This window comes from Fructobacillus cardui, assembly GCF_963580785.1.
GTDB classification, from domain to species: Bacteria; Bacillota; Bacilli; order Lactobacillales; family Lactobacillaceae; genus Fructobacillus; species Fructobacillus cardui.
In genome coordinates this window covers 1-57671 of the sequence record NZ_CAUZLS010000001.1, presented here as the reverse complement: position 1 = coordinate 57671, position 57671 = coordinate 1, and the positions used below count along the sequence as shown (strand labels likewise).

Annotated in this window: 53 protein-coding genes and 1 pseudogene (1 of these 54 running past the window's edge); 46 read left to right on the top strand and 8 right to left on the bottom strand. The window is 45.3% G+C overall.

From position 1 onward, the window contains the following. The 15 genes from AABI20_RS00265 to AABI20_RS00195 form a co-directional block, all read left to right on the top strand. A protein-coding gene (locus AABI20_RS00265; RefSeq protein WP_338346431.1) for a M24 family metallopeptidase crosses the window boundary here: on the top strand, positions 1 to 874 show its 3' portion. 221 nt of this gene lie to the left of the window's left edge; 874 of the gene's 1095 nt are visible here — the last part of the coding sequence; the start codon falls outside the window, past its left edge; it ends in the stop codon at positions 872 to 874. Between the two features lie 231 nt (positions 875 to 1105). After that, a complete protein-coding gene (locus AABI20_RS00260) occupies positions 1106 to 2443 on the top strand; it encodes a bifunctional metallophosphatase/5'-nucleotidase (protein WP_338346429.1) in 1338 nt (445 codons plus the stop codon). A gap of 32 nt (positions 2444 to 2475) precedes the next feature. After that, the gene (locus tag AABI20_RS07555) at positions 2476 to 3534 is read left to right on the top strand and encodes a YutD-like domain-containing protein (protein ID WP_421825112.1); all 1059 of its coding nucleotides are present in this window, start codon (positions 2476 to 2478) and stop codon (positions 3532 to 3534) included. Positions 3535 to 3657: 123 nt separating this feature from the next. Next, positions 3658 to 4218, top strand: coding sequence for a biotin transporter BioY (locus AABI20_RS00250; protein ID WP_338346427.1), 561 nt, complete (start codon positions 3658 to 3660; stop codon positions 4216 to 4218). 68 nt (positions 4219 to 4286) lie between these two features. After that, positions 4287 to 5318, top strand: coding sequence for a biotin--[acetyl-CoA-carboxylase] ligase (locus tag AABI20_RS00245; protein ID WP_338346425.1), 1032 nt, complete (start codon positions 4287 to 4289; stop codon positions 5316 to 5318). Positions 5319 to 5335: 17 nt separating this feature from the next. Beyond that, positions 5336 to 5935, top strand: a complete 600-nt coding sequence (locus AABI20_RS00240; protein WP_338346423.1) for a non-canonical purine NTP pyrophosphatase — start codon at positions 5336 to 5338, stop codon at positions 5933 to 5935. A gap of 240 nt (positions 5936 to 6175) precedes the next feature. Next, positions 6176 to 7201, top strand: coding sequence for a tRNA dihydrouridine synthase (locus AABI20_RS00235; protein ID WP_288846100.1), 1026 nt, complete (start codon positions 6176 to 6178; stop codon positions 7199 to 7201). Positions 7202 to 7579: 378 nt separating this feature from the next. Next, positions 7580 to 7726, top strand: a complete 147-nt coding sequence (locus tag AABI20_RS00230) for a putative holin-like toxin (protein ID WP_338346421.1) — start codon at positions 7580 to 7582, stop codon at positions 7724 to 7726. A gap of 316 nt (positions 7727 to 8042) precedes the next feature. Continuing rightward, positions 8043 to 9179, top strand: a complete 1137-nt coding sequence (locus AABI20_RS00225; protein WP_047975151.1) for a cation:proton antiporter — start codon at positions 8043 to 8045, stop codon at positions 9177 to 9179. A 220-nt stretch (positions 9180 to 9399) separates the two neighbouring features. Beyond that, positions 9400 to 10941, top strand: a complete 1542-nt coding sequence (murE, locus tag AABI20_RS00220) for a UDP-N-acetylmuramyl-tripeptide synthetase (RefSeq protein ID WP_338346418.1) — start codon at positions 9400 to 9402, stop codon at positions 10939 to 10941. Positions 10942 to 10943: 2 nt separating this feature from the next. Continuing rightward, entirely contained in the window at positions 10944 to 12176 is a 1233-nt protein-coding gene (coaBC, locus tag AABI20_RS00215; RefSeq protein WP_338346416.1) for a bifunctional phosphopantothenoylcysteine decarboxylase/phosphopantothenate--cysteine ligase CoaBC, read from the top strand. A gap of 49 nt (positions 12177 to 12225) precedes the next feature. Next, the gene (locus AABI20_RS00210) at positions 12226 to 12480 is read left to right on the top strand and encodes a hypothetical protein (protein ID WP_059393417.1); all 255 of its coding nucleotides are present in this window, start codon (positions 12226 to 12228) and stop codon (positions 12478 to 12480) included. A 238-nt stretch (positions 12481 to 12718) separates the two neighbouring features. Continuing rightward, positions 12719 to 14410, top strand: coding sequence for an arginine--tRNA ligase (gene argS, locus AABI20_RS00205; RefSeq protein WP_338346414.1), 1692 nt, complete (start codon positions 12719 to 12721; stop codon positions 14408 to 14410). 71 nt (positions 14411 to 14481) lie between these two features. Beyond that, positions 14482 to 16557: a PBP1A family penicillin-binding protein gene (locus tag AABI20_RS00200; RefSeq protein WP_288846106.1), complete on the top strand. Its 2076-nt coding sequence runs from the start codon at positions 14482 to 14484 to the stop codon at positions 16555 to 16557. 49 nt (positions 16558 to 16606) lie between these two features. Then, positions 16607 to 16963 (top strand): YlbF family regulator, encoded by a 357-nt coding sequence (locus AABI20_RS00195; protein ID WP_288846107.1) that lies wholly within the window; start codon positions 16607 to 16609, stop codon positions 16961 to 16963. Between the two features lie 187 nt (positions 16964 to 17150). On the opposite strand, the gene AABI20_RS00190 is transcribed toward AABI20_RS00195, so the two are convergent. From AABI20_RS00190 to AABI20_RS00180, 3 genes are read right to left on the bottom strand one after another with little or no spacing between them, the layout of a single operon-like run. Beyond that, positions 17151 to 18500: an aspartate kinase gene (locus AABI20_RS00190; RefSeq protein ID WP_047975158.1), complete on the bottom strand. Its 1350-nt coding sequence runs from the start codon at positions 18498 to 18500 to the stop codon at positions 17151 to 17153. A gap of 57 nt (positions 18501 to 18557) precedes the next feature. Then, the gene (gene thrB, locus AABI20_RS00185; RefSeq protein ID WP_338346411.1) at positions 18558 to 19439 is read right to left on the bottom strand and encodes a homoserine kinase; all 882 of its coding nucleotides are present in this window, start codon (positions 19437 to 19439) and stop codon (positions 18558 to 18560) included. After that, on the bottom strand, positions 19433 to 20683 hold the full coding sequence (locus AABI20_RS00180) for a homoserine dehydrogenase (protein ID WP_053068955.1): 1251 nt from the start codon (positions 20681 to 20683) through the stop codon (positions 19433 to 19435). Before AABI20_RS00180 ends, thrB begins: the two co-directional genes overlap by 7 nt. Positions 20684 to 20813: 130 nt before the next feature. Between AABI20_RS00180 and thrC the strand changes: the two genes are divergently transcribed. Then, the gene (thrC, locus tag AABI20_RS00175) at positions 20814 to 22277 is read left to right on the top strand and encodes a threonine synthase (protein WP_338346407.1); all 1464 of its coding nucleotides are present in this window, start codon (positions 20814 to 20816) and stop codon (positions 22275 to 22277) included. A gap of 51 nt (positions 22278 to 22328) precedes the next feature. Further along, a complete protein-coding gene (locus tag AABI20_RS00170) occupies positions 22329 to 23420 on the top strand; it encodes an aspartate-semialdehyde dehydrogenase (RefSeq protein ID WP_338346405.1) in 1092 nt (363 codons plus the stop codon). Positions 23421 to 23533: 113 nt separating this feature from the next. Here the strand turns inward: AABI20_RS00170 and lexA are convergent, their stop codons facing one another. Next, positions 23534 to 24169, bottom strand: coding sequence for a transcriptional repressor LexA (lexA, locus tag AABI20_RS00165; protein WP_047974480.1), 636 nt, complete (start codon positions 24167 to 24169; stop codon positions 23534 to 23536). A 254-nt stretch (positions 24170 to 24423) separates the two neighbouring features. Here lexA and AABI20_RS00160 point away from each other — a divergent pair, with 254 nt between their 5' ends. Beyond that, on the top strand, positions 24424 to 24645 hold the full coding sequence (locus AABI20_RS00160; RefSeq protein WP_047974479.1) for a YneF family protein: 222 nt from the start codon (positions 24424 to 24426) through the stop codon (positions 24643 to 24645). Positions 24646 to 24655: 10 nt separating this feature from the next. Here the strand turns inward: AABI20_RS00160 and AABI20_RS00155 are convergent, their stop codons facing one another. Beyond that, positions 24656 to 25291: a lysophospholipid acyltransferase family protein gene (locus AABI20_RS00155; RefSeq protein WP_047974478.1), complete on the bottom strand. Its 636-nt coding sequence runs from the start codon at positions 25289 to 25291 to the stop codon at positions 24656 to 24658. Positions 25292 to 25360: 69 nt separating this feature from the next. Here AABI20_RS00155 and AABI20_RS00150 point away from each other — a divergent pair, with 69 nt between their 5' ends. The 21 genes from AABI20_RS00150 to AABI20_RS00050 all read left to right on the top strand — a co-directional run bounded on the left by AABI20_RS00150 (position 25361) and on the right by AABI20_RS00050 (position 46644). Beyond that, a complete protein-coding gene (locus AABI20_RS00150) occupies positions 25361 to 26125 on the top strand; it encodes a tRNA1(Val) (adenine(37)-N6)-methyltransferase (protein WP_288846116.1) in 765 nt (254 codons plus the stop codon). 40 nt (positions 26126 to 26165) lie between these two features. Next, on the top strand, positions 26166 to 26462 hold the full coding sequence (locus tag AABI20_RS00145) for a GIY-YIG nuclease family protein (RefSeq protein ID WP_047974491.1): 297 nt from the start codon (positions 26166 to 26168) through the stop codon (positions 26460 to 26462). Positions 26463 to 26534: 72 nt separating this feature from the next. Further along, complete coding sequence (locus AABI20_RS00140; protein WP_047974476.1) at positions 26535 to 26732, top strand: hypothetical protein; 198 nt, start codon at positions 26535 to 26537, stop codon at positions 26730 to 26732. A gap of 56 nt (positions 26733 to 26788) precedes the next feature. Then, on the top strand, positions 26789 to 27616 hold the full coding sequence (locus AABI20_RS00135) for an SPFH domain-containing protein (protein ID WP_047974490.1): 828 nt from the start codon (positions 26789 to 26791) through the stop codon (positions 27614 to 27616). Positions 27617 to 27838: 222 nt separating this feature from the next. Next, complete coding sequence (gene rpsB / locus AABI20_RS00130; protein ID WP_047974475.1) at positions 27839 to 28612, top strand: 30S ribosomal protein S2; 774 nt, start codon at positions 27839 to 27841, stop codon at positions 28610 to 28612. A gap of 118 nt (positions 28613 to 28730) precedes the next feature. Continuing rightward, positions 28731 to 29615, top strand: coding sequence for a translation elongation factor Ts (gene tsf / locus AABI20_RS00125; RefSeq protein WP_047974474.1), 885 nt, complete (start codon positions 28731 to 28733; stop codon positions 29613 to 29615). 97 nt (positions 29616 to 29712) lie between these two features. Further along, complete coding sequence (gene pyrH, locus AABI20_RS00120; RefSeq protein WP_047974473.1) at positions 29713 to 30438, top strand: UMP kinase; 726 nt, start codon at positions 29713 to 29715, stop codon at positions 30436 to 30438. After that, positions 30438 to 30983, top strand: coding sequence for a ribosome recycling factor (gene frr, locus AABI20_RS00115; protein WP_288846120.1), 546 nt, complete (start codon positions 30438 to 30440; stop codon positions 30981 to 30983). The genes pyrH and frr overlap by 1 nt, the downstream gene beginning before the upstream one ends. A gap of 294 nt (positions 30984 to 31277) precedes the next feature. Continuing rightward, on the top strand, positions 31278 to 32759 hold the full coding sequence (locus AABI20_RS00110) for a DUF2130 domain-containing protein (protein ID WP_047974489.1): 1482 nt from the start codon (positions 31278 to 31280) through the stop codon (positions 32757 to 32759). 52 nt (positions 32760 to 32811) lie between these two features. After that, complete coding sequence (gene glyQ, locus AABI20_RS00105; RefSeq protein WP_047974471.1) at positions 32812 to 33759, top strand: glycine--tRNA ligase subunit alpha; 948 nt, start codon at positions 32812 to 32814, stop codon at positions 33757 to 33759. After that, entirely contained in the window at positions 33759 to 35816 is a 2058-nt protein-coding gene (gene glyS, locus AABI20_RS00100; RefSeq protein WP_288846121.1) for a glycine--tRNA ligase subunit beta, read from the top strand. Before glyQ ends, glyS begins: the two co-directional genes overlap by 1 nt. Before the next feature lie 248 nt (positions 35817 to 36064). Beyond that, on the top strand, positions 36065 to 37918 hold the full coding sequence (gene lepA / locus AABI20_RS00095) for a translation elongation factor 4 (RefSeq protein ID WP_338346401.1): 1854 nt from the start codon (positions 36065 to 36067) through the stop codon (positions 37916 to 37918). Positions 37919 to 38009: 91 nt separating this feature from the next. After that, on the top strand, positions 38010 to 39158 hold the full coding sequence (locus tag AABI20_RS00090; RefSeq protein WP_082131875.1) for a zinc-binding alcohol dehydrogenase family protein: 1149 nt from the start codon (positions 38010 to 38012) through the stop codon (positions 39156 to 39158). A gap of 74 nt (positions 39159 to 39232) precedes the next feature. Then, positions 39233 to 40123, top strand: coding sequence for a 50S ribosomal protein L11 methyltransferase (gene prmA, locus AABI20_RS00085; RefSeq protein WP_338346398.1), 891 nt, complete (start codon positions 39233 to 39235; stop codon positions 40121 to 40123). 20 nt (positions 40124 to 40143) lie between these two features. Beyond that, positions 40144 to 40887 (top strand): RsmE family RNA methyltransferase, encoded by a 744-nt coding sequence (locus AABI20_RS00080; protein WP_047974467.1) that lies wholly within the window; start codon positions 40144 to 40146, stop codon positions 40885 to 40887. Between the two features lie 95 nt (positions 40888 to 40982). After that, on the top strand, positions 40983 to 41378 hold the full coding sequence (locus tag AABI20_RS00075) for a hypothetical protein (RefSeq protein WP_047974466.1): 396 nt from the start codon (positions 40983 to 40985) through the stop codon (positions 41376 to 41378). 96 nt (positions 41379 to 41474) lie between these two features. Then, complete coding sequence (locus AABI20_RS00070) at positions 41475 to 43100, top strand: ABC-F family ATP-binding cassette domain-containing protein (RefSeq protein ID WP_047974465.1); 1626 nt, start codon at positions 41475 to 41477, stop codon at positions 43098 to 43100. Positions 43101 to 43175: 75 nt separating this feature from the next. Next, positions 43176 to 44339, top strand: a complete 1164-nt coding sequence (locus tag AABI20_RS00065; protein WP_047974464.1) for a hydroxymethylglutaryl-CoA synthase — start codon at positions 43176 to 43178, stop codon at positions 44337 to 44339. A 134-nt stretch (positions 44340 to 44473) separates the two neighbouring features. Then, a complete protein-coding gene (locus tag AABI20_RS00060; protein WP_338346397.1) occupies positions 44474 to 44920 on the top strand; it encodes a nucleoside 2-deoxyribosyltransferase in 447 nt (148 codons plus the stop codon). Between the two features lie 64 nt (positions 44921 to 44984). Continuing rightward, the gene (locus AABI20_RS00055; RefSeq protein ID WP_047974462.1) at positions 44985 to 45254 is read left to right on the top strand and encodes an ACT domain-containing protein; all 270 of its coding nucleotides are present in this window, start codon (positions 44985 to 44987) and stop codon (positions 45252 to 45254) included. Between the two features lie 46 nt (positions 45255 to 45300). Then, entirely contained in the window at positions 45301 to 46644 is a 1344-nt protein-coding gene (locus AABI20_RS00050; RefSeq protein ID WP_338346395.1) for a PFL family protein, read from the top strand. A 124-nt stretch (positions 46645 to 46768) separates the two neighbouring features. Here the strand turns inward: AABI20_RS00050 and AABI20_RS00045 are convergent, their stop codons facing one another. Continuing rightward, entirely contained in the window at positions 46769 to 47029 is a 261-nt protein-coding gene (locus AABI20_RS00045) for a hypothetical protein (RefSeq protein ID WP_338346394.1), read from the bottom strand. Positions 47030 to 47168: 139 nt separating this feature from the next. On the opposite strand from AABI20_RS00045, the gene xerC reads away from it, so the two are divergent. From xerC to AABI20_RS00030, 3 genes are all read left to right on the top strand, one after another. Next, positions 47169 to 48113 (top strand): tyrosine recombinase XerC, encoded by a 945-nt coding sequence (xerC, locus tag AABI20_RS00040; protein ID WP_338346392.1) that lies wholly within the window; start codon positions 47169 to 47171, stop codon positions 48111 to 48113. Positions 48114 to 48191: 78 nt separating this feature from the next. Beyond that, positions 48192 to 49067: an aldose 1-epimerase family protein gene (locus AABI20_RS00035; protein WP_047974458.1), complete on the top strand. Its 876-nt coding sequence runs from the start codon at positions 48192 to 48194 to the stop codon at positions 49065 to 49067. 74 nt (positions 49068 to 49141) lie between these two features. Further along, a complete protein-coding gene (locus tag AABI20_RS00030) occupies positions 49142 to 50035 on the top strand; it encodes a hypothetical protein (RefSeq protein WP_053068907.1) in 894 nt (297 codons plus the stop codon). Between the two features lie 383 nt (positions 50036 to 50418). Here AABI20_RS00030 and AABI20_RS00025 read toward each other — a convergent pair whose 3' ends face one another. After that, a complete protein-coding gene (locus AABI20_RS00025; protein ID WP_338346391.1) occupies positions 50419 to 51297 on the bottom strand; it encodes an N-acetylmuramoyl-L-alanine amidase family protein in 879 nt (292 codons plus the stop codon). 87 nt (positions 51298 to 51384) lie between these two features. On the opposite strand from AABI20_RS00025, the gene AABI20_RS00020 reads away from it, so the two are divergent. The 4 genes from AABI20_RS00020 (at position 51385) to AABI20_RS00005 (ending at position 57525) form a co-directional block, all read left to right on the top strand. After that, entirely contained in the window at positions 51385 to 53301 is a 1917-nt protein-coding gene (locus AABI20_RS00020; protein WP_338346389.1) for an ABC-F family ATP-binding cassette domain-containing protein, read from the top strand. A 104-nt stretch (positions 53302 to 53405) separates the two neighbouring features. Then, positions 53406 to 54284: a DNA-processing protein DprA gene (dprA, locus tag AABI20_RS00015; protein ID WP_338346386.1), complete on the top strand. Its 879-nt coding sequence runs from the start codon at positions 53406 to 53408 to the stop codon at positions 54282 to 54284. 168 nt (positions 54285 to 54452) lie between these two features. Then, positions 54453 to 56609, top strand: a complete 2157-nt coding sequence (gene topA, locus AABI20_RS00010) for a type I DNA topoisomerase (protein WP_338346384.1) — start codon at positions 54453 to 54455, stop codon at positions 56607 to 56609. Positions 56610 to 56709: 100 nt separating this feature from the next. Beyond that, on the top strand, positions 56710 to 57525 hold the full coding sequence (locus tag AABI20_RS00005) for a hydroxymethylpyrimidine/phosphomethylpyrimidine kinase (protein ID WP_338346379.1): 816 nt from the start codon (positions 56710 to 56712) through the stop codon (positions 57523 to 57525). A gap of 42 nt (positions 57526 to 57567) precedes the next feature. Here AABI20_RS00005 and AABI20_RS07550 read toward each other — a convergent pair. Continuing rightward, positions 57568 to 57671, bottom strand: a pseudogene (locus AABI20_RS07550) (IS30 family transposase); the annotation flags it as partial.

Sequence of the window (57671 nt, the reverse complement as noted above, 5' to 3'; positions counted from 1 at the left end):
ACTAAAGGTTACGCGTCAATACTATGAAAAGGCTGTGGAAATTGTTCGCGAGTTTGGAATTGAAAAGCTTGGCTTCGAATCTGATTTGCCATACGCTTTCTATGAAGAATTGGACGATTTGTTGCCGGCTAACGTTAGCTTTGACGCCGTTCCTGGCGCAGTTGAAGCGTTGCGTGAAACAAAGGATGACCAAGAAGCTGATGCTTTGCGCAAGGCTGCTCAAGCATCAATTAAGGCCTTCAATGCTTTGTTGAAGGAAGTTAAGGTTGGGATGACTGAAAAGGAAGTTGCCAACCGCTTGGATGTCTTGCAAAAGGAGTTTGGGGCGGAAAAGCCTTCCTTTGAAACGATTGTCGCTTCTGGCTACCGTTCAGCGATGCCACACGGAATGGCCAGTGATAAGAAGTTGGAAGCTGGTGAATTGGTTACTGTTGACTTCGGTTACTACGTTGATGGCTACACATCTGACGTTACTCGGACGTTTGCCTTGGGCGAAGTTGATCCTGAATTGAAGAAGATTTATGAAATCGTCAAGGAAGCCAACGAAAACACGATTGATGTTTTGAAGGCTGGTATTTCAGCTTCTGAAGTTGACCGCGTTGCCCGTGACTTTATCACGGAAAAGGGTTACGGTGAAGAATTCCAACACTCAACTGGCCACGGCGCTGGTTTGGATATCCACGAAGGTCCATATCTTTCATCACGGTCAAGTGATGAAGTTCAGGTTGGTAACCTTTTGACGGTTGAACCTGGAATTTATTTGACCGGCAAGGGTGGTGTCCGGATTGAAGACGATGTCTTGATTACAAAAGATGGCCATGAAGTCTTGACTGCTGATTTGCCAAAGGACTTGATTGTTTTACCAGTTGACTAATTTGTATAAGTGATTTCAATAAAGACCGAACTCGGATGTGTTCGGCCTTTTTAATTTTGGAAAATAACTTAGTGATTTAATTTAACTAGGTAATGAGATTTATTTAATTTTTATCACAGAAGGCGTATTGCGATTCGACGATTTAGACCTTATTTTTTGTGGATACTTTTTTGATAAAAGCTTTCTGAAAAACGTCCTTTAATGATAAGATAAGATGAACGGGGGTAAGCTATGGAAGCCATACAATTACGACACACCAATGATTTGCATTCGCACTTTGAGGCATGGCCACGCATACGTCGCTTTTTGCTAGCTGAAAAGACTGCGGATACAACTTTTAACTTCGATATTGGTGATGCTATTGACCGCTTCCATCCGCTAACCGACGCTACTTTGGGCAAGGCGAATGTCGACTTGATGAATGCTGCTCACTATGACGCTGTTACGATTGGTAATAATGAAGGTTTGGGCATGGCCCATGCTGATTTGAATCATTTATACGATCAAGCAAATTATCCGGTGATTCTGGCGAACTTGAAGGAATTGCCAGGGGAAAATCAGCCTGCCTGGGTAGAACCTTACAAGATATTGACCACTAACAATCAGACGAAGGTGGCCATTATTGGTTTGACGGCTCCCTATCAAATGACTTACCGGTCATTGGACTGGCAACCGCTACCGGTTGAAGACGTTTTGGACGACTTGGTGCCAAAACTGAGAAAAGAGGCTGACTTGGTGATCTTGCTTTCGCACTTGGGATTACCAACCGACCGTGATTTGGCTGAAAAATACGATTTAGACGTGATTATTGGGGCACATACGCACCATGTTTTGCCTGATGGTGAAATGGATCACGGTACGTTGTTGGCGGCTGCTGGACGTTATGGCGACCACACTGGCCAAATTGATTTGGTTGTAGACGACCAGCATCATGTGGTTTCGAAACAGGCACGAGCCATTCCGCTCGGTGAATTAGCAACCGAACCTGGTGATTTAGCCGAAATTCAGGCTCTTCATGATCGAGGGGCAGAGCTGGAAGAAGAAAAGAAAATTGTTCATTTTAACCAGGAACAAACAGTTTCTGATCAGGGACAGGCCTGTTTGGCTGCCTTGAAGGAGACGACGGGATTGCCCGTTGCCTTTTGTTCTTCTGGCCTGTTCTTACAGGATTTGCCGGAAGGAACGGATACGGCTGAAGACTTCCTAGAATCCATGCCACATGCGATTCACCCAATGGTGACGACTTTAACTGGGGCGGAATTGATGGCCTTGACCACTGAGTTTCAAGAGCGGCGCACTGATTTGGTCAATCAAAAGATGAAGGGATCTGGTTTCCGCGGTAAGGTCTTTGGCCACCTATTGATTGATGGCCTTGACCTTGATGATGACGGCCAATTGCGGTATGCGGGTCGGGTAGTTGAACCGGAAAAAGCTTATCAAATTGCAACCTTGGACCATTATCGCTGGATTAACTTTTTTCAAGTGTTGGATGAGGCGCCCGCTAAAATCAATCAAAAAATTTTTCTGCGAGAATTACTCGCACAATATTATCAAAAACATGCCCAGTAGATTGAAGAGCTACTAGTGGCTGAAGAGGAATTATGAACCACGAAAGTCTTAAAGAACGGACAATTACCCAACAAGCTGAGCGTGAAAAAGAATTTCAGGTCAGCGTTTTTGGGGATGAAATTACTATTGATGGGTTGAAGTTGACTTTGCAGGAAAACTTCAAGGATGCCTTTGATGCGAGCAAATTAGCAATCCGCTATACGCCACTTTTAAAGCAGTATGACTACATTGTTGGTGACATTTCGGCAGACCAATTGCGCTTGCGCGGTTTTTACCAAGAAGACCGGGAGGTGACTGCTGACCAAAAAATCAGTGCTTTGGCTGATTATCTGTATGAATATGTTAATTTCGGTGCCCCTTACTTCGTCTTATCGAATGCTGCTCCGGCCTTCCGTCCCGTTAGGGTTCATGATTTCTTAGCCGACTGGGAGGCTGCTAACCCTAAGAAGCCGGCACGCAAGCCATCCAGTCCAAAGAAACCCACTAATGGCCGTAAAACTGCTAAGGTTTCTAATGGTCGTAACCAACGTCCAAGCAACAGGGGTGGACAGGATAGTGACCAAAGAAAGAATAGCAGTGGTTCGGCTAAGCGTGGTCAAAACGGAAACGGCTCAAGGCGGAATAATAATCAACATCGCTTTAAAAAAATTGAGCGGAATACCAATGAGGCGGTTCAAGAATCATCTAATCAGAAGCAGGGGGGAGAAACTGCTAGTCAAGACTTGGCTAAGAAGGAGTCGACAGTTAATAACCGTCACCGCAATCAACAGCAGAAGGCCAACCAGGCCGGTGGACCAAAACGCAAGCGTCAAGGAACGAAGGGCGGTCAAGGTAGCGGTCAACGCCAAAAGTCGAAGATTTCAGGTCAAAACCGTCAGGATGGATTCAACCAGAAGAATACTCGCCAAGGCCAAAGTGCCAAGGCGGGCCAGGCTGGTAAAAATTCAAAGTTGCAACGGGCAAAGCAAGGCAATAACATGTCACCTAATTCGCCAAAGCAAACTTCTGTCCCTTCAAAGGGTAAAAATACACAATCTCGGGCAAAATCAGCCAATAATAAGCGTTCCTTTACGATTAAGGAACGGCAATAATAAGTATAAAACCAGTAATCGATTACGATTACTGGTTTTATTTTGACAATCGAAGTATTTCTTGCTAATATTTTAGTTACCTAGTCAAATTAAATAGGGTTACTAAAAAAGAGGAGCATGTTGATGACAACAACATCACGTTTACAAGACTTAACGAAAGGCGCTGTTTTTGTTACGCTATTAATTGTTTTTGCAATGATTCCAGGAATTCCGCTAGGCTTCCTACCGGTACCAATCGTACTCCAGAACTTAGCCGTTATGCTGGTGGTCCTTATCTTAGGACCGAAACGAGGAACGATGGTAATGACCGTTTTCTTGCTTTTGGCAGCGGTCGGTTTGCCTGTCCTTTCCGGTGGTCGAGGTGGTTTAGCTGTCTTGACTGGTCCAACAGCTGGTTATATCTGGGCTTGGTTGCTTTTCCCGGCCGTTTACTGGGGTTTGAATCGCTTGGTGTTTGGCCATCGTAACTTAGCCCAACCGGCTTGGTGGCAGAGTGTGGTGTTGCTGGTCATCGTGGATCTGATTTTGGACTTTGGGATGGGGGCTGCTTGGCTGCATTTTAACCAGGGGCTTGGCTTCTGGTCTGCCTACTGGGCAAACATGGCCTTTGTACCTGGTGATTTACTGAAAATTGCTCTAGCAGTCTTCTTAGATCAGGCTCTTTGGCAGGCGAGTCAGCATTAAGGTTTTAGCGGTTGCGGTGTGGCTGCTTTGCGGCCGTACTAGTCGGTGACGATTGGAAGGAAGACTTGATGAAGAAACAGGAATTCAGTACCAAAAATCGAGTTTTAGCTATTTTATTAACGCAACCTGGTGTTTATTTTTCTGGCGACAGCTTGGCCCAGTCCTTGGATTTATCACGTGAATCAATCTGGAAGGCCGTGCGGTCGTTAAAGGCTGACGGCCATCAAATTGCGAGTCGCAAGAAGGCTGGCTATGCTTACTTACGCAGTCAGCAAGTGGATGCTCTCGTGCTAAATCAGTGGCTGCATCTTTTGGGTTCTGATTTGGTTGAAAATCAGCAGCCAGTGGTGCAAGTTTTTGAACAAATTGGTTCTACCCAGGCCTATGCTAAGGACATGGTTGCCAAGCAGCCGTTGATAAGACCGGCCTTGTTGGTGGCTAGAGAGCAAAGTGGTGGCTATGGTCGCCAGGGTAGAACGTTTTATTCGCCAAAGGACCGCGGGTTATACGTTTCGTTAGCAATGCCTGTACCGGTTGGCACACAATTAGCACCGAGTCTCTTAACGACATCGGCCGCTGTTTCTCTAGTTCAGGGACTGCAAACTTTTTTTCCGGCCGCTCCCTTTCAACTAAAATGGGTCAATGACCTGATTTTACATGATCATAAAATTGGTGGCGTGATTACGGAGGGAATTTTTGACTTTGAGAGCCAACAATATTCGGCTGTGATCCTTGGCTTTGCCATTAACCTAATGCCAGGTGCTTTTCCAGATGGACTCGAGTCCAAGGCGGGGACAGTACTGGCAGATGGTGAAGCTGATTTGGACTTAAATGTGATTTTGGCTCAATTGATTGTTAACCTCATAAAAATGACGGATACCTACCAAAGCGGTGCGTATCTGCCGGCGTATCGAGAGCTTTCCTTATTGATTGGTCACACTATAACTGTTAAGGTTGGTACAGATGAAAAAACTGGGATAGTCACCGGTATTAGCGACCAGGGTGGTTTAATCATGGTCGAGGATGCTACGGGTCAACAGCAGACGCTTTATGCGGGTGAGGTGACCAAGGTTAAACTCCTGGAAAACTTAAATTTGTAGGAAAGAGAACTGCCGACATGGACTTTGTATTTGCTTCGAATAATTCTGCTAAGACTAAGGAAATGGCCGTTTTGGCTCAAGAAATGGGTTATAGCGTGACCAATTATCGAGATATTTTGGGAAAGGAATTGGCTTTTCCGGAGGAAACGACCGATTCACAGTTAGAGAATGCAAAGGCCAAAGCAACTTTTATTCACCAGTATTTACCGGATGATTGGATTTTAGCTGATGACACCGGTCTGTACTTGCAGGCTTTTCCCGACCGTTTTGGCGTGACCTCTTCGCGTGAATTTAAGAGCTTGAATGTGATTGGTAAGGAAGCCGAGATTAACTATATTTTGAGCCTTTATGATCAAGGGCAGGATCGGTCGGCCTACCTTTTGGCTGTTTTGGCCGCCTGCAGCCCGGCCGGTCAACTGTATACTGGTGCCGGCAAGGGTGGCGTTAAGATTGCTACGGAGGCACGACGTGGGGACTTAATTGGCGGATTGGATGACATTATGGAGGCCGAAAATGGTCTGACTTTGTCCGAAATGACCATGTCCGAATTAGTTACCTATCACGACCGTGCCCGAGCTTTGGCTCAGGTTTTACAGGAAATTAAAACGGCAGAATAACCGAACTCTTTTTTAAAAATCAGAAAGTAACACTGGACCGATTGCCACTGTGTTGATACGAACGATGAAATTTGATGAACAAGTTTCGGGAGTCATATCTATGGTGGTGTCGGTTTTTTCTTTTGGTAGATTTCGTGGAAGATTTTCATTGAAGACCTCGATTTTTGAAAAAGACAGCTAATCATGCTAAAATAGTAAGGTTGATTTTACTGGGCTTTTAAAAAGCCGAAAGGAGGGCTTATGACAACTGCTAAGAGTGCATTTTGGCAAAAGATTGTAGATGAAGCCAAAGATGAAAACGGGAACAAGCGACCATTCTTTTCAATGGCACCAATGGAAGCGGTCACGGATACAATTTTCCGTCGCGTGGTTGCCAAAGCTGGTGGGCCGGATGTGTATTATACGGAGTTCACGAACGCTGCATCAATGGTTCACCCTGAGGCAAAGTTTTCCGTTCAGGGTCGGTTAGCGGTTGCTCCGGGCGAAAAAATGCCGATTGCTCAAATCTGGGGATCAAAGCCAGAAGTGATTGCTGGAGCAGCCAAGTTGCTTCCTGAAATGGGTTATCAGGCCGTTGATTTAAACATGGGTTGCCCAGATGGCACAGTTATCAAGAACGATGCCGGCTCTGATTTGATTCGCCATCCGGACCGAGCTAAGGCACTAATCGCTGCAGCCAAGGAAAGTGGTTTGCCCGTATCTGTGAAGACGCGGTTAGGCTTTTATAAAGTCGAAGAGTACCACGACTGGTTGACGATGATTTTCGAACAGGACGTTCAAGTGCTGACGATTCATTTGCGAACTCGGAAGGAAATGTCAAAGGTTGAGGCTCACTTCGAGTTGATTGATGACATTATTGCCATGCGTGATCGGTTGGCACCGGATACACTTCTCCAAATCAATGGGGATGTCAAGGACTACGAGCACGGTTTGGCTTTGGCAGCCGAACATCCTGGTATTGATGGGGTGATGATTGGCCGTGGCGTCTTAAACGACCCATACGCCTTTGAACCAGGCCATCAGGACCACACTTTGGCAGAATCAATCGCTCTTTTGGAATTGCAATTGGACTTGTTTGATGAAGTGAATAAGACGGCTTCTATCAAGAACTTTGAAGCATTGAAGCGTTACTTTAAGATTTACCTGAGGGGCTTCCCTCATGCTTCTCAGTTGCGCCAATTGCTGATGGAAACTCACGCAACCGATCAAGTGCGGGCTTTATTGGCAGAACACGTTGGTGACCTTTTGCAGACTCCTGCACGTTAAGGGATATCATCATTGTGATTGGTTAAGCCGCGATGAGATAAGCCAACAAATTAAGACGTATTATTTGAATAAGTAAAAAGGATTGATACCCCGTATTTTCTCGGTATCAGTCCTTTTAAGTTGCTTTTAAATTATGGTAGTGAATTCATTTTTAATGAACTCATTAGGTGTGGTAAATCGGTGCCTTTTTATTTTTGCATGGTATTGAATAAATCGGTAATAAATGTCCAAAAACAGCTTTATATCAATGTTTTCGAGGGTTTTATGCTATAGTATTTGTATAGCAAACAAGCGTGGATGGTGGCTATCCTTTTTCAAAGGAGGTGGTGCGTATGGTGTTAAAACCAACAATCACATTCTAAGAAAGGAGATGCCAGGGTGTCGGTGACGATTGCCTTACAATTAATGCTGTCTTTCGGAACTTTTGTTCTGATATTGCTGGGATTAGTGATTGAGCTTATTAAATTAAGCCAAAAAAAAATAACCATCACAGGCTTTGACGAGCTGATGGTTATTTATAACTAATCAGATAGCCACCGTTTTACGGGTTTGCTAGAAAGCGTTGTAGTTGTAGCTACAGCGCTTTTTCCACAACACCATTATAACACCAAGATGTTCGAGTGCCAACAGGACGGTTGGAATGTTTGTTAAAATGCACATGGACGTTGTGAACGATTTGAATTTTCGTTTTAATTAATGCTACAATGGCAGTATTGAATAAAAAACTTTGGTTGAGGTCATACTCAAGGCGGAGCCTAACGGGGGAGTTAGGTTTACTTGGAGTGGGCCTTTTTTCTTTGCTCATTTCAAGCTGACTAGGCTATAAATGTGGAGGAAGAAAATGACGATTTGGACATTTGGATTGATTTTGTTCGGGGCTTTGATGATGTCTTGGCTAGCGGAGCGCTTGCGACTGCCGACTGTTGTTGGTCAAATTGGTGCGGGGATTATTTTGGGACCAGCAGGTTTTCATCTGCTGTCTGCTAATCATAGCTTAGCCACATGGGCAGAGGTCGGAGTTTTGCTCTTAATGTTTTTGGCCGGCATTGAATCTGATCTTGGATTGTTAAAGCGCCATGCCCGACAGGCGGTAACGGTTGCTCTAGCCGGGGTGGTAACGCCCTTTGTGGTCTTTTTGGTACTGGGACTGACCTTGGGGATGACCGATGAAAAATCTCTTTTTTGGGCGGTGCTGTTCTCGGCCACATCCGTTTCAATTACGGCGCAAATTTTGACTGAGTATCATCAGGTCAAATCAGACGCCGGAGCGACTATCTTGGGAGCAGCCGTTTTAGATGACATTTTGGCAATTTTGATGTGGACGGTCTACCAGACGGTCTTTGGAATTGGCGAAAAGATTCAGCGCCCCTTATGGTTCACCATTTTATTGATGGTCATGTTTTTGCTTGTGTTAGTTTCAGTTTTGCTTTACGTATTGCCAAAAATTTTGCCAGCAATCGGTCGCTTGTCGCTACCGGGGGCTGTTCTGAATTTTGCACTGGTAATCGTTTTACTCAGTGCAACCTTGTCAGAGAAAATTGGACTTTCGGGAGCCATCGTGGCCTTTGTTGTCGGCGTGCTCTTTTCTCGGCAGAAATCAGCCGCGGCGATTGAATACGGCGTCACTTTAGTTGGTCAAACCGTCTTTATTCCGATTTTCTTTGTTAATATCGGGTTAAAGGTTACACTCGTTGGCCAGTTAGCTAATCTGCCGTTGATTGCGATTTTGACAATTTTCGCGATTTTGACGAAGTTCTTTGGGGCCTACTTTGGAGCTCGGCTAGTCAAGGTGCCGGTTGGCGATGCTCGGGTTGTCGGTGTTGGGATGGTCTCACGTGGTGAGATGGCCATTGTGATTGCTGATTTGGCACTGTCAGCTCATGCGTTGAGTTCGGGTCATTATGCGATGTTGACGATCGTCATTTTGTTAACGACAATTTTCACGCCAATCGCCTTAAAACCATTATTAAGAAAATAAGTGGACTGATAACTTGAATAGCCATTGGTTTATGGGACGTGAAATCAGCGAAAATGAAATAAGTTAACTGATAGGAAATGTTTTGTTCCTTTTCAGGAGCATGTAACTAAAAAATGGCTGCACATAAGGCCGAGTTTTCTCGGCCTGTTTTTGCTAAAAAAGGCTTAGTTTCAGTCTTTTTAAAGGTTCGCTTTTTGTCGGCCTATGCTATAATGAGTCTATGCGATTAACTAGACAAGATGTGACAAAAATTTTACAAAAACACGACCTACTCGTCAGTGAACCAACTGATGATTTGGTCTTTGACCACCTTCATTATGACACCCGTCAGGTCCAGGACCAGACGCTCTTTGTTGTCAAAGGGGCCTTTAAGGCGGAATACCTTGCCGGGGTCGATGGTGTGACGGCCTTGGTAACTGACCATGATTTGGGTACTGATTTACCCCAGTGGTTGGTGACTGATAGTCAAAAGGCTTTATCAGTGTTGGCGATGGCCTACTTTGATTACCCGCAAGACCAGCTTTGGATTGGTGCCTTTACGGGAACCAAGGGGAAGACAACGGCTGCTTACTTTGCCTATACGATGCTGAAAGAAGCAACTGCGGGGAAGACGGCATTGTTTTCAACGGTCGATCGGATTGTTGGCCCAAATCCAGCGGATAAGAAAAAATCAGATTTGACCACGCCCGAATCTTTTGAACTCTTTAAAGACATGCGCCGTGCGGTCGACAATGGGATGACCCACTTGGTGATGGAAGTTTCCTCACAGGCATACTTGCGTAACCGTGTTTATGGTTTGCGCTTTAACGTTGGGGCCTTTTTGAATATTTCACCGGATCATATCGGACCAAATGAGCATCCAACATTTGCCGATTATTTGGCACATAAGGAAATGCTGTTGGATAATTCCGACCACGTGATTTTAAATGCGGGAATGGACCACTACCAAGCAATCTTTGACCGCGCTGCTAGTCAGCATGACCGCGTGTTGACTTATGGTCGCGCCGGAACGGCACCTGTTAATGGTCAGCAACCATTAGTGACCTTTACGAGTCAAGAGTCCGCTTTGCACGAGTCACACTTTACGGTGACAACTGGTGTGGCGGTGCCTGATTTACACGTGATTAGTGGTGGCTACCGCTTGAACCTTCCCGGTGACTTCAACGAGGAAAACGCCGTGGCATCACTGATGATGGTCGGGCTAGCCGGAGCTGACCATCAGTCAATGGTGAAGGGGCTGGATGAGGTCACGATTCCAGGCCGGATGCTTTCATTAAAGTTGCCTGGTCACGGGGTCGCCTTTGTCGATTACGCTCACAACTACGTTTCCTTACTATCGCTTTTGGCCTTTGCCAAGGCGCAGTCCCCAGATGGACAAGTCATTGTTGTTCTGGGTGCACCAGGAAATAAGGGTGTTTCCCGCCGAGCTGATTTTGCCAAGGTCTTGTCACAAAAGGCTGACCAAGTCTTCTTGACGGCTGACGACCCCCAGTACGAAAGCCCATTGACGATTGCCAAGACAATTGCTGATGGTATCACGAATGACCATGTCCAAGTTCACTTTGAGATGGACCGGATTACCGCTATTCACCAGGCGATTGATTTAGCTGGCGAAAATGACTTGGTTGTGGTTGCCGGCAAGGGTGAGGACCCTTACCAAAAGGTCGATGGCGTTGATACACCCTACATCGGTGACTATGCCACTGTGAAAGAGTGCCAGCAGGCCCTTTTGGCCGGCCAGGGATTACTCGTGGAGGATTAGCCATGACAGCTTTTTACCAAGATAAAAACATCCTCTTAGCCGTAACGGGCGGTGTCGCAGCCTATAAGGCAGCCGAATTAACGCGGCTGTTGATTAAAGCTGGAGCCAATGTCAAAGTGGTGATGACGGATGCGGCCCAAGAATTTTTACCAGCCAAGACTTTGGCGGTGCTTTCGACGTACCCCGTTTTGACCGATGCAAGTTGGCAAGGACCTAGCAGCGCTGTTGACCACGTTCACTTAGCGAAGTGGGCTGATTTGATTGTGCTGGCACCTTTGACGGCCAATACCTTGGCTAAATTAGCTTTGGGACTTGCCGACAACGTGTTAACGGCAACGGTCATGGCTAGCGCAGCTCGCAAGATTGCTGTACCCGCGATGAATGACGTGATGTGGAGTAGTCCCGCGGTGCAGCGAAATGTTGACCAACTAAAGCAAGACGGTTTTGACTTTATCGGACCGGCTAGTGGTTTCTTGGCCGAAGGCTATGAAGCCAAGGGCAGAATGGTGGAACCAGCTGAAATCGTGAAGGCCGTTGCTGATTTACACTCTGACGACTTCCAAGATGCTGTTTTTGAGGAAAAGCCCCTAGCCGGCAAAAAAGTTGTGATTACCGCGGGTGGAACGCGGGAACCAATTGATCCGGTGCGCTATTTGACCAATAAGTCTTCTGGTAAAATGGGTTATGCCCTAGCCGAAGCGGCCCGCGCAGCTGGTGCGACCGTCACATTGGTGGCGGCCACCTCACGGCAGGTAAGCCCAGCCATTCAGGTTATTTTGGTTGGTGACACGAGAGAGATGTTGGCAGCCGTTCAAAAAGAAGTGGCCACAGCTGATGTTTACATCGGCGCTGCAGCGGTATCTGATTTCCGAGTGGCTGAAGTAGCTGATCACAAGGTCAAGAAGCATGGTGATGAGCACATGATTTTAGATTTGGTGCAAAATCCCGACATCTTAAAGACCGTTGGTGAGACGAAAAAGCCGGGACAGGTCGTCGTTGGCTTTGCGGCCGAAACCGAAAACCTGGTTGAAAATGCCCAGGCTAAATTAGTCAAAAAGCATGCCGATTTGATTGTGGCCAATAATGTTTTGGAGGCAGACGCTGGCTTCAATAAGGACACAAACAAGGTGACGTTGGTCACCGCTGACCAGGAGCCAATCCAGGTAGCGGCCAAATTGAAGACAGAAGTTGCCGAAGACATTATCGCTCTGGTAGCTGATTTACTAACATCTTAAAACTTTATGGTATAATAGTGACCTATACGAAAGTAAGCAGGAGGCTGTGATGAGCAAGGAAGACGAAAAGCAAGAATCCAAGTATCACGTGGGGGATGAGTTGCTCGCCCCAGCATACGGGAACCTTGAAAACCCCTTTACTGGTAAGGTTGAAAAGGTTTACGAAAATGCATTGTTGGTTGAAATCATCGAAAATGATCCAGCCGACCAACCAGCCGTCAATGAAATGAACCACCGCGCTGTTGTTCGAATGGCCGATGTGGAAGTCATCAAGGCAGCACCCCAGGACGAAAAGTCTGAATAAGACATCCTGGTTGTAATTGAAAAAGATAGAAGGCAGGTGCCCAGCTTTGCAGTGACCTTAACGTTAGTGTGAGTTAAGGGCTGGCCCTGGCCCGCGCGGCTTTTTCTGCTCAGAATTTGATAACAAAGTGGCCATATGGCTATTAGAGTGGTACCGCGGGCAGGGCTCGTCTCTTTGGTTAATAAGAGACGGGTCCTCTTTTGCAAGATAGTGAAATTTTTAATAAAAGGATAATACAATGGCAACGAATCAAGCAGTGACTTCCGCCTTACAGGCGGTCCTACCTGACATGACAGCTGAAGAAATCGCAAGCAAGGTGGAAGCGCCCAAGGATACTAAGATGGGTGACTTGGCCTTTCCAACTTTTACTTTGGCAAAGGTCTTAAAGAAGGCCCCACAGCAAATTGCGGCTGACCTTGTCGAACAAATCGACCAAAGTGGCTTTGAAAAGGTTGTCGCAACTGGCCCTTACATCAACTTTTTCTTGGATAAGAAGGCGATAACACAAGAGACATTGACCGCTGTTTTGACTGCTGGCGACCAATACGGAAAGAATAACCGGGGTCAGGGGCGAAACATCGCTTTGGATATGTCATCACCAAACATTGCTAAGCCAATGTCAATGGGACACTTGCGTTCAACAGTGATTGGCAATGCTTTGTCGAACTTAGCTGAAGAAAACGGGTACCAGCCAGTTAAAATTAATCATCTTGGTGACTGGGGAACCCAGTTTGGTAAGCTGATTTATGCTTATAAGACATGGGGATCGGAAGAAGAAGTTAAGGCCGACCCAATTGCCACTCTCTTGAAGTACTATGTGGAATTCCACGATAAGGCAAAGGAAGACCCATCATTGGATGATGAGGGTCGTGCTTGGTTTAAAAAGCTTGAAGATGGCGACCCAGAGGCAAAGCGCTTGTGGGCCTGGTTCCGTGAGGAATCATTGAAGGAATTTACGGAAATTTATGACCGCTTGGGCATCGAATTTGATTCCTTTAATGGGGAAGCTTTCTACAACGACAAGATGGATAAGGTCGTTGATATGTTGGAAGCAAAGAAGCTCTTGCAGGAATCCCAAGGGGCGCAAATCGTTGACTTGTCCTCAATCAATGAAAATTTGACTCCAGCGATGATTAAGCGAACTGATGGTGCTACTTTGTACATGACTCGTGATTTGGCAGCGGCCATTTACCGTAAGGAAACTTATGATTTTGCGAAGTCTTTGTATGTCGTTGGTGGCGAACAGCGTGAACACTTTGTGCAATTAAAGGCTGTTTTGAATTTGCTTGGATTACCATGGGCGGACGATGTTGAACACATTTCCTTTGGTTTGATTACCTTTAACGGTAAGAAGATGTCAACTCGTAAGGGTGACGTTGTCTTGTTGAAGGATGTTTTGGATGATGCCCACGAGCTTGCTCTTTCACAAATTAACGAAAAAAATCCTGATTTGGTCAATAAAGACCAGGTTGCCGAAGAAGTCGGTGCTGGAGCGGTGGTCTTCCACGATTTGATGAATGACCGGACCAACAACTTTGACTTTAACCTTGGTGAAGTCGTTCGCTTTGAAGGGGATACCGGACCATACGTGCAGTATACGAATGCACGGGCTCAATCAATCCTTCGGAAAGCTGGCGTTACGGTCGACGAAAGGCAAATCAGTCTTGATGATCCACAAACATGGGACATTGTGACAACTTTGGTGAACTTCCCTGATACTGTTGTGCGGGCCTTTGACCACCGCGAACCATCAGTGATTGCTAAATATGCATTATCGCTAGCTCGCTCGTTCAATAAGTACTATGCTAATTCTAAGATTTTGGCAGAAGATGAAAACTTGAATGGTCGTCTCGCTTTGGTTAAGGCCGTATCCACGACTTTGACAATTGCACTTTCAATTCTTGGTGTGCAAGCACCAAAGGAAATGTAAAAACTCTTTTTATCGGTGACCACCTGTGCGTTATGCGGCAGGCATGAGCCCTGTTGGTTAAAGGAAAACGGATGAAAGCAAAATTTTCACTTAAAAATACAACCTTTTGGAAACGAACGGCCCCGACTTGGAACCGCTATCAAATTGGTCGACTTCTGATTCTGATTTTTATGTCGCTGTTCTTAGTGACCTCAGTCTACTTAGTGACGATGGCCAAGACGATGCACGTCCAAAAGCTGGAATCATCACTGTCACAAACGACGAATATCTACGATAGTTCGAATAACTATGCTGGGTCGTTGTACTCGCAAAAGGGTACTTATGTCAAATATGATCAGATTTCACAGAACATGCGCGATGCCGTTTTGTCGATTGAAGATCGTAACTTTTATAAGGAACATGGGTTCTCCGTTTCTGGCCTTGGTCGAGCAGCGTACTTGTTTGTTCGTAATCGCTTGACCGGTTCACATGTCATCTCTGGTGGTGGGTCAACGATTACCCAGCAACTGGTAAAAAATGCCTATTTGACTCAAGAGCAAACCTTTACTCGAAAGGCCAAAGAAATTTTCTTGTCTATGCAAGTTGAACAGGTTTATTCGAAAAATCAGATTTTGACGATGTACCTGAATAATGCATGGTTTGGTCATGGTGTTTGGGGGGTTGAAGATGCTTCAGAGAAGTACTTCGGTGTTCATGCCAAGGACTTGACAACCGAGCAGGCAGCTACTTTGGCCGGTATGCTGACGAATCCATCGGGCTTTAACCCAATCGATAATCCAGATCGATCGAAGGCTCGAAGAAATTTGGTTTTGCAGACAATGTATGAAAACAAGAAGTTGACTAAGGACCAGGAAAAGGCTGCTCAGGCAACTGACATTGTGCTGCATGACAACTATACGGGTGATGAGTCGTATCATTATCCATGGTTCTTTGATGCCGTGATTAATGAAGCCGTCAATAAGTACGGTTTGGACGAAAAAGACATCATGAACCGGGGGTATAAAATTTATACAACCCTGAACCAAAAAGACCAGGAAAACATGCAAAACGATTTCCAGAAGAGTAGTCTCTTTGGAAATCAGTCACAGGCACAGGCGGCTTCGATTGTCTTAGATGCTAAGACGGGTGGTGTTCGAGCCGTTATTGGTGGCCGTGAAACCCAACATACTTTCCGTGGCTTTAACCGTGCCACTCAGTCACAATTGCAACCCGGCTCCATTATTAAGCCTTTGGTTGTTTACGCGCCAGCATTGGAAGCGGGCTACAGTATTAATACCAAGTTACCTAATAAGAAGATGACCTTTGGTACGAATAATTATTCGCCAAATAATGCGCTGAATGTCGAAACGGCCGATGTACCAATGTATGTGGCCTTAGAGCATTCTTACAATATTCCAGCTGTTTATTTGCTGAATAAGTTAGGTGTAAATGTTGGTTGGGACTCTGGTAAGAAGTTTGGCTTGCCACTGGTTGATGCAGATAAAAACTATGCTTTGGCCCTTGGTGGCTTGACGACTGGTGTGTCACCATCTCAAATGGCGTCCGCCTATACGGCTTTTGCAAACGGCGGAACGATGTCACAAGCCCACTATATTACCAAAATTGTTGATTCTTCTGGCAAGGTGATTGTTGCTCAGCCAAAGGTAACTCAAAAGCAAGTGATTTCAAAATCAGTTGCGGATAATATGACAAAAATGATGCTTGGTACTTATACCAGCGGAACTGGAACGGGTGCAGCACCATCTGGTTATAAGATTGCCGGTAAAACTGGAACTACTGAGAATCCTAATGATTCAAACAATGCGAACTCCTCAAAGGATTCATGGGCTGTGGCCTACACCAAGGATATCGTTCAAGTTTCTTGGGAAGGTTTGGAAGGTGACAATACAAGTTCTCTACCAATCGGCTTGATGGGGACAATTGGTTACTTCGTGAAGACTTCATTGGGTCAAATTTTACCAAATACGACAGGTGATAACTTTAGTGTTTCAGACGCTAGTCAAACGAACACTAGCAATACTAATACTTCATCATCTTCATCATCAAATTGGTTCACAAACGCAGCAAATAACTTCAGTAACGGTGTGAATACCACAGTTGCTGGTGCGGCTAAAGTATGGGATACTATTACAGGAGCATTTAAGTAGAGATTATTAGTGATTTCACTACTCCGATTTGTATTTGAAAGGGATAATAATGACAGTTAACATTTACGATAACGCAAACGAAATGGCTAAGGTTTTGGTCGAAACTGATCAATACAAGTCATGGCAAACTGCCTTTGACGCAGTTCAAGGCGATGATGCTGCGAAGGATTTGTTTAAGCAATTCCAGTCAATCCAAATGATTGTGCAACAAATGATGCAAGCACAGCAACAACCTACTCCTGACCAAGAAAAGGAATGGGATGCTGTCGCTAAGCAAGTCCAAGAAAACGACAAGATTAAGGACTTGATGGCCGCAGAACAGATTTTGAACACGTTGTTGGGTGAAATCAACGAAATCGTGACAAAGCCTGTGTCTGAGTCATACGCCAAGGTACAACAAGCTTAATTTGTTCGAATAAATCAGAAAAAGGCTGAATGGTTTAACCGTTCGGCCTTTTTCTACTAGAAGCCAAACTTACCAAAGGTTTTGGCTTCTTTTTGTGTGATTTGGAAACCTTAACCGTCTAACTTGACCGAGGGCAAAAAAGGCAAGACCATCGTGGTGCAATGGTCTTGCCTAAACTAATTTTGATTTAAAAGATGTTGTGATAAATGGCTTTGACCGCGTTATCAACGTCCTTAGATTCGACACCAAGCATAATTGAAATTTCAGAAGCACCTTGGTTCACCATTTGCAACGAAATACCGGCGTCCTTTAGTGGTGTAACGATTTCGGTAAAGGCACCAACACGGTTAATCATTCCTTGACCGACAACCATAATAATGGAAAAGTCATCATGCCAAGCCATTGTATCGGGTGATAATTCACGCTCAATATCTGTTTGGATTTGTTCGATTTGTTCCTTATTGAGGCTCTTTTTGTTGAAGATAATCGTTAAATCATCAATTCCAGAAGGCATGTGTTCGTAAGGAACACCATGGCGGTCCAAAATTTTTAGAATGCGCATGGTAAAGCCGATTTCCTTGTTTAACAGGTATCGGTGCAGGTAAAGGGCACAAAAGTTGTCTGAAGCGGCAATTCCTGTTACACGGCGTTCCGGCTTATTTTGTTCGGCTGGACCAATCCAAGTACCAGGAGCAGTTGGATCATTGGTATTTTTGACGTTAATTGGTACCTGAGCTTGAATAGCTGGGATAATGGCTTCATCGTGGAAGACGGCAAAGCCAGCGTAGGATAATTCTCGCATTTCACTATAAGACATGTTCTTAATAGCTGCTGGGTGGCTGACCAACCGGGGGTTGACGGCGTAAATAGCAGAGACATCTGTAAAGTTTTCATAGACTTCTGCCATTAAGCCACGAGCTAAAATCGCACCGGTGATGTCGGAACCACCACGAGAAAAGGTAACCATCTCGCCACGGTCATTGTAACCAAAGAAACCTGGGAAAATATAACGGGTATCATCTTTGATTTCAAAGGCGGCAAGGTCTTGATAAGTGGTTTCTTCATTTAGGGTTGCGGTTGTCGCATCGGTTTCCATATGAAGCTGTTTTGGGTCGACGAAAACTGCCTTTTCACCTTTAGCTTGCAGAATCAAGGCCAGTAATTGCGCGTTTAAATACTCGCCATGGGCGGCAAAGGCAGCTCGCAAATAAGAGTAGGAGCGATAATGATGATTTGCCAATTGGTCAATTTGGTCAGGAATCGTTTGGAAAACCTCTTGATCGAGGTTAAAGTGGTCGGCAATGGTCTGATAGCGTTCCTTCAACGCTAAGAGCGTTTCAGTAGCATCCTCATCGTTGATAGTTTCGTTGGCATAGCGAATCAAGAGGTCGGTAACCTTGATTGGAAATTCTTTTGCCTTACCAGGGGCGGAGGTCACAACGACCTGACGGTCTTCATCCTGATTTAAAATATCGATGACGCGTTCAAACTGGGCTCCAGTTGCTAAAGAGGAACCGCCGAATTTTGTTACTTTCATAATACTGCCGGTAAGAAACCGGCACTCCTTTCATAAATCAAAACAGATTGAGTGTCTTTAATCCAATGTACCTGTGAGGGTGGCACCGGTGTGTTGGACAGCTAAAATGGTTGCTGTGCCGTTCAGCTTGAGGCCATTGATGGCTTCAAGTAGCTGGTCAGCGTGTCCTCGTTCAACTATTGAGATAACTGTCGGTCCAGCTCCCGACAGGTATGTTCCTGCTAGACCAAGGCGGTGTGCTAAGGCACGAATTTGTAAGAATTCTGGTGCTAAATTAGCCCGGTAGGGTTCATGCAGTTGGTCTTCTTCTACTAAATCCATTAATCGCTTTTGGTCACCTAAGTAGCAAGCGGCAACCAAGTTGGCAAGGTGTTGACTTTGGTGAACGGCCGTTTTGAGTGGTAAGGTTGCAGGCAAAGCCGCCCTTGCTTCCGCGGTTTTTAATGGGTAGTCCGGAATAAAGGTAACCGCGACCAAATTTTTGGGTAGTGGAAGGGTAGTGGCTTGTACGCCATTTTGGTCATCGTCTGTTAATTGTAGGCCACCTAAAATAGTTGGCGCAACATTGTCCGGATGACCCTCAAGGGCTGCTGCCTCTTGTAGAATTTGGTGACGATCAATCGTTTGATCGTCTAAGTAGTGCCCCAAGAAAAGACCGGCTACTAATGCTGATGAGGAAGATCCAAGACCACGAGCCAGTGGAATGTCACTTTTAACGATTAGTTGGTGGGGTGTAATATCTGGATCAACGAGTCGAGCAGTTTGAACAATGAGATTGGTTTCATCGTTTGGAATATCTGCGCCAAATGGGTGAACCACTTGCCAAGTATCAGTTTTTGGACCAACGGTTACGGTTAAATTAAGGTTTAATGCAAGTCCAAGACAATCAAAGCCAAGACCAAGGTTGGCAGAACTTGATGGTACAGTGATGGTTAGCATGGATAAATCACAAACTCCTTTGCTAATGTCCGATTAGTTGTTAAAGCGTCAAGAAGGGCATCATGCTGATCTTTGGACATTTCTTTGGTATAAAGGACGAGCTGAGAGCCAAGCCGGTTATTTTCGTGGCTGGCTTGACGAACAATCAATGAACGGAGTTCGTCCTTGGTGTCTTGGCTAACATTGTTTGCACCAGTTGTATTCAGAATCCAGCAATAGGCTTGAACTCGTTCGCCAGCTAATGTCATTTCCCTTTCTGACAACGGTTGCTTAGCGTCCTTTGGTGCCGTTGCGGCAGCCAAAATATCGGCTAAAACGGCTTGGGCCGTTGGCCGTGCACCAGCCCCAGGGCCATAGAAAAGCGTTTGACCGAGGTTATCACTGTTCACTGCAATAGCATTATTCTCATTGTGGACCTGTGACAGAGGTGATTGTGGTAGCACAACCTGGGGAGCAACGATAACGGCCACTGAATCGGCACTGATTTGATCGATGCGGAAAAGAAGCTTGAGTTGGCCACCAAGTGTTTTAACGGCGGCGATGTCCTCATCCGTAATCTTTTGAATACCGGTAATTTGAATGTCCTTTAATCCAGCCTCCAATCCAAAGACCAGACGGGCCAAGATAATGGCCTTGTAAGCAGCATCGTAGCCAGCGACATCATTTGTGGGGTCCGCTTCGGCAAAGCCTAGGTCTTGTGCTTGCTTTAAGGCCGTTTCGTAGGATAGGTCATTATCGGCCATTTGAGTTAACATGTAGTTGGTGGTACCATTCACAATCCCCGCTAATGAGCGGATGGTATCGGTACGGAAATATTCGCGTAGGGTACCGATAATTGGGATCCCACCGGCAACTGCTGCTTCATATAAGAGGGGCACCTGCGCTTTGTTTGCTAAGTCAAGGAGTTCTTCCCCAGCGGTCGCAATCAGGTCCTTATTAGCCGTAATAACTGGTTTTTTACTTGCCAAAGCGGACTTAATCCAGTTTTTAGCGGAGCCAGTACCACCGGCAACTTCGACAACCAAATCAATTTCTGGATCATCTAAGATGTCCTTTGGGTCGGTGGTCAGTTGGATGGTGGAGCTTAAACCAGGGCGGTCCTTGGTTAAAGAAGAGACCATCGCGGTTTTTACGGTCAGGTCTAAACCAGTATTTTCACTGATTTTTTCTTTTTGTTCCTCTAAGATGGTTAACAAGCCCATCCCAACTGTTCCTAAGCCAAAAAGGCCAATCTTAACTTCCATGATGACTCCTTCTATCGTTTTTTACTGTCAAGTAAGGATAATTTCCTATTAACTTTACCATTTTCCCGCCTAAAAAGGAATGTTTTTGTTATAATATCATTAGAAATCAATGAGATTGAAGGAGTACGTCATGGAATATGTCTCGACCCGGGGAGAAGCCCCTGCTGTTTCTGCCGCCCAGGCCATCCTCCAGGGCTTAGCACCGGATGGTGGTTTGTACGTGCCAAATCAGTGGCCAACTTTGAACTTGGATTTAAAGACCATCGGTCAACAATCCTACCAGGATTTGGCGACTGAAATTTTTGCTGCTTTTTTGCCTGATTTTACAAAAGCAGAGATTCAAGCCGTTGTACAGGCAGCTTATGGTAGCCAATGGGATACCGATAAAATTGTGCCGGTCAAAGATGCTGGGAACAATTTGCACTATTTGGAGCTTTTTCATGGTCCGACATTGGCCTTCAAAGATATTGCCCTTCAGGCCCTGCCTCACTTAGTGATTGCGGCGGCTAAGAAAGAAGGCCTGGATAAGGAAATTGCTATCTTAACGGCAACCTCAGGTGATACGGGAACAGCCGCAATGTCTGGTTTTGCCGACGTACCTGGAACAAAAATTGCAGTTTTGTACCCACAAGTCGGGGTTTCGGACATCCAGCGTCAGCAGATGGTCTCCGAGCCTGGAAAAAATACCTATGTTTACGGGATAGAGGGCAATTTTGATGATGCCCAGCAGGCGGTTAAGCGCCTTTTGGGTGATTCAGATTTTGCTGCCTTCTTAAAGAAAGAAGATATTCAAATCTCTTCGGCAAATTCGATTAATATTTGTCGCTTGGTCCCACAAATCGTCTATTATTTCTACGGCTATGGTCAATTAGTTGAAAGTGGTCAAATTAAGCCTGGTGAAGAAATTGATGTACTTGTGCCAACTGGTAATTTTGGAAATATGTTAGCAGCTTACTATGCCAGCCACATCGGCTTACCGGTGGCTGATTTTACGGTTGCTTCGAATGAAAATCATGTTTTAACAGAATTATTCCAAACAGGGGTATATAATAAGAACCGCGACTTTAAGGTGACGAATGCGCCGGCTATGGATATTTTGGTGTCGTCAAACTTAGAGCGTCTGTTGTACTTTGCTGGCGGTCAGGATGCTGATTTGATCAAAAAAGATATGGCAGACTTGCAAAGTCAAGGCCAGTATCAATTGGCAGAAAAAACGAGATCTGGTTTAGCGAAGTTTTCTGCTGGTTGGACCAATCAAGAGCAGGTAGAAGAAACGATACGAAAGACGTTCCTTTCTTCTGATTATTTGATTGATCCACATACGGCTGTGGCCGTTTATCAATACAACGACGATGGTCATCAAACCCTTTTGGCCGCAACTGCTAGTCCCTATAAGTTCCCACAAACGGTTCTTGAGGCACTTGGCGAAGAAGTTGTTAGTGGCGAAGGCGGCTTGACTGCTTTGGCAGCAGCAACCAAAACACAAATTCCTGACCAAGTGAAGGATTTGTTCCAGCGACCTGTTCGTCATCGGACGTTTATCCAGGCAGCTGATATTCAAAAGCAGATTGAAAGCGCCTTGAAGACAGACTAATTTTCTTCTGTTGTTTATTATGTCATTTAAAAAGAAAGAGAGAATTTTTTTATGGTAGCAAAGACAGCCTATAATGTAGCAGTGCTCGGTGCAACGGGTGCTGTTGGACGTCGAATTTTGGACCAGTTGGCCCAATCAACAATTCCGGTTGGTGAAGTTAAGGCCTTAGCTTCTGCTCGTTCAGCTGGTCAAAAAATCAGCTTTAAGGACCAAGAATTAACGGTCGAAGAAGCAACGGAAGATTCCTTTGCAGGTGTTGATATTGTTATGGCCTCAGCCGGTGGATCTACCTCAAAGGCTTTGGCTCCGGCTGCTGTTAAGGCTGGCGCTGTTGTGGTCGATAACTCTTCTTATTGGCGAATGAATGATCAGGTGCCATTGGTTGTGCCTGAGGTTAACGCCGCCGCTTTAAAGGACCATCAGGGAATTATTGCCAACCCTAATTGCTCAACGACGCAATTGGTAATGGCGCTTGACCCAGTTTACCGAGAATTTGGCTTGAACCAGGTGATTATTTCCACTTATCAAGCGGCTTCTGGTGCTGGAAAGGCAGCGATGGATGAAGTTTTGGCTGAAGCTCAGGCTCGTTTGTTGGGTGACGACATGGCAGAATTGGCCCATGTCCTGCCGGTGAAAGGTGATAAAAAGCATTTCCCATTAGCCTTTAACTTGTTGCCACAGATTGATGTCTTCGAAGAAGAAGGCTACACACACGAAGAATACAAGATGATCCACGAAACGAAGAAGATTATCTTGGGTGACAAGAATGCTAAGGCTATTAAGGTGACTGGTACGGCCGTCCGTGTGCCGGTCATGATTGGTCACGGTGAGAGCGTTTATATCGATACTGGTGACGAGAACGTGACAACTGATCAAATTCGTCAGGCAATTGGTGCCGTTGATAATGTGATTATTGAAGATGATCCAGCTACACAAACTTACCCACAACCTCTTTTGGCTGAAGGTAAGCGTGAAACATTTGTGGGCCGCATTCGCCCTGATTTGGAAAATCCTGGTGCCTTCCACTTGTGGGTTGTTTCTGACAACTTGCTGAAGGGTGCTGCCTGGAACACGGTTGAAATTGCACAAACACTGGTTGAAATGGACTTGGTTCGCGTACCAGCTGATTCAACTTTTGCATAAATTATTTTGAAAAAGCCACCAACGAACGAATTGGTGGCTTTTTAGTGTCCTTATTTTGCTAATAAAACAGCCCTACTACAAAAACGTAGTAGGGCCCTTAGGCAAGTTTGTTTTTAATAAATTGCGTCGCGGTAAAGGGAAACAACTTTTCCCAAAATAAAAACAGATTCCAAGATAATGGGAGCCATTGTATCGTTTTCTGGCTGAAGGCGGTAGTGACCACCTTCTTGGAAGAAGCGTTTAACCGTGGCTTCGTTGTCCTCGTTCATGGCAACGACGATATCGCCATTGTCGGCATTTTGTTGACGACGGACAATTACTTTGTCGCCATCCAAAATACCGATGTTAATCATGGATTCACCACGAACATTCAGCATAAAGAGGTCACCATCATAGGGAATCAGATTTTCTGGAATGGGGAAGAACTCGGTTGCTTCTTGTTCGACGGCCAGAATTGGTTGACCAGCTGTGACCAATCCTAGGACTGGAATCTTACCGGAAGTGGCCGAAATCCCAAGGATTTCAAAACCGGCTGGTGTCACTTCAATAGCGCGTGCCTTAGTTCCTTCTCCCTTCTTCTCGAGGTAGCCGTTTTTAATCAAACGGGCAATGTGACCGTGGATGGTTGAAGAGGAAGATAGGCCGACTGCTTCACCAATTTCACGAATGGTGGGTGGGAAACCATTTTTACTTTGATAGTCGTGAATAAATCTCAAGACTTGAATTTGTTTTGAATCAGAACTTGCCATATGTACTTTCCTACCTGTATTTGCTACGTTTATCTTAGCGAATTTTAACCTGAAAAGCAAACAAATGTTCGCGAGAAAACCTTAAGAAATATTAAATTTTATTACAAAATGGGGATTAAATTTAAAATAGTGGATAAAGAAACTTTTTATTCGAGTTATCGACCTGTTTTCCACTGTTTTTGCAAAAAGATACTGTCTTGCTTGCCTTTATGCTATAATACCTTATAGATTTTCGTAGTTAAAGGAGACCAATAATGGTTGTATTAGTTGGAATTTTGGCTTTGGTCGTTGGTTTGGTTGGGGGATTCTTCTTGGCCCGCTTTACGATGAAGTCATACTTGGCAAAGAACCCACCCATTTCAGAAGAAATGATGAAGTCCATGATGATGTCAATGGGCCAGAAGCCATCACAAAAGAAGTTGAATCAGATGATGGCTCAAATGAAGGCACAAAATGCCAAAGCACAAAAAAAATAAGCCAAACGGCTTATTTTTTTTGTGCTTTTGGATCAATGTATACCCAGTTGGGATTGATTTCTTTGTCCAAGGCATCAAAAGATTCTTGAATCTTCTGATTGTATTCGGCAATTTTTTCGTCCGTCAAGCGGGCTTTAGGGTCAATCACAATTGGTTCACCAAAATTAATTGTGGTATTATTGCGTTTAAATAGGTGTGAAAACTTCACGGGACCTTGATAAACTGCTGGAACAATCGGTTTCTTTGAAAGTTTGGCAATCAGGATTGATCCTGATTTTAACTTTTGAGAATGCCGGGATCCAGTTGGAAACATGATGAGTGATCGATCGCCATTCTTTAACTCGTTAACGGGATATTTGATGGTATCGGTACCGACATTGCGCCGATCAACTGGAAAGGCCCCCAAAGTGGTAATCAAGGCGCGCAAAGCAGGATTTTTGAAAAGCTCCTTCTTAGCCATAAAGATGAAGCGCTTTGGATAGGCCGCCATAGCATACCAAACGGGATCCCACCAAGAACGGTGTGGCCCAACTAAAACGTAGTTTTCATTTTTTGGCAGGCGCTCTTTGTGGAGATAGGTAACGCGACCATTAATAATGGCCACAAAGGTCACTGTAAAGACCCGGATAAAGCGATAGAATAACATCTGCTTGTCCCTTTCTAATTGACTTAACAGAATAATTTTACTTAGTTTATGGAGATATTGCAACAAACCATGGAAGCAGAAGAATTACGAGCAGGTGAGCGCCTTGACGGCTTGCCATCACAACAGATTCAAATTATCCAAAATCCAGATATGTTTTCTTACTCGTTAGACGCCGTGCTCTTGGCATACTTTGCTAAGCCCAAGCAAAAGGGGCGAGGACTATCGGTCGACTTAGGTGCCGGTACTGGAGCAATTGGTCTTTTTTATGCCGCCAAAGTCACAGGGCAAGTAAAGTTAGTCGAGCTGCAGCAAGATTTAGCAGAGATGGTACAGCGTTCGGTTGTTTTAAATCATTTGGAAGACCGCGTGAGTGTGATTCAGTCCGATATGCAAGAAATTTATGACGATATTAAGCCTGGATCGGTGGATACGGTTTTGTCGAACCCACCTTATTTTTCCGTGAATGAAAAGACCAAGCAAAACCTTGATGAACATTATCAATTGGCCCGGCATGAAATTGCCATCGATTTGCCCCGTTTAGCGCAAGTTGCCAATAAGCTGTTAAAGAATAACGGTAAATTTTATTTGGTTCATCGACCAGACCGGTTGGAGGATATTATGTCTGCCCTTTCTGCCCGGAAATTAGCGGTCAAACGGATTCAGTTTGTGTACGGCAAGGCCGACCGTGAGGCCAACATGGTCTTGGTAGAAGCGATTAAGGCGGGTAAGCCGGGTGGCGTTCGGATTTTGCCACCAATTATTGCCTATACAGCTGATGACCAGTATACGCCCCAGGTACAAGAAATTTTGTATGGGCAACCTTGGCAGCTGTAAGTCAATTACAGGTGGTTGCGCGAGGAGGGAGATGGGAATCATGACGGATGCTCATGACAAAACTTATGATTTTTATGTGCTCTATACGGCCGACGGTTATTTTTATGGTGGTTTTTCCGATGATGCCCACCGCCGTTTTTTAGTCCATCAAGCGGGGAAGGGGGCCAAGTTTACTCGGGTGAAGTCCAGACATCCATTACAGCTGATTTACCAAGAAACGTTTGATAATAAGCACGCTGCCCTTTCGGCTGAGGCTAAGTTTAAGCGCCTGAGCCGGCCGCAAAAAGAGGCTTTTTTAATGGAACGAAAAGTGGATTCTACAATTTGGCAAAAATAGGTAGAGGGACTTTATGAGACCCTTAATCCATGATAGAATGGGATAAATCATTTGAATTGAAGGTGGCAAATAATGATTACTACTTTTGAATTAAACAATATTATTGGGCGCCAGGTGTCTTTTAAAGACTGCGACCCAAGAGAGAAGTTAGTGAAGGTTATTGGCAATTTTTATCACTATGATTTAGCTTCAGGGACTAATGTGGTCCCTGAAGAAACCTATGTGATTAAGCGTGCCGAGGGGAACGTCTTAATCCTCCAGAAAAAGTAAGGACGGTATTTATGTCGATTTTGGTGATCGTCATCATTGTTGTAATCGTTTTGGCCCTGGTTTCCTTTAAGATTGTGCCGCAAAATAGTGTTGGCCTTTTGGAAACATTGGGTAAGTATTCTTCGACAAGGCAGACAGGTTTGAATTTCCGTTTGCCTTTGGTTCAAAAAATCAGGACGGTTTCCTTGGCCTTGCAGCCATTGAAGTTGGCTGGTTATTCAGTTATTACCAAGGATAACGCTGATATTGGGGCAACGGTGACGTTAAACTTCCATATCACAGACCCTGTGAAATATTCATATGAAAACACGAATTCGATTGAATCGATGCAACAATTGGTTCGGGGCCACTTGCGCGACATCATTGGTCGGATGGAATTGAACGAGGCCCTGGGGTCAACAAGTCAAATCAATAAGGATTTGGCCGAGGCAATCGGTGATTTAACGAATACCTATGGTATTAACGTTGATCGGATTAATATTGATGAATTGAAGCCCAGTGCAGCTATCCAGTCTTCAATGGATACGCAGCTGAAGGCAGATCGAGAACGAGTGGCAGCTATTTCGCAAGCGGAAGGTGAGGCCAAGTCCATCGAATTGCGCGCAAAGGCTAATAACGAGGCTTTGATTGCCACTGCTAAGGCCAACGCCGAGGCGACGCGAACAAAGGCGGATGCCGAAAGTTACCGAATTGATAAAGTTCAGGCCGCTTTGAAGAACGCGGACCAAAACTATTTCAATAACCAGTCCATTAATGCTTTCGAGGCTTTGGCTAAGTCAGATGCGAACTTGATTGTCACGAATGGTGCTGATTTGGACCAAACTGGGCAAAGTGCTGTTTTGGCCAAAACTTTGGGTCAAGAATTAGCTAAAGAACAAGATTAAGAATATTTGCCAGCCGGTTGTGGTTGGCTTTTTCTTTGGACTGATTTTCACTAGTTAAAAATCAGAAAAATCCTTGCTTTTCGGTCAAAACCTTAGTAAACTAGTATCTGTTGTGAATACAACAAAAATACACACGGTAAACGAGAACGTGCAGGTGCAAGTGATTGATCATTTGTCAGCACGAACCAAGAATTTACCGGAGGTTAAACCTAGGAGGCCACTATGGCAGTTATTACAATGAAGGAACTCCTCGAAGCAGGGGTTCACTTTGGACACCAAACTCGTCGTTGGAACCCAAAGATGGCACCATACATCTTTACGGAACGTAACGGCATTCATATCATCGACTTGCAAAAGACTGTTAAGTTGATTGACGAAGCTTACAACTTTATTCGTAACGCTTCAGCTGATGGCGCTAACATCTTGTTTGTTGGTACTAAGAAGCAAGCATCTGATGCAATCGCTGAAGAAGCAACACGTGCTGGTCAATTCTACATCAACCACCGTTGGTTGGGTGGAACTTTGACTAACTGGAACACAATCAAGACACGTGTTCAACGTTTGAAAGACTTGAAGGCAATGGCCGAAGATGGTACTTTCGAACAACTTCCTAAGAAAGAAGTTGTCTTGTTGAACAAGCAACGTGAAAAGTTGGAAAAGTTCTTGGGTGGAATCGAAGACATGCAAGACTTGCCAGATGTTTTGTTTGTTGTTGATCCTAAGAAGGAAGAAATCGCCGTTAAGGAAGCCAACATGCTCAACATTCCTGTTGTTGCCATGATTGACACAAACGCCGATCCTGACGATGTTGATGTTAAGATTCCTGCAAACGATGACGCTATCCGTGCCATCCGTTTGATCACTGCTAAGATGGCTGATGCCGTTATCGAAGGCCGTCAAGGTCAAGACAACGCTGCTGAAGATGCTTTCATCGAAGGTGACGAAAACACGGAATCAATCGAAGAAATCACAACAATCGTTGAAAAAGACAACTAAGTTGAAATTAGTTTATTGATTTGCCGTTCCGGTGGACCTGCTTGGGACGCTGAACGGCTTTTTCTATGCTATACTAGAGACTGTTAAAAGATAATAAAGAAGCTAAAGGAGCATTTGCATGGCTGTTACTGCAAAGTTAGTGAAGGAATTACGTGATAAGACATCTGTTGGAATGATGGATGCCAAGAAGGCTTTGGTTGAAGCTGAAGGCGACATCGAAAAGGCAATCGACTTGTTGCGTGAAAAGGGAATGGCAAAGGCCGCTAAGAAGGGTGACCGTGTTGCTGCTGAAGGTATGACTTACGTGATGACTGAAGGCAACAAGGCTGCCATCATCGAATTGAACTCAGAAACTGATTTCGTTGCTGGTAACAAGGAATTTAATGACTTGTTAGTTGCTGTTACTAAGACAATCTTGGAAAAGCAACCTGCAGACGTTGAAGCTGCTTTGGCTTTGCCAGTTGCTGGTGAAGAAGACCGAACTGTTAACGACAAGATCATCAACGTTTCTCAGATTACTGGTGAAAAGATTACTTTGCGTCGTTTTGCTACTGCTGAAAAGACTGACGGTGAAGTCTTCGGTGCTTACTCACACATGGGTGGTTCAATCTCTGCTTTGACCGTTTTGACTGGTTCAAACGAAGAAGCAGCCCGTGACGTGGCCATGCACATCGCCGCTATTGCTCCACAGTACGTTTCTGATGACCAAGTTCCTGCAGATGTTGTTGCTAAGGAAAAGGAAGTTCAATTGGCTTCTGAAGACTTGAATGGCAAGCCTGACAACATTAAGGAAAAGATGGTTGAAGGACGGATTAAGAAGTTCTTGGCTGACATCACTTTGTTGGACCAAGACTTTGTTAAGAATGGTGACCAAAAGGTTGCTGATTTCGTTAAGCAAAATGACATGACGGTTAAGTCATTCGTTCGCTACCAAGTTGGTGAAGGTATCGAAAAGCAAACAACAAACTTGGCTGAAGAAGTTGCTAAGCAAATCAACAACTAAGCTCTTCCAAAAAGTATCCCAAGATTTGGGTGCTTTTTTTTTGGAATTGATGACTACATTTTTGCTATAATAGATAGCGATAAGAAAGAGGAAAACCATGACGGATACAAAGTATAAAAGAGTTTTAATGAAGCTGTCAGGCGAAGCCTTGGCTGGTGCTAAGGGTCAGGGGATTGACCTGGAGACAGTCGCCCAAATTGCCAAAGAAATCAAGGCAGTCCATGATATGGGCACTCAAATTGCCATCGTTGTTGGTGGCGGTAACCTATGGCGTGGTGAACCCGCTGCCCGTGTTGGGATGGAGCGGTCACGCGCCGATTATACCGGAATGCTTGGAACGACTATGAACGCTTTGGTCCTCCAAGATGCCTTGGAACGTGCCGGTGTTGATACTCGCGTTCAAACGGCGATTACGATGCAACAGATTGCAGAACCTTACATCCGTGGCCGCGCCATTCGTCACCTTGAAAAGGGTCGGATTGTAATCTTTGCTGCAGGAACTGGTTCACCATACTTCTCAACGGACACAACGGCTGCTTTACGGGCAAACGAAATTAATGCCGATGCAATTTTGATGGCAAAGAACGGTGTTGATGGTGTCTATGATTCAGATCCAAATACAAATCCAGATGCCCAGAAGTTTACAACTTTGACGCACTTGGATATCATTCAAAAGGGCTTGAAGGTTATGGATTCAACCGCTTCATCCCTCTCAATGGAAAACAACATGCCACTTGTTGTCTTTAACTTGAACCAACCTGGTAACATCGAACGGGTTATCAAGGGTGAGGCAATTGGAACCACAGTGACTGGAGAAAAATAATGGCTTTTGATTTTACAAGTACAAAAGAACGGATGCAGGGCGCTCAAGAAGCTTTGCGTCGTGAATTAGCAGAAATTCGGACGGGCCGGGCAAATCCCCGTATTTTGGACCGAGTAGAAGTAGAATATTATGGTGCGATGGTACCATTGAACCAAGTGGCTTCAATTTCAGTGCCAGAAGCACGCTTACTTTTGATCACACCATTTGACAAGAACGCCTTGGAAGCAATCGTGACAGCGATTAACATTTCTGATTTGGGCTTGAACCCAGCTTCTGACGGTAATATTGTCCGTTTGGCCATTCCACAAATGACGGAAGAACGTCGTAAGGAATTGGCTAAGGACGTCAAGGCCGAAGCAGAAAAGGCGAAGGTTGCCGTTCGTAACGTTCGTCGCGATGCCATGGATGCCATCAAGAAGGACAAGGACATGACCGAAGATCAAGTTCACGATGCCGAAGACCAAGCTCAAAAGTTGACGGACGAAAACACCAAGGCAATTGATGAAATTGCGGCGGAAAAAGAAAAAGAATTGTTGAAGATCTAAGGACTTTGGATCGATGGTGATTGCTACAAAGGCTCCCAAGTCATTTGGCTCGTGGGCTTTTTCTGTTTTTAACGAGTTTTTTCTTGACCTTTTTCAGAAAAATCGGCATAATATGGATAGATTAGTTTAAGGCTTTGACCCGGTTTGGCACCCGGTGAGCTGAGAACCGTGAAAGTGTCAACGACTGAGCAATTAGCCGTTGGAAATCAGGTGGAACCGCGCGTTAGCGTCCTGATGTCAAATTTTGACATTGGGACTGTTAACCGCGGTTTTTTGTCAGATAAGGAGGACTTTATGGCAAAGCTGAAGTATCATTTGGAGTCGGACACGGTTTTGGTTTTAAACGAGGATGGCCATGCCGGTGATACCCTTGATTTGAAAGACGAGCTCCAAGTTGATACGAGTCAACTGGGGGTGGCTGTGCAAACGGCCATTGATGAAAAATTAGCTCAGGAAAAGGTCGATTGGGAAAAGAGCCAGCAAGACTTGGTCAAGGCACAAATTGACCAGGAAAAGCAGAAGGCTGATTTAGCACTGGAGAAGGCCAAGCAGGCTGAAAGGGATGCGGCCCAGAAAGAACAAAACCAACTGCATGACCAATTGCTGCAACTCCAAGCACAGTTGGACCAGGAAAAGCAAAAATCTGATTTAGCGCTGGAGAAGGCTAAGCAAGCTGAGAAGGACGCGGCCCAAAAAGAAAAGACGGAGCTGCAAGACCAACTGACGCAGTTACGTTCACAGCTAGACGCGTTTAAGGACCAGGAAGCTGCTAACAAGGCGCTGGCGCTGGCTGAACAAAAGGAAAACCTGCAGAGCACCTACCAAGCTGAAAAGGACCAGGCCGGTCAGCATCGACAGGAACTAGAAAAGCAACTGGCCGATTTGAAAAATCAGGTTGAAAATCAGGGTCGCGACCAAGAGCTAGCCTTGGCAAAAGTGAAGTCAGACTACGATGCGCAATTGCAGGCAGCTCAAGAGCAAGTCGAATTCTATAAAGACTTTAAGGCCCGGCAGTCAACCAAGGAAATTGGCGAAAGTTTGGAAGTTTACGCTCATCAGGAATTTAATAAAATTCGCCCTTACGCTTTTCCCAATGCTTACTTTGAGAAGGACAACGAGGTTTCAAAACAATCCGGATCGAAGGGTGATTTTATTTTTCGTGATTATCAAGATGATGTTGAATTTATTTCCATCATGTTTGATATGAAAAATGAGGCGGATGCGACCGAGCAGAAGCATAAGAACGCAGATTTTTTTAAGGAACTGGATAAGGATCGCAGGGAAAAGAAAACGGAATATGCCGTTTTGGTTTCGATGCTGGAAGCCGATAACGAGTACTATAACACCGGAATTGTTCAGGTGCCGGACTACGAGAAAATGTACGTCATCCGTCCACAATTCTTTGTCCATTTTATCGGCCTTTTGCGCAATGCGGCCTTGGATTCCCTCCAATATCGGCGGGCGCTGATTGAAGAACGCAATCAAAACATTGATATTACGAACTTTGAAGACAATATCACGGCCTTCAAGGACCGCTTTGCTAAAAACTATAATTCCTACTCGAGCAACTTCCAAAAGGCAATCGAACAGATTGACCGGGCGATTAGCCAGATGGAAAATGTGAAAAAGAGCCTGACGACTTCTGAAAATCAGATTCGTCTTGCTAACAATAAATTAGAGGATTTGACCGTCAAAAAATTGACCAAGAATAATCCAACCATGATGACGAAGTTTGCTGATTTAAAAGCGGACCAAGGCGGTGAAGGAAAGCCGTAAATTCGTCACAGCGTTTTAAAATTTTAATGATGAAAGAATAAAGGAAAGACTTATGTCCAGTGAAAAATTATCAGTACAAGACATTATTTTGACACTGCAAGAGTTTTGGGCCGAAAAGGGCGCTAACTTGATGCAGGCTTACGATAACGAAGTCGGAGCGGGAACTCAAAGCCCTTATACCTTCTTACGTGCTAATGGTCCAGAACCTTGGCGAGCAGCCTATGTTCAGCCATCTCGGCGACCAGCTGATGGCCGTTATGGTGACAACCCCAACCGCTTGTTCCAACACCACCAATTCCAGGTGGTAATGAAGCCGTCACCTGACAATATTCAGGAATTGTACCTTGCTTCTTTGGAAGCCCTGGGCATCAAGCCATTGGAACACGACATTCGTTTCGTTGAAGATAACTGGGAAAACCCTTCAATGGGTGCGGCCGGAATCGGTTGGGAAGTTTGGCTAGACGGGATGGAAGTGACCCAGTTCACTTATTTCCAACAGGTTGGTGGAATCGAAGTTGATTCCGTTACGGCTGAAATTACCTATGGTTTGGAACGGTTAGCTTCTTACATCCAAGACGTACCAACGGTTTACGATTTGGAATGGGGCCATGGCGTTTTGTATGGTGATATTTTCAAAGAACCAGAATACGAACACTCAAAGTATGCCTTTGAAGAGTCAAATCAGGGAATGTTGCTCCAACATTTTGATGATTATGAAAAGGAAGCACAGCATAATTTGGAATTAGGCTTGGTTCATCCAGCCTATGACTATATTTTGAAGTCTTCTCATACCTTTAACCTGTTGGATGCCCGGGGAACGGTTTCCGTTACGGAACGAGCTGGTTATTTGCACCGAATTCGGACAATGGCTCGGAAGGTTTCAAAGGTCTTTATTGAAGAACGAGCTAAGCTTGGCTTCCCATTGTTGAAGGATGAAGCATTACGTGAAAAGTACTTGGGTGCTAAGGGAAAGTACGCCAAGAAGGAGGATCAGGACTAATGGCAGATTTTATTTTAGAAATTGGTTTGGAAGAGATGCCAGCCCACTTGGTAACGAGTTCTGAAAAGCAGCTGGTCGACCGAGTTTCTGATTTCTTAGACGAACACCGACTCGATTATGAAGCAATGAAGCCATTCTCAACGCCACGACGTTTGGCTGTTGAGTTGACTGGCTTGGCAGCCGGTTCAAAGGCTGTTGAAGAAGAGAAGCGTGGCCCAGCCGTTGATCGTGCCAAGGACGAAAATGGTGACTGGTCAAAGGCTGCTCAGGGATTTGCCCGTGGACAGAAGACCACACCGGAAGCCTTGATTGAAAAAGATGGCTACTTGTGGGCCAAAACTGAAATTGCTGGTGTGCCAGCTGCTGAAATTTTGGCAAAGTTGGGCACTGAAGTTGTTGAAAAAATGACCTTCTCAACTTACATGAAGTGGGGCAATCATAGCTTCTCTTACATCCGTCCAATCCGCTGGTTAGTAGCACTTTTGGACCAGGATGTGGTTGATTTTTCTGTTTTGGACGTTCAAACAGGTCAAACAACCCGTGGTCACCGCTTCCTATCAACGGAAAACGTGACGATTCCGAGTGCCACTGATTACGAGCAGACGTTGCAAGACGCCTTTGTTATGGCTGATGCAGCCAAGCGTAAGTCCACCATTCAAGCACAGTTGGAAAAGATTGCCCAGGACCAAAACTGGGACTTGGATTTGACGACTGATCAGGCACAAGACCTTTTGGAAGAAGTTAACAACATCGTTGAGTGGCCAACCGCCTTTGCCGGTAACTTTGACCAAAAGTACTTGGATTTGCCAAAGGAAGTCTTGGTAACCTCGATGCGTGACCACCAGCGCTTCTTCTTTGTAACGGATGATCAGGGTGAATTGTTGCCACACTTCCTTTCTGTTCGCAATGGAAATGAAGAGAACTTGGCCAATGTTGTGGCTGGAAACGAAAAGGTTTTGGTTGCTCGGTTGGAAGATGCGGTCTTCTTCTACCAGGAAGACCAACAAAAGTCGATTGACGACTACATGGACCGCGTGAAGAAGCTGGTCTTCCATGAGAAGATTGGTACTGTCTACGAACACATGGTTCGTGTACGGGCTTTGGCTGGCCAATTAGGTCAGGCACTGGGTCTGTCATATGAAGAGTTGTCTGATTTGAACCGGGCTACTGAAATTTATAAGTTCGATTTGATGACCGGTATGGTCGGTGAATTTGACGAATTACAGGGTGTGATGGGTGAGCATTACGCCAAGCTCTTTGGTGAAAATGACGTCGTTGCTCACGCGATTTTGGAGCACTATTTGCCAACTTCAGCCACTGGCGAAGTCGCTGATTCAAAAATTGGGGCGGTGCTGGCGGTTGCCGATAAGCTCGATTCTATTGTGACTTTTTTTGCGGCTGATTTGATTCCATCAGGTGCCAACGACCCTTATGGCTTGCGTCGAGCAGCAACTGGGGTAGTGCGAACACTGGAAGCACACGACTGGCACTTAGATTTGTTGTCCGTCTTAGCGAATTTTAAGGACCAGAACAAGGACGTAGCCGATACTGATTTGGCACAGGTAATTACATTCTTGACGGACCGTGTCAAGAAGCAGGCCGCAGATGCCGGTGTTCGTTCGGACATTGTTTCGGCTGGAACGGCCAACGTGGTCACTGGTGATTTGGTTTACGTGGCTGATCGAACAGAGGTTTTGGCCAAACACTCAAAGGATGCTAACTTCCGCGATGTGATGGAAGCTTTGTCTCGGGTAAGTCGCTTGGCAAGTAAGGAACGAATTGAGGCTGCCGTTAAGCCTGACTTGCTTGAGAACGACCAAGAAAAGGCTTTGTACGAAGCAAGTAAGGATTTGAACCTGGTTGACTTGGAAAATCAAGGGGCGGAAGCACTGTACCAAGCACTGGCTGCTTTGCAGGAACCGATTGCTGCTTATTTTGAGAATACATTAGTTAACGACAAGAAGACGGCAGTTAAGAATAATCGTTATGCGCAGTTGAATGCATTGGACCAGTTAATTACTGGTCTGGGGGATATTGAACAAATTGTGATTAAATAAGTAGACTTGTAAGTTAACTTAATAAGAAAAAACAGGTGAGAATAGCTTCTCCCTGTTTTTTATGTGGATAAAAAGGTTAGGAATACCGCAAAAATTAGTCGGATTGTTGTTGCTTGGTGGTTGGGTGAATCTGGTGGATATTTTTTGACTGTGTATGCTTCAAGGTAAAACCAGAATACCTCTTTGTTTCATCAGGGTTTTCCTGTAAAATGGATAGTAAGTACAGACTTTAAAAAAGCAGGATATTCATGGCAGATTTTACTTTAGAAGAATTAAAAGAACGGCAAAAGCACATTCGAAACTTTTCCATTGTGGCCCATATTGATCACGGAAAGTCGACAATTGCCGACCGGATTTTGGAACAGACCCAAACGGTGGCCGAACGTGATATGCAAAACCAGCTGCTGGATACCATGGATTTGGAACGGGAGCGCGGGATTACCATTAAGTTAAATGCGGTCGAGGTTCATTACAAGGCTAATGATGGCGAAACCTATATCTTTCATTTGATTGATACACCGGGGCACGTGGACTTCTCTTATGAAGTTTCACGGTCTTTGGCGGCGGCGGAAGGGGCCATCTTAGTGGTTGATGCTGCCCAGGGAGTGGAAGCTCAAACTTTAGCCAACGTTTATTTGGCGATTGATAACGATCTTGAAATCTTACCGGTTATTAATAAAATCGATTTGCCTGCTGCTGATCCAGAAAAGGTCAAGGGCGAAATTGAGGACGTGATTGGTCTTGATGCCTCTGATGCCGTTTTAGTGTCGGCTAAGCAGGGAATCGGTATTCCTGAACTCTTGGAACGGATTGTTTCTGATTTTCCAGCGCCGGATGGTGACCTTGAGGCGCCATTACGGGCTTTGATTTTTGACTCACAGTACGATGCTTATCGTGGCGTTGTGGTCAATTTGCGAGTTCGTGAAGGGATTGTCAAACCTGGTGATCGAGTGAAAATGATGAACACTGGGGCGGAATACGAAGTGACGGAAGTCGGTGTCATGTCACCGAATGCGCAAAAGCGTGATTACTTGATGGCTGGTGATGTTGGCTATTTGACGGCATCCATTAAGGACATTCAGACTACGCATTCAGGAGATACGGTGACGCTGGTCGACAATCCGGCTGATGAACCACTCCCTGGTTATCAGCCAATGACACCTATGGTTTATTCGGGATTATATCCTTCGGATAATGCCAAGTACGGTGACTTACGAGAAGCGTTGGAAAAGTTGCAGTTAAATGATGCTGCGCTGACTTTTGAGCCCGAAACGTCGCAAGCCTTGGGATTTGGTTACCGAGTTGGGTTCCTGGGCCTCTTGCACATGGATGTTATTCAAGAGCGGTTGGAACGTGAGTTCGATTTGGACTTGGTAACAACGGCACCATCTGTTACTTACCGGGTCACGACGGTTGACGGTGAAGTCTTGATGATTGAAAATCCATCTGAACTGCCGGAGAGTCAACAAATCAAAATGATTGAAGAACCATTTATTCATGGCAATATCATGGTTCCAAACGAATACGTTGGGGCGGTGATGGAATTAGCCCAACGCAAGCGTGGCGAATTCGATACAATGGAATACCTGGATGAAAACCGGGTTAACGTTAAGTATTACCTGCCACTGTCTGAAATCATCTTTAATTTCTTTGACAAGTTGAAATCGTCAACGCGCGGCTATGCTTCCTTGGATTATGAAATCGATGGCTATCGCCCAGCTGATTTGGTCAAGATTGATATTCTCTTGAATTCTGAAAAGGTCGATGCCTTGTCCTTTATTGTTCACCGCGATTTTGCGGCAGAACGCGGTCGTGTGATTACTTCGAAATTGAAGGAAATCATTCCACGACAAAACTTTGAAATTCCAGTCCAAGCCGCAATTGGAAACAAGATTTTGGCCCGAACAAACATCAAGGCTTACCGCAAGGATGTGACCTCCAAGATTCATACGGGTGATCCTGATCGTCGAGCCAAGCTTTTGGATAAGCAAAAGCGTGGTAAGGCAAGGATGAAGGCTGTGGGGACGGTTACTGTTCCGCAAGAGGCATTCATGGCTGTTTTGCAGACGGACGATGATGAAAAGTATGCCCGTGGTAATTAATTTTTGGTACCTTCTGAGTGGTCTTGTTTGAAAAAATCAGGAATCCAGTTTAAAATGGCGGTACAAGCGATTTGAAGGAGAGCGTAGCTGAATGTCTTTAAAAACTGTATTTCAAAAAGTAACCAACTACTTTCAACCTAAAATGATTGCAATTGGTATTACTCATAATGGGTCTTTAGAAGCAGCAGATGCTTTTGTTGAACGGCAAGTGCGCAAACCAACGCCGGACGACCGTGAGGTTTTGGTTCGGATTTTGGCAACGGCGGTTAACCCTGTCGACACGAAGATGCGGGCTGGTTATCGCCAGGACGGTGTTTTTCGCGTTTTTGGTCTTGATGTTGTTGGTGTGATTGAAGAGGTCGGTAAGGACGTGACTGACTTTTCTGTTGGCGACCGCGTTTTTTATGCTGGTAAGCAACACGCCTTTGGTGCCGATACCGAGTTTCAAGTGATTGAGGCCGACATGATTGCGTTGGCACCAAAGAATTTGGATAATGTCGATGCGGCAGCCATGCCCTTAACTTCCATCACGGCTCACGATGTTTTGCACCACGGTTTTCATTTACCGGTGGCGCAGAATAGTGCCCAGGGAAAATCAGTACTCATTATCAATGGTGCTGGTGGTGTTGGTTCGGTTTTGGTTCAGATGGCCAAGTACCTTGGAATGACTGTGCTTGCTACGGCGGGAACAACTGAATCCAAAAATTGGGTTAGAGAGTTAGGGGCTGATTTTGTCCTTGATTATCATGACGACTTGCAAAAACAGTTGGCAGCGATTCATTTCCCCCAAGTTGACTATATTGCCAACTTGCAGGATACAACGGCTTATTGGGATTTGATGGCAGCAGTCATCAAGCCTTATGGGGAAATTGCAGCGATTGTTGAAACGACCCTACCAGTTGACCTAGGTGATTTAAAGAGTAAAGCCGCTTCGTTTTCTTGGACCTTTATGTTGGCCCGCGGCAATGAAAACTTTAATCTTGCTGAGCAAGGCCAAATTTTGCGTGATGTCGCCAACCTTTTGGACCAAGGGGTCATTCGCCCAACCGTTACCAAGGTCTACCAGGGATTATCAGTTGAAAACGTGCGTCATGCTAACCAGGATGTTACTAGCCACCATACGATGGGGAAAGTTGTTATCGATTATATGGCCGAAGAAGAGGCCAATAATAAGGTTGAACAGACGGTTGCTAATAATGTAGCACCAGTTGAAGTAACAATGGCAGATGCTAATAATTAACACGATTTGGGACGGGGACCAAGCGGTCCTCGTTTTTATTTGAGTCATTGCAGGAATAATAAACGAGGAAAAAGATGATTACGTATCAAAAGGTTGTCTGGCAGGTACCGGCTGAAAATCAGGATGTAGTGATTGCAACCTTGGTAGCGCTCGGGGCAGAAGGTGCCGAGCAGAGGACAGACACGGTCACTATTTACCAGGATGTTAATCAAGAAGGTTTTGAAAATCAGATTGCGACCTACATTGCTGGTTTAACGGCCCTGGCTGAGCGGGGACTGGCCATTAATAGCCAGCCAATTTCACAGGAACGATTGGATTCATCAACCTTTGAAAACGAATGGAAGAATTATTACCATGCCAGTCGCGTGACCAATAAGTTTACGGTGGTGCCTGCTTGGGAAGACTACCAAAAGGCGCAAGACCAGGAAAAATTAATCGTGATGGATCCAGACCAAGCTTTTGGTACCGGTACTCATCCAACTACTTCGTTGATGATTCAAGCATTGGAAGCCGTTGTTCGTGGCGGTGAAAAAACGATTGACGTTGGGACCGGATCGGGTGTTTTAGCAGTGGCTGCCAAGCACCTGGGTGTTGGTTCGGTATTGGCGACTGATATTGACGAAGAGGCAGTGGCAACGGCCCAAGCTAATTTGGCATTGAACCCTGTTGCTAGTGATGTCACCGTGATTGCGTCGGATTTGATGCAGGATGTGCCACAAGAGTGGAGCAAGTCTGAGTTAATTATGGCGAACATCTTGGCCGATGTGATTGCGCCGCTGATTCCTCAAGTGATGCCGATGCTGACGGCTGGCGGTTACTTCTTGGTTTCAGGAATTTATGATGATGTGGAACTCGCGATTAAACAGGCCTTGGAAAGCCACGGACTAACCATCGTTCAGCACTTAAACCAAGGAACCTGGCATGCCTTTATTACCAAAAAGGCAGATGACTTAATCAACGACTGATTTTTTAGGAAGAGAAATCGATGCAACGTTACTTTTTAGAAGAACCCATTCAAAATAACATCATCCTGACGGCTGATATGCCAGCTTTTAAGCACTTGGTGAAGGTTTTACGCGCCAAGGTTGGGACGAAAGCAGAATTTTTTGATGGCCAATCGCGTTTGGTGCTTGGCCAAGTCGAAGACATCAGCCAAGACCAGGCCACTATTACGGTACTGGCCGACATTGACCAGCAGGTGGAATTACCTGTTGAGGTCACGCTGGTTGTTTCACCGATTAAAAAAGATCGCAACGAATGGCTGGCTGAGAAGGCAACCGAATTGGGGGCGAGTCGTTTACTTTTCGTGCCGATGGAACGGTCGGTCGTTTCCTGGAATGAAAAACAGGAAGCAAAGCAATTAGAACGACTGCGAGCCAAAGCGGTTGGTGCTGCCGAACAATCACACCGACTGAAAGTGCCGGAAATCTACTTTGCTGATTTTGCTGAGGTTTTGACACTGGAAAAGGATCAGGGATTGGTCGCTTGGGAAGAATCTGCCAAGCAGGGCGAAAAGGCGGCTTTGGTTGACTTGGCGCAAGCCAGCCAGCCCGGCCAACGCTTTGTGGCTGTCTTTGGCCCAGAGGGTGGTTTGACCGAAGAAGAGATTAATACCTTGCAAGAAGCCGGCTATCGTCCAGGCGGCTTGGGCCCACGAATCTTGCGGGCGGAAACGGCGCCGCTATATACATTGGCCGCTTTATCAACATTATTAGAATTAGAAAAATAACAGAAAAATGAGTCGGGGTTGTCAAAAACCTTGCCCTCATCGGCTAAACAGCCTATAATTTGTTATAATGATTTCACTGTGAATGAGGTTTTTACATGCGTAATTTTTTAAATAAATTACACCACTCAACTTGGTTTTATAACTTATTGGTCATGATTTTCGTGGCAGTCTTGTTGCCATTTGTGGCCGACAAATTTGACTGGTCCGATATTAATCTGGTCTTTTGGCTCTGCTTTGTCTTAAATGGGGGCTTTGCTTTGTACTTTGGCGCTCAAATTCGCAAGCACGGTCTGCGTTTTTACTGGATTTTTGTGCAGCCACTGCTTTTTGGCGTGGTGACTACCTGGTCCTTTGACTGGGTTGATACTGAATATGGTTATTATTTGGCCGGTTTGTACCTGGTTTTGACGATTTTTACTTTTTGGTCTGATACGCGGTCTGACCCTGATGAAGACTTATTGCCAATCGATGGCGGTTATGAAGATCTTTAAATAATCGAAGAAAGCGCCCCCCAAAAGGGGGCGTTTTTCTGTTAAAATACTAAGAGAATAATTTTTTTACTTTTTACCCCCTTGGAGGAAGCATTCGTGATTACTGTTGCAGACATGTCATTTTCATTTTCTGGTAAGAAACTTTACCAGGACGTTAACTTAAAGTTGGTCCCCGGCCATACATACGGCATTATCGGAGCCAATGGTGCCGGTAAATCAACCTTTTTGAAATTGCTTCAGGGGGAATTGGAACCGACTGAGGGTGTCATCAGCATTAGCGATAACGACCGGATGTCATCTCTACAGCAGGATCACTTCGCCTTTGACGACTTTACAGTGATGGATACGGTTATCCAGGGGCATGAACGTCTCTACCAGGTTAAGACCGAAATGGACGCCATCTATGCGAAGCCTGATTTTTCAGATGAAGACGGGGTGCGTGTAGGTGACTTGTCTGCCGAATTCGAAGAGTTAGACGGCTGGAACGCTGAAACTGAAGCAGCACAACTGCTGACTAAGTTGGGCATCGACGAATCAATGCAACAGAGCATGATGGGCGACTTGACTGAAAACGATAAGGTTAAGGTTTTGTTGGCTCAGGCTTTGTTTGGTAATCCAGATATCTTGGTTTTGGATGAGCCGACCAACGGGTTGGATGTTCAGACGATTGCCTGGTTGGAAGACTTCTTGGCTGACTTTGAAAACCTCGTGATTGTTGTTTCGCACGATCGTCACTTCTTGAACGTCGTGTCAACGAATATCTTGGACGTAGACTACGGTAAGATTACGCCGTTCGTTGGAAACTACGATTTCTGGCGTGAATCAGCTGAATTGGCCCAACGCCTGGCCTCACAGCAAAACGCTAAGAAGGAAGAGCAAATCAAGCAGCTGCAAGAATTCGTGGCACGATTCTCTGCCAACGCCTCAAAGTCAAAGCAGGCAACGGCTCGTAAGAAGCAGTTGGATAAGATTACTTTGGATGATATCAAGCCTTCATCACGTAAGTACCCTTACATTTCCTTCCCATTGAACCGTGAATTGGGGAATGATTTAGTTCGCGTTGAAGGGGTCTCTAAGACGATTGATGGCGAAAAGGTTTTGGATAACATTACCTTTACTGGCCGTCCTGGCGATAAGATTGCCATCTTGTCCCGGTCTGATTTAGCAACGACCACGTTGATGCAAATTTTGGCGGGCACGATGGAACCCGATACAGGATCTGTTACTTGGGGCGTTACGACTACCCAGTCATACTTGGCTAAGGATTTGAACGATAACTTCGACGACCAGGAAAAGGTCATCTTGGATTGGTTGCGCGATTTTGCCGAAGAAGAGCAAAAGGATAACACGTCATTGCGTGGTATGCTTGGCCAAATGCTCTTTAAGGGTGATGATGCCTTGAAGCAGATTAAAGTTTTGTCCGGTGGTGAAAAGGTTCGAATCGTTTTGGCTAAGTTGATGCTGTTGAAGGCCAACGTTTTGTTGCTTGACGATCCAACAAATCACTTGGATTTGGAATCAATTCAGTCATTGAACGATGCGGTTGCAGACTTTAAGGGTTCTGTTATTATGACTTCTCATGACCACGAGTTCTTGGAAACAACGGCCAACCATATTGTCGAAGTTTCTGCCAAAGGTGTGGTTGACCGTTTGGATACAACTTATGATGACTTTATTAACACGGACAGTATTCAAGCCAAGGTGAAGGCTTTGTACGATTAATTCATGAGCTGATGGTGAGAACTATCAAGGAGCGCTTTCGAGCGCTTTTTTGCTTAAGTAAAAAGGAGATTTTTAATGGCTGCAGGTATTGATAAATTAGCTTTCTACACGCCAGGACTAGCACTTGATATGGTCGAATTGGCAAAAGCCAGAGGCGATGAACCTGACAAGTATACGATTGGCATTGGTCAGTCGGTTCAATCTGTCGTGCCGAACTATGAAGACGTGGTGACGATGGGGGTCAATGCCGCCAAGAAAATCTTGACCGCTGACGATATCGTGGACATTGATATGCTGATTTTTGCTACCGAGTCCGGGGTTGATAATTCCAAATCAGCGGCCGTTTTTGCGCAGAAGTTGTTGGGCCTATCGCCATACATTCGCACGATTGAAATGAAGCAGGCCTGCTATGCTGGGACCTTTGGTTTGATGCAAGCCAAGGATTACGTGAACTTGCACCCCGACAAGAAAGTTTTGGTGATTGCGGCTGATATCGCTCGCTATGGGCTGAAGACAGCTGGAGAGGTCACGCAGGGGGCTGGTGCGATTGCCATGGTGGTGAGCGCTAATCCGGCCATTGCTGAAATCGAAGATGACTCTGTTTATATGAGCCAGGACGTTCCTGATTTTTGGCGGCCAGTGGCCGCAACGACGGCCTTGGTTGATGGCCATCTGTCAACGGATATTTACAAGGAAATGTTCTTGACGCTGTGGTCACGATATACAGAACAGACAAAGTTATCGTTGGCCGACTTTGCCGGTTTTGCCTTCCATCTGCCATACACGAAGATGGGCAAGAAGGCATTGGACCAAGTTTTGGACCAAGCGACACCTGAGCAGCAACAATTCCTCCAGGAACAATTGGCAGCTTCACAGATTTATAACCGTCAGGTTGGAAACCTCTATACGGGGTCAGTCTATCTCGCACTACTTTCCCTATTGCAGAATGGGCAAATCGCTGCCGGTCAACGGTTGGCTGTCTTTTCATATGGTTCAGGTGCGGAGGCCGAGCTCTTTTCATTAAAGGTCCAAGAAAACTTCCAGTCTGCTATTGCTAGCCAGAATGTTGATGGCATGTTGGCCGACCGTCGTCAGCTTTCAGTCAGTGAGTACGAGGACGTCTTCAATTCGCAGTTGTTTGACTATCAGGTTGATGTGACGACGGCGGGTTTTGAGAACGCGGGCTTGTGCCAATTTGTTGGCTGGCAAAATGGCCACCGTCAATACAAGATGAGCTAAAGACAAACATTTGAGGCAAAGCGTGCTAAACGTTCTATTTTTGTCCTATTTTTCATTTAGAATGTTATCCCGTTGCAACTTGCTTTTGGTAAACTAAGAGAATAGGTAAACAGGTAAGTAAAGGAGAATTACCCATGGCAAAGCGGATTTATTTGGCTGGACCATTTTTTTCAGAAACACAGATTAAGAAGGCTGAGCGCCTCGAAAAGGTCTTAGAAGAACACGACCAAGTTGGTCACGTTTTTTCACCTCGAAAGCATCAGCATGCTGAATATGAGCTTTTTTCAGAGCCATGGCGTCACGCCGCCTACGGGTCTGACGTTGAAGCCATCGACAATTGTGATGTGATGCTAGCGTTGGCTGATTTTGACCGGGCCGATACCGATTCAGGTACTGCTTGGGAAATCGGTTATGCGAAGGCCAAGGGAATTCCCGTTGTCGTCATCAAAGAGGAAGCGGATATTACGTTGAACTTGATGATTGCTATGTCATTAACGGCATACTTCGACAAGATTGAAGATGTCGCATCGTATGATTTGGAAGCTTTGCCAGCAAAGCCATATGATGGCGAAGTCATCTAAAAATCAGTCAAGTCGGGTCTGACAAAAATTGCAGGCTTTGAACCATTAATTAGAGGAGAAAATCATGATTAAAGCAGTTGTAACCGTTGTTGGCCAAGACCAAACAGGAATCGTTGCAGGAATTGCCACCACTTTGTCAGAACATGGGGTCAACATTTTGGACATGTCTCAGACCATTATGTCGAAGACGTTTACCATGTCAATGTTAGTAGCAATCGATGCTGCTGCTGATTTTGATGAAGTCTATGCCTCTGTTAAAGAGGAAGGCGCTCGCTTAGGCGTGACTGTGCACGTCCAACGAGAAGAAATTTTTGATACGATGTCCCACATCTAATTTTAAAAAAATTAGTGCGAACAAAGACGAAGAAAAGAAGCAAATAATGGATACAACACAAATTCGAGAAACAATTCAGATGGTCAAAGAAGATAACTTTGACATCCGGACGATTACGATGGGCATTTCTTTGCTGGACACTGTTGGTGGTTCAGTTGAAGAAACGGCGAAGAACGTTTATCAAAAGGTAACCACTTATGCCAAGAACTTGGTGGTAGTTGGTCAACAAATTGAACGTGAATATGGTGTACCCATTACGAATAAGCGGATTTCGGTCACGCCGGTTTCTTTGATTGCTGGTCATGCCGATGAAAAGGAAATCCTTGTTTTGGCGCATGCCTTAGATGATGCCGCTAAAGAGGTTGGCGTTGATTTTATTGGTGGCTATTCCGCTTTGGTCCAAAAAGGCTTTTCACATGGTGATTTAGCGTTGATTAAGTCATTGCCAAAGGCTTTGACGGAAACGGATGTTGTGATGTCATCCATTAACGTTGGTTCATCAAAAGCTGGGATCAACCTTGATGCCGTCAAGTTGATGGGTGAAACGATTAAGGCCATTACGGACAAGTCTGATACAGCAAATTCAAAGATGGTGGTCTTTGCCAATGCCGTTGAAGATAATCCCTTTATGGCTGGCGCCTTCCACGGTGTTTCAGAACCAGACGTTGTGATTAACGTCGGCGTTTCAGGCCCTGGTGTTGTTAAGCGTGCCTTGGAACAGGTCAAGGGTGAGTCCATTACAGTGGTTGCCGAAACCATCAAGAAGACGGCCTTTAAGATTACCCGTGTTGGTCAGTTAGTTGGAACGATTGCAGCGGAACGCCTTGGCGTACCGTTTGGAATTGTTGATTTGTCCTTAGCACCAACACCAGCTCGTGGTGATTCTGTAGCCGAAGTCTTGGAAGAGATCGGTTTGGAACAAGTTGGGACGCATGGAACGACTGCTGCTTTGATGCTCTTGAACGATGCCGTTAAAAAGGGTGGCGTGATGGCCTCACAAGGTGTTGGTGGTTTGTCTGGTGCCTTTATCCCCGTTTCAGAAGATGCCGGGATGATTGATGCCGTCCAGGCTGGAACATTGTCATTGGCCAAGTTAGAAGCGATGACGTCTGTTTGTTCGGTTGGGTTGGATATGATTGCCATCCCAGGTGATACACCAGCGACAACCATTTCAGCAATGATTGCTGATGAAGCAGCGATTGGGGTGCAAAACAACAAGACGACGGCTGTGCGAATCTTGCCAACGAATGGCACGAAGGTCGGTGACATGGTCGACTATGGTGGTTTGTTGGGAACTGCCCCAGTGATGCCAGTGGTTGATAAGTCTTCTGCTGATTTTATTAATCGTGGTGGGCACGTGCCTGCACCAATTCATTCCTTTAAGAATTAAAAAAGAAAAAATGAGTCCTCGACCAGGTTGGGTTTGGGCTCATTTTTGTGCTGGTGCTGATATTTGGCATTGTAAATGATGATAAGAAAAAAGGCCCACTTTTGCAGTGGGCCTTTCATGCGTATTAGTTAAAATCATTGTGTTGATGGTGAGCGAGTCGACCATAAGAGTAGCGGTCGTTTTCAGCAACAACCCGCTTATTGAGTAAATCTTTGGCCTCATGGTGGGTTGGTGTAAAGGTCGTCCCGTTTTTCCATGCTTCTCGTTGGTCACGGTGATTTAAAATGTTATCACGGATGCTCAAGAAGAAGGCATCGACCTTGATCCGCTTCAACCCAAAAATGTGGCGTAAATAACTTCTGGTCGAATTAACTGGTAGATTCATGACGAAATCCTCCGTATCGTTTCTGTAATTAGTATTACTATACAATGCCATTCGTCTAATTACTGTCACATAGGTTAAGGTTAGTGGAATCCTAACTATCTTAAGTTCTTCTTAATATTTGTCTTTGTATAATGGAAATATGGAAATCAATGCTGTACAACAATACCAACAATACTTGCAGGCAGAACGTGGTTATTCGCTTCAAACTGTGAAAGCGTATCGAACTGATATTGACGAATTTGTGAACTATTTGACCGATAATGGGGGATTTACTGGCTTTACCAGCATTAAAAGCTTAGATGTTCGAGTTTACTTAGCCAGTCTTTATGATCAAATGCTCGCGCGAACGACGATTGCCCGTAAGGTTTCGAGTCTGAAAAATTTCTATGCTTATTTGGTGAGTGAGAATTTAGCTGTTGATAATCCCTTTGATGGGGTAGCACTGCGGAAGCATCAGGCACATTTACCGGAATTTTTTTATGATAATGAGATGTTGGAACTCTTTCAGGTTGCTTATGACCAAAATGGCCATCCCCTCTGGCGTCGAGATGCCGCTTTGTTGGAATTCTTATTCGCCACAGGAACTCGAGTTTCTGAATTTGCGGGACTGACATTGGACCAAATTGATTTAAATCAGCGTCTGGTGCTGATTCACGGAAAAGGGAATAAGGACCGATTTGTGCCCTTTGGTTCATATGCCAAGAAAGCCTTGGAAGATTATTTAGACAATTGCCGGCCGATGTTAATGGCTAAAAATCACCGCTTAAACCAAAAAGATGTCGTCTTCTTAAATGCCAATGGTGGCCCAATCACTACTGCCGGTGTGACTTATATTCTCAACCAGTTGATGCAAAAAACGACCCTAACGGGTAAGATTCATCCGCACATGCTACGGCATAGCTTTGCGACTGCTTTGTTAAACCGAGGAGCAGATATGCGAACTGTTCAGGAATTACTGGGCCACGCCAATCTTTCAACGACTCAAATCTATACTCATGTTTCGAAAGCTATGCTCCAGGATTCGTATCAAAATTTCTTTCCACGGGCCAAAAAAGCGGGTGAAGGACACACAAAAAGAGGGTAATGATCTTTATCCAACAGTTTTTTTAAAGTGCGGGCCAATTAAATTGTCATTCTTAAGAATAGATAGTAAAATAAAGTTATGATAATTCTGGAGAATGACAAATTAAAGGTACAAATCAGCGAGCATGGTGCGGAGCTGATTTCAGCGTGGAATAAGGAAGCGGAACTAGAGTATATCTGGTATGGGGATCCCATGTATTGGGGTCGGCATGCGCCTAATCTTTTCCCTATTGTTGGTCGCCTTCAAGGTGATCAGTATGAACTGGCTGGTCAAACTTATTATATGAACCAGCACGGTTTTGCTCGAAATATGGATTTTTTGATTGTCAGTGAGCAGGATGACGCTGTTCGTTTGCGGTTGGAGGATTCCGAATCGACACGGCGAATTTATCCGTTCGCCTTTATTTTTGATGTTATCTTTACCCTGAATGGTTCATCATTGAAAGTTGAGTACGAAGTTAAGAATCCAGCGAGTCACGATTCACTGTTCTTCTCCGTTGGAGGGCATCCAGCCTTTAACCTCCCACTTGATGGTGGTAAATTCTCGGATTACTATTTGTCTGTGACCCCCGAAAAGGTTTACGATCGAATTCGTTTGGTTGGACCTTATTCGAATCCAAATGTGCCAACGCCATTCTCTTCCAATATTCCGTTGCGTCTGCGTCAAGAAGACTATCATGATGATGCCATTATTTTGAAGCTCGATCGCCAGAAGACAACCTTCTTGTTGGCTCGGTTAGCGAACCAGCATGGCATGGAAATGACGATTGATAATGCCCAGTTTGTTGGTGTTTGGACACCAGCCGGGAAGGATGCGCCGTTTATTGCCGTTGAACCTTGGTGGGGGATTGCCGATACGGTTGATGCCACCGGTAACTTTAAGGAAAAGTTTGGTGTGAACGTCCTTGCAGCGGGTGATACCTTTAACGGTTCCTACTCGATGAATTTCTTTTAAGCAAAATATTTTAAATCAATCAATGAAAGAAAAAAGCCAGCTGCTCATCCAGCTGGCTTTCGGATTATTAGACTATGAAAATTACAGAATTATTTGAACAGAAAAAGCCAATTGCCCAGTCAGCCTTAGCCGTTCCGATGGCATTAGGGCCGGCCGATAAATTTACGCCCTTTAAGCAGGCGTTAGACCAGAAGAATCCAGATGCTGTTATCTGGCAAGCTGATGCCATTGTGGATGAGTTTTCCAAAGAGGTCATTTGGGACCAGGTTAAGGCCGGTGGTGCGCAGGCGGTTGAAGAAAGAGACGCTTCCGCGATGAAAAAAGCCGCAATGAAGGCGGAATTGGACCAGGCGCACCAAGAATTTCTATCCAATTGGCCGGCTATGCACCAGCAAATTGTAAATGAATTAGTGGACAACGCTCTTCAAACAGTAGGAGATCACTTGGTTTTGCTGGCTTATACGACGAAAGAGGCCGGTGGTCAGGGAGAACTAGCGCCAGCTGACCAGGCTTATTTCTTAGCCACGGCATTGCAAGTCGGAGCGGACCGTTTTGCCGGAGTCTACTTGCCAGAGGAACTGGATGAAAATTTGCAGGAAAAGGTCATAACCGTCGCCAAGAAAGTGGCTGTTCCGGTTATTCGAACGGGCATAATTGACGATTTGACGCCAGAAACAATTCGAGCGGCATTCTCTGCTTTGTTGACCAAGAATCCGGATGTGGTGAATTTGCAGGTTGCAGCTGATCGGCTAGCTGAAATTGACTTAGCTGATTTTGAATTAATTTTAGCCGGTTTGGCTGATCGAGCCGGCGAAACTGCTCTTGTGTTAACGGTTACCGGTATCCTTTCGAAGGATCAAATTGAATCTTGGCTTGTTTTTCAATCTGCCCTCGTCACCCTAGCCTTAGGGGAAAATTGGCAGACACCGTTGATTAAAAGTACGATTAGTGAATTAGGTTGGGCGTAATTGTTACTGTATCTATGAGTTGATGTTTGGCTAGATTTTTTTCAACAATTTGTGCGATGCTACTTGTCTATAATTTCGGGAATCAGAATGCATTGAACTGTAAAAGTTGAATGCAGTAGTGCTCGATTGCCTATGATATAAAATAAATCTGCATGGATTAGAAAAACTCGTATAACATCACAAGCTTGCCTAACAAAGCTTGTGATGTTATACTGTTGTTAACCAACTGAGGTAGTTTATCTATCTACCTACCCAGCACTCTTCGGAGTGCTGTTTTTTTATGCTCAAAACTTAGTTTTACTGGCTAGTTGTTCGACAGTATTATCGGCAAAAAAAAGACTCCGTTTGCCTTATCGGTTGATAGAGAGAGCGGAGTCTTTGCTTTATTGTCCATTATTGTTTGGGTATAGGTTGCTTAGATAGGCAACCAAACCTGATTTGACATCGTGAGCAATCTTTTGCTGGTAGGAACTTTGACGAATGTAAGAGAAGTCATGGTCTGAATTAATGAAACCATTCTCGAGTAAGACGGCGGGTCTGGTGACGTCTTTAATCACGAGGTAAGGCATCGTTTCGTAACCGCGATTTTCAAGTGGTAGGTTATTCAGTGAACCATTTAAAGCTTGGGCGAGTGATTGTGAATTGTCATTATAATAATACTGGGAAACGCCAGAAGCGCTGTTATTCGACTTTGAGGAGTCGAAGTGGAAGGAAATCTGGGCATCGGCGTTATACTTTTCGGCCTTGAGGGGGATGTAAAGTAGGGGAACGACGACATCCTTGGTGCGGACCATGATGACCCGCGCACCGGCATTCGTCAAAACTTTTTCAGTCGCCAACGCTGTTTTCAGGGTGTAGGTTTTTTCATAATGCTTGCCATCCGTTGAAATCGCACCGGTATCGGAACCACCGTGACCGGGGTCTAAGACGATGGTTGCTTCAGACAACTGGGTAGCAGTCTTCAATTTAGTGTTATTAGCAACCCAAGAAGCAACCCAACCCACTTTTTGATTGTTATCGCGCTTAACCTGCCACCAACCGTTTTTTTTAGCAACGACAGTCAGTTTGGTGCCGGCCTTCAACTTGGTGATTTGTTTGTAATTCAGTCCCGGACCCGTTCGTAAGGGAACTTGGTCTGGACGAGTCGTCAGTTGGTTTTGTTGCGCCAGCGAGATGATGAGAATCATGGTCGCAAAGGTGAAGACGCCAACGATGATGGCTCCGATTTTATTTTGTTTAATCCAATTTATTAAATGAAACATCAATCCGGCCTATTCTTCATATACTTCTGTTTATTTTATCACGAATATTCCAGAAAAAGGGTCCTTGATTCGAGTATAATAGAAGACATGAAACAATTTAGAGTAGAAAACTTAACGTCTGTATACGGTGAAAAGGTCCTTTTTGATGACCTTTCTTTTTTGATTACCCAGGGTGATCGTGTTGGCCTGGTAGGGGTCAATGGGTCCGGGAAAACGACCCTGTTAAATGCCCTTTCCGGCAAGCAGCCCGCTGATCACGGGACGATTTCGACCCAAAATGATTATCGCGTTGGATACTTGGAACAAGATCCTGATTTGGCTGGACACATGCAGGTCCTAGATGCCATTTATGCTGGGGACCAGCCGGTTTTTCAAACGATTCGAGCTTACCAGGAGTCCTTAGATTTTTTGGCGCAAGATCCCGAAAATCCAAAGGCAGCCAGCCGCTTTGAAAAGGCGCAGGCCGCTATGGATCGCGATGATGCCTGGACCATCGAGGCCCAGATTAAGACTATCTTAACGCAGTTACATTTAACGAATTTAAATCAAGAAGTGGCTAGCCTGTCTGGTGGTCAAAAAAAGCGGGTTGGTTTAGCGCAAGTTTTGATTCAAGAGCCTGATCTCCTGATTTTAGATGAGCCGACCAACCACTTGGATTTTGATTCAATTGCCTGGCTGGAACAGTACTTGGCCAAGTACAAGGGTGCCTTATTGACGGTTACGCACGACCGTTATTTCTTGGATCGGGTGACGAATCGAATTTTTGAGCTTTCTTTTGGGAAACTTTACGAATACCAAGGCAATTACCAAGATTACGTTGAAGGCAAGGCAATCCGCCAGGAAAACGAGGCGGCTGCTGAACATAAGCGCGAAAAGCTTTATGAAAAAGAACTGGTTTGGATGAAGAAATCAGCCCGAGCCCGGACAACGAAGCAAAAGGGCCGAGAAAAGGCCTTCTCGGAGTTAGAGGACTCGCTAGGGAATGTGCGTACGGACCAAGACGTCGAGGTGTCCTTGGGCCAGCAGCGCTTAGGTAAGAAAGTAATTGCCTTAGATCATGCCTCTTTGGCTTTTGGCAATCAGGTGATTTTTAAGGACCTGTCATTGCGTTTTGGTCAGCGCGACCGAATTGGTATTACCGGACCGAATGGGGTTGGAAAATCTTCTCTTTTGAATGTTTTGGCCGGTCGGTTGCCATTGACTGATGGGGTATTAGAAATCGGGGAAACGGTGCGAATCGGCTATTACACGCAGGTAACGGAGGAAATCCCGGCCGATAAGCGGATGATTGAATACCTAACGGATGTTGCTTCGAGTGTGAAGGACCGCGATGGAAACGTTATTTCCGCCAAGGACCTGCTAGAGCAGTTTCTCTTCCCAAGCTTTATGCATGGAACTTTGGTGCGTAAGTTATCTGGTGGTGAAAAGCGCCGGTTGTACCTACTAAAGATTCTTTTGCAGGAACCAAACGTTTTGTTGCTGGATGAGCCAACTAACGATTTGGATATCGGCACCTTAACTGTTTTGGAAAATTTCCTGGCCCGCTTTGCAGGAACTGTCGTGACGGTTTCCCACGATCGTTATTTTTTGGACAAGGTGGCCGACTATGGTTACTACTTGTCTGGTAATGGTCAAGTTGACCGATATAATGGCGAGTTTTCAATTTACTTGGATGAGGTTGTCTTACCAGGTGAAAAGAGTGCTGGGACAGGTCGTCTGGATAAAAAAGAAAAATCAGCAACTGAAAAGTCAGTAGCACCTGCACAAAAGCCTAAAAAGCGTAAGTTAACCTATATGGAAAAGCGCGAATGGGAAACGATTGAGGATGAGATTGCTGATTTGGAGGCACAAGTAGAGGGTTTTAATGATCAAATGGCTGCTAATGGTGCCGATTACCAAAAGGTTGCTGAAATTCAAAGTCAATTGCAAGAGGTCTCTGATGCCCTTGATGCGAAAATGGAACGCTGGGCTGAATTAAGTGAAATTGTTGAAGGACAGGGCTAAGGCCCTGTTTTTTTATTGGGGTTGCTAAGACTATTTTTTGGTTTGGAATAATCATTGGTCCTCCTTGTTTCCGTCTAATGATGCTAAAAGGAAGGAGGAATTTGATGAATTTAAAGCAATTTTTGTTAGCACTGCACCTAACGCCTGGAGTGGGTAAGGCCAAGGAGGCTAAAGTGATTGCCGCCTTAAATCAACAAGGCAATCCAGAGCAGGGACCCTATCCCTGGCCCTTTTTAACGTTAGCCCTTGTTCTTGGTTTGGAGCCTGGGTCACAACCATATCGGCAGATTCAGGCGAGTTATGAGTGGTCATTGGATAAGGCCTTGGCATACCAGGGGGACTGGTTAACCTATTTTGACAAATATTATCCAAAACGGCTCAGTGAGATTTATCAGCCACCATTAGTCCTCTTTTACCAGGGCGACTTACGGGCGTTGGCTTTGCCCTCACTGACAGTAGTTGGGGCGAGGGCGGCCAGTTCCTATGGATTAACGGCCTTGCGGCAATTGTTGCCGGATGTGATTAAGACAGGGATTGGCATTGTCTCAGGATTAGCCAAAGGGATTGATGTGATGGCCCATCAGACGACTTTTCATTATGGTGGTGTTCCGGTGGCAGTCATTGGCACAGGGTTAGACCGGGCATATCCAGCAAATCACCGTTTACTGCAAGAACAGGTTGGTCAGCAGGGGTTATTGTTGTCGGAATACCCAGTAGGGTCCTTGCCATTGAGAAGTCACTTTCCAGACCGCAATCGAATTATTGCGGGCCTTTCGAGTGCCACGTTAGTGATTGAGGCCAAGCACTATTCCGGGTCGCTGATTACTGCTAATTTAGCGTTACAAGAAAATCGACAAGTTCTAGCAGTTCCTGGTCCGATTGATGCGCCCTTGTCGGTTGGCCCAAACGAATTGATTCAGGCCGGTGCGTTGCCAGTCTTAACGAGCAGTGATATCATTAAAGCGGTTTCATGTTTGACTTAAAAATTTGCCTTATATAGTAGGAAAATGATTCCACCCGTCTTGCCAAAGCGTAGCTTTGACTGGTATGATGGGAGAGTTAAACCAAAAGGAAAGCTTGCTTTTGGGTGATAAACGTGATTATTGATTCAAAATAATCACCTTTGTCGCCAATCAAGTAGCTTTAGAAAAATGGGGAATCACACGTTGGTAGAAGCAAAGACCAAGAAAACAACTGCTCCAAAGAAAAAGAGTAAGAAGAAAACAAGTAAAAAATTAGTGATTGTCGAGAGTCCGTCAAAGGCCAAGACAATTGAAAAATATCTTGGCTCGACTTATCAAGTTGTTGCCTCGATTGGCCATGTCCGCGACCTCCCTAAGTCAACATTGGGTGTTGATGTTGACCAGGATTACGAACCAAAGTACATTAATATTCGCGGTAAGGGTCCGGTGATTAAGGACCTGAAAAAAGCTGCTAAGGCTGCCAAGCAAGTCTATCTCGCATCCGATCCGGATCGCGAAGGAGAGGCGATTGCCTGGCATTTACAGCATATTTTGGGCCTTGATCCAGAACAAAAGAACCGAGTGGTCTTTAACGAAATCACGAAGGATACGATTAAAAATGCCTTCAAGGAACCACGGACCATTAACCAAGACTTAGTTGATGCTCAGCAGGCTCGGCGGATTATCGACCGGTTAGTGGGTTACTCAATTTCACCAGTATTGTGGAAGACGGTTAAGCGTGGCTTGTCAGCCGGCCGAGTACAATCAGTTGCTCTCGGTTTGATTATTGCCAGAGAACGCCAAATTCAGGCTTTCCAACCAGAGGAATACTGGACACTGGATTCCGAATTCAAGAAGGACAAGTCGAAGTTTAAGGCGAGCTTCTATGGCTTTGCTGGTAAGAAACAACCGTTACCTGATAACGCTGCCGTCCAAGCGGTCATGGCTGATTTGGACTTGAAAAAGCCCTTCCAGGTATCAGAAGTCAAGGCCAAGGAAAGAAAGCGGCAACCACAGCCACCATTTACAACGTCAACCATGCAACAAGCGGCCAACACCCAGTTGAAGTTCCGAACACGGAAGACGATGATGACGGCTCAGCAGCTTTACGAAGGAATTAACTTAGGGCGTGGCCTCGGTCAAGTTGGGTTAATTACCTATATGCGTACGGATTCGACCCGACTTTCAGCCGTGGCGAAGAATGCCGCTGCCCAGTATATTCATGACGAGTGGGGCGAGGAATATTCAAGCCATAAGCCCATTGCCGGGACGCCGCAAGAAGGGGCCCAAGATGCCCACGAAGCAATCCGTCCAACGGATGTCACGAAGACACCAGCGTCGATTAAGGATAAGCTAACTCCTGACCAATTCAAGCTGTATTCCCTGATTTGGTCGCGCTTTGTTGCATCTTTGATGACGCCAGAAATTTTGGATACCTTAGCAGTGACGGTTGAGCAAAATGGTGTCTTATTCCATGCCAATGGATCAAAGACCAAGTTTGCTGGATTTACCAAGGCTTATCCGTCTGCTAAAGAAAAAGATAACCTTTTACCTGATTTGGCAGAGGGGGATGAAGTCGACTTGGCGAAGACAAACCCCGAACAGCACTTCACGATGCCGCCAGCCCGCTATACTGAAGCGGCTTTGATTAAGGCTTTGGAAGAAAACGGTGTTGGTCGTCCTTCGACTTATGCGCCAACGTTGGATACCATTCAGCGACGGAACTATGTTCGGGTGGATGCACGGAAATTTGTGCCCACTGAATTAGGTGAAATTGTCCAAACAATTGTTGAGGATAAGTTCCCAGATATTACCGATACCAAGTTTACGGCCCAGGTTGAGCATTCACTGGATGAAATTGAAGTCGGTGATAAGAAGTGGGTCCCGGTCGTCGATGAATTTTACAAGCCATTTTCTAAGGAAGTTCAGTCCGCTGAGGAGACCTTGGAAAAAATTACGATGCACGATGAATTGGCAGGCATGGACTGTGAAGTCTGTGGCGCACCAATGGTGATTAAGATGGGTCGCTATGGTAAGTTCTATGCTTGCTCTCGCTTCCCAGACTGTCGGAATACAAAGGCGATTGTGCAAGAAATCGGTATCACTTGTCCAAAGTGTGGTAAGGGACAAGTTGTGGAACGCAAAACCAAGCGTGGCCGAAAGTTTTATGGTTGCTCTCGCTATCCTGACTGTGACTTTGTCTCATGGGATAAGCCAAAGGATCCAAATCAAGTAGACGACAAGGTTGTTAGCGCAACTGGTGAAGACCAGGAGGCCAGCGGTTCGGTCGCCACTAAGACTAAGAAAAAAGTACCCGCGAAGAAAAAAACGAGTGAAGCGAAGTAAAAGAATTTTTGAAAAGCCGCCGCTAATGATATGTCCTAATTTTGGGGTTCATATCACTAAGGACGGCTTTTTTTGAGAAATGAGTAAGAAAGGTGGCTGTATGGCTACAAGTAAGAAAGTTTTAACCATTGCGGGATCTGACTCGCTAGCCGGTGGAGGCCTGCAGGCTGATTTGGCCACCTTTGCCGAGGCTGGCTTGGCTGGATTTTCGGTGATTACGAGTATTGTCAGTATTCAGCCCAGTAATGTGGCGGTCTTTCCCGTGCCTGACGAGGTTTTTGACCAGCAATTAAAGTCTTTATCCCAGGTCGAAGACTTTGCCGCCATTAAGGTGGGGATGTTAACGTCGGTCAAGCAATTGGAGCGGGTGGTGTCCTTCTTACAAGATTATGCTGGTCCAATCGTGGTTGACCCTGTATTGGCCTTGAAGGAAGGCCACTTGGCCGAAAACAAAGCGCTGGTCCAAGAATACTTGGACCGCCTATTGCCACTGGCAACGGTCACGACACCGAATTTAAATGAGGGATTAGCGTTGGCAGAGCGAGCTAACGCCTTGGCGAAAACGTCGAGTGATTTGGCAGAATTAGCACAAGAAATCAGTGAACGAGCTCACACTGCCGTATTTTTAAAGGGCGGCCAGGGATTTGTGGATGAAAAAGCCCTGGATTTGCTGGCAGTGTCAGGCCAAATTAGTTATTTCACACAACCAGCCTTAGGCGAGGATGCCTTTGTTAATGGCGCCGGTTGTACCTTAGCGGCAGCAATTACGGCCAAATTAGCCTTGGGTGAGAACTTGCAACAAGCGGTTGAGCAAAGTCAGTTTTTTGTTCATCAAAGCATTCAGCAGGGATATCGTCTGAATGACAGTCGAACGGATGGCAACGTCTTTCAGATTGGTGCCAAGTGGTCGAAATAAAGCGGGTTAGTTAACCCTTTACTGATTTTTTGATAGGGCAGATTACAAGTTTAATTCGAACGCATCCGTAAAAACTTCCAATGGTGTTTGATAATGATGTAATTTCATGGGCCGCTTGTTAATGAGTTCAACCGCCTCATATAATC

Bases quoted from the DNA above. Each gene is read 5' to 3' on its own strand.
- AABI20_RS00190 (WP_047975158.1), bottom strand. From the start codon at position 18,500: ATGAAAGTAACAAAATTCGGCGGTTCCTCTTTAGCAACTGGAGCCCAG.
- AABI20_RS00250 (WP_338346427.1), top strand. From the start codon at position 3,658: ATGACAACAACATCACGTTTACAAGACTTAACGAAAGGCGCTGTTTTT.
- thrB (WP_338346411.1), bottom strand. From the start codon at position 19,439: ATGCTAACCATCACTGTACCATCAAGTTCTGCCAACCTTGGTCTTGGC.
- AABI20_RS00075 (WP_047974466.1), top strand. From the start codon at position 40,983: ATGCGTAATTTTTTAAATAAATTACACCACTCAACTTGGTTTTATAAC.
- AABI20_RS00050 (WP_338346395.1), top strand. From the start codon at position 45,301: ATGGATACAACACAAATTCGAGAAACAATTCAGATGGTCAAAGAAGAT.
- AABI20_RS00140 (WP_047974476.1), top strand. From the start codon at position 26,535: ATGATTACTACTTTTGAATTAAACAATATTATTGGGCGCCAGGTGTCT.
- lexA (WP_047974480.1), bottom strand. From the start codon at position 24,169: ATGGCAAGTTCTGATTCAAAACAAATTCAAGTCTTGAGATTTATTCAC.
- AABI20_RS00030 (WP_053068907.1), top strand. From the start codon at position 49,142: ATGAAAATTACAGAATTATTTGAACAGAAAAAGCCAATTGCCCAGTCA.
- rpsB (WP_047974475.1), top strand. From the start codon at position 27,839: ATGGCAGTTATTACAATGAAGGAACTCCTCGAAGCAGGGGTTCACTTT.
- tsf (WP_047974474.1), top strand. From the start codon at position 28,731: ATGGCTGTTACTGCAAAGTTAGTGAAGGAATTACGTGATAAGACATCT.
- AABI20_RS00170 (WP_338346405.1), top strand. From the start codon at position 22,329: ATGGTAGCAAAGACAGCCTATAATGTAGCAGTGCTCGGTGCAACGGGT.
- dprA (WP_338346386.1), top strand. From the start codon at position 53,406: ATGAATTTAAAGCAATTTTTGTTAGCACTGCACCTAACGCCTGGAGTG.
- AABI20_RS00210 (WP_059393417.1), top strand. From the start codon at position 12,226: ATGAGCAAGGAAGACGAAAAGCAAGAATCCAAGTATCACGTGGGGGAT.
- AABI20_RS00020 (WP_338346389.1), top strand. From the start codon at position 51,385: ATGAAACAATTTAGAGTAGAAAACTTAACGTCTGTATACGGTGAAAAG.
- coaBC (WP_338346416.1), top strand. From the start codon at position 10,944: ATGACAGCTTTTTACCAAGATAAAAACATCCTCTTAGCCGTAACGGGC.
- murE (WP_338346418.1), top strand. From the start codon at position 9,400: ATGCGATTAACTAGACAAGATGTGACAAAAATTTTACAAAAACACGAC.
- AABI20_RS00235 (WP_288846100.1), top strand. From the start codon at position 6,176: ATGACAACTGCTAAGAGTGCATTTTGGCAAAAGATTGTAGATGAAGCC.
- AABI20_RS00045 (WP_338346394.1), bottom strand. From the start codon at position 47,029: ATGAATCTACCAGTTAATTCGACCAGAAGTTATTTACGCCACATTTTT.
- prmA (WP_338346398.1), top strand. From the start codon at position 39,233: ATGATTACGTATCAAAAGGTTGTCTGGCAGGTACCGGCTGAAAATCAG.
- AABI20_RS00110 (WP_047974489.1), top strand. From the start codon at position 31,278: ATGGCAAAGCTGAAGTATCATTTGGAGTCGGACACGGTTTTGGTTTTA.
- AABI20_RS07555 (WP_421825112.1), top strand. From the start codon at position 2,476: ATGAACCACGAAAGTCTTAAAGAACGGACAATTACCCAACAAGCTGAG.
- AABI20_RS00155 (WP_047974478.1), bottom strand. From the start codon at position 25,291: ATGTTATTCTATCGCTTTATCCGGGTCTTTACAGTGACCTTTGTGGCC.
- pyrH (WP_047974473.1), top strand. From the start codon at position 29,713: ATGACGGATACAAAGTATAAAAGAGTTTTAATGAAGCTGTCAGGCGAA.
- frr (WP_288846120.1), top strand. From the start codon at position 30,438: ATGGCTTTTGATTTTACAAGTACAAAAGAACGGATGCAGGGCGCTCAA.
- AABI20_RS00145 (WP_047974491.1), top strand. From the start codon at position 26,166: ATGACGGATGCTCATGACAAAACTTATGATTTTTATGTGCTCTATACG.
- lepA (WP_338346401.1), top strand. From the start codon at position 36,065: ATGGCAGATTTTACTTTAGAAGAATTAAAAGAACGGCAAAAGCACATT.
- AABI20_RS00035 (WP_047974458.1), top strand. From the start codon at position 48,192: ATGATAATTCTGGAGAATGACAAATTAAAGGTACAAATCAGCGAGCAT.
- AABI20_RS00090 (WP_082131875.1), top strand. From the start codon at position 38,010: ATGTCTTTAAAAACTGTATTTCAAAAAGTAACCAACTACTTTCAACCT.
- AABI20_RS00195 (WP_288846107.1), top strand. From the start codon at position 16,607: ATGACAGTTAACATTTACGATAACGCAAACGAAATGGCTAAGGTTTTG.
- AABI20_RS00245 (WP_338346425.1), top strand. From the start codon at position 4,287: ATGAAGAAACAGGAATTCAGTACCAAAAATCGAGTTTTAGCTATTTTA.
- glyS (WP_288846121.1), top strand. From the start codon at position 33,759: ATGGCAGATTTTATTTTAGAAATTGGTTTGGAAGAGATGCCAGCCCAC.
- AABI20_RS00065 (WP_047974464.1), top strand. From the start codon at position 43,176: ATGGCTGCAGGTATTGATAAATTAGCTTTCTACACGCCAGGACTAGCA.
- AABI20_RS00150 (WP_288846116.1), top strand. From the start codon at position 25,361: ATGGAAGCAGAAGAATTACGAGCAGGTGAGCGCCTTGACGGCTTGCCA.
- topA (WP_338346384.1), top strand. From the start codon at position 54,453: ATGGGGAATCACACGTTGGTAGAAGCAAAGACCAAGAAAACAACTGCT.
- AABI20_RS00240 (WP_338346423.1), top strand. From the start codon at position 5,336: ATGGACTTTGTATTTGCTTCGAATAATTCTGCTAAGACTAAGGAAATG.
- AABI20_RS00025 (WP_338346391.1), bottom strand. From the start codon at position 51,297: ATGTTTCATTTAATAAATTGGATTAAACAAAATAAAATCGGAGCCATC.
- AABI20_RS00060 (WP_338346397.1), top strand. From the start codon at position 44,474: ATGGCAAAGCGGATTTATTTGGCTGGACCATTTTTTTCAGAAACACAG.
- AABI20_RS00260 (WP_338346429.1), top strand. From the start codon at position 1,106: ATGGAAGCCATACAATTACGACACACCAATGATTTGCATTCGCACTTT.
- xerC (WP_338346392.1), top strand. From the start codon at position 47,169: ATGGAAATCAATGCTGTACAACAATACCAACAATACTTGCAGGCAGAA.
- thrC (WP_338346407.1), top strand. From the start codon at position 20,814: ATGGAATATGTCTCGACCCGGGGAGAAGCCCCTGCTGTTTCTGCCGCC.
- AABI20_RS00005 (WP_338346379.1), top strand. From the start codon at position 56,710: ATGGCTACAAGTAAGAAAGTTTTAACCATTGCGGGATCTGACTCGCTA.
- AABI20_RS00055 (WP_047974462.1), top strand. From the start codon at position 44,985: ATGATTAAAGCAGTTGTAACCGTTGTTGGCCAAGACCAAACAGGAATC.
- AABI20_RS00225 (WP_047975151.1), top strand. From the start codon at position 8,043: ATGACGATTTGGACATTTGGATTGATTTTGTTCGGGGCTTTGATGATG.
- glyQ (WP_047974471.1), top strand. From the start codon at position 32,812: ATGTCCAGTGAAAAATTATCAGTACAAGACATTATTTTGACACTGCAA.
- AABI20_RS00180 (WP_053068955.1), bottom strand. From the start codon at position 20,683: ATGGAAGTTAAGATTGGCCTTTTTGGCTTAGGAACAGTTGGGATGGGC.
- argS (WP_338346414.1), top strand. From the start codon at position 12,719: ATGGCAACGAATCAAGCAGTGACTTCCGCCTTACAGGCGGTCCTACCT.
- AABI20_RS00080 (WP_047974467.1), top strand. From the start codon at position 40,144: ATGCAACGTTACTTTTTAGAAGAACCCATTCAAAATAACATCATCCTG.
- AABI20_RS00160 (WP_047974479.1), top strand. From the start codon at position 24,424: ATGGTTGTATTAGTTGGAATTTTGGCTTTGGTCGTTGGTTTGGTTGGG.
- AABI20_RS00200 (WP_288846106.1), top strand. From the start codon at position 14,482: ATGAAAGCAAAATTTTCACTTAAAAATACAACCTTTTGGAAACGAACG.